This window comes from Cobetia sp. cqz5-12 (assembly GCF_016495405.1).
Classification (GTDB): Bacteria; Pseudomonadota; Gammaproteobacteria; order Pseudomonadales; family Halomonadaceae; genus Cobetia.
This window is the reverse complement of the sequence record NZ_CP044522.1, coordinates 803,455-859,947: the sequence shown is the minus strand read 5'-3', so window position 1 is coordinate 859,947 and position 56,493 is coordinate 803,455. Positions and strand designations below refer to the sequence as shown.

Sequence of the window (56,493 nt, the reverse complement as noted above, 5' to 3'; positions counted from 1 at the left end):
CCTTCTCGGCACGCGCGATATAGGCCGCCTCATCCAGCTCCTTGGCGCGCAGCTGGACCAGACGCACGCCGTCTTCATCCAGTGCACGCATCAGACGTGTCTCGAAGACGTTTTCATCAGCTTCTTCTGGCGTGATCAGATACTCGCGCGGCAGCGAGACCGCCCGCAGAATCGGCAGATTCGCCGCCGGGAAGGCGTACTTGTAGAGATCCTCGATCTCGACCCAGCGCACTGCCTGCCCTTCACGACCAAAGGGCTCGCCAGTGAACTGACGCGTTTCCCACACATCCAGCAGGATGTGCTTGTCCGGGTATTCGTGATGAATACGGATCAGCGGCTGAGCACGAATGATCTCGATACCCAACTCTTCGCACAGCTCACGCTTGAGCGCTTCCAGACCGGTTTCGTAAGGCGCCAGCTTGCCACCCGGAAACTCCCACAAGCCACCCTGATCCACCGTCGAAGGACGACGTGCAATCAGGACCTGGCCCTGTTCGTTTAAGATGGCGGCAGCCGCCACGTGAACCCTTCGCTTCGGCATGATGCCTGTACCTTTGACTCGCGTTGTACATCCGACTCCGCCTCGAGAGGCGAAGCCTGCGGGAGATATTGCATTACCGTTTCAGCGTAAGCCTTCGCCCTCGGGCGTCAGCTACGATAATCAGCGTTGATCGAGACGTAATCGTGGGACAGATCCGATGTCCAGATGCGAGCTTCCTGCTGTCCACGTCCCAGGCGGATGCCGATCACCAGCTCTTCCTCGGCCATGGCGGCACTGCCGGCGGCTTCGGTATAGCTGTCGGCACGGCCGCCCTGTTCGACGATGGTGACGTCATTGAGCGTGATCGCGACACCCGTGACGTCCAGTTCTTCCAGCGGCGCACGTCCGACGGCCGCCAGAATGCGCCCCCAGTTGGCGTCGCTGGCATAGAGGGCTGTCTTGACCAGCGGCGAGTGCGCGACGGTAAAGCCGACGGCACGTGCCTCTTCCTGTGAACGCGCCTCGCTGACCTCGATGGTGACGAACTTGGTCGCCCCCTCGCCATCACGAATGATGGCCTGAGCCAGCTCCAGCATGACCTCCGCCAGAGCAGCCTCGAACGCGATCAGGTCTTCACCCTCGACACGCCCGGCCTGCCCCGTGACAGCCAGCATGCAGGCGTCATTGGTGGAGGTATCGGAATCGACGGTGATGCTGTTGAAGCTCTTGACCACCACCCGGCGCAGCATGGCGTCGAGCGCCGCCTGATCGATGGCGAGATCAGCATCAGTGGCCACGAAGCCCAGCATGGTCGCCATGTTCGGGCAGATCATGCCGGAGCCCTTGGAAACACCCGCCAGCGTCACGCTCTCGCCATTGCTCAACGTCAGCATCCGCCAGCTGCCCTTGGGCCGCGTATCGGTGGTCATGATGCCATGCGCTGCGGCAGACCAGTCGCCCTCACCCAGGTTGGCAAAGGCTGTCGGCAACGCCGCCGTCAGGCGACCCATCGGCAGCGGTTCACCGATCACGCCGGTCGAGAACGGCATCACTGCCCGGGCATCACAGCCGGCGATCTCCGCCAGGGCCTGGCAGGTCGCGCGAGCATCGGTCATGCCCTGCTCGCCGGTTCCCGCATTGGCATTACCGGTGTTGATCACCAGATAACGCGGTCCTTCGACGCCTGCCGTGAGGTGCTCACGTGCGACATGGACCGGCGCCGCGCAGAAGGCGTTGCGGGTAAAAGTGCCTGCAAGACGCGACCCTGCCTCGAGGGCCATGATCACCAGATCACGACGACCCGGCTTCTTGATACCGGCTTCAGCAACCCCGATCTGAAAGCCGGCAATCGCCGGCATGTCAGCGGGAAAAGTGGAAGGCCCTACCGCCATCGCTCACGTCTCCAATCATGGTGTTCTGTGACAACTGCCCCCTGCGAGCCGAATCGACGTGACGCGCAGGGAGGCTGTTTGGCGCAGTGTCAGCTCAGCTTGCCGTGGCACTGCTTGTATTTCTTGCCGGAACCGCACGGGCACGGGTCGTTGCGGCCGACCTTGGGCACATCGCGGCGCATCGGCTCGCCATCGGCCTGACCCTGAGGCTGCGAACCGTACTGTGCCTCGACGACCTCTTCGGCCGCCTGGACACCGTCTTCACTGACCGCATCTTCATCGACACGGCGCGTTTCGGCACTGGCCTGCTCGCGCTCGAGATTGGCACGACGCTCTTCTTCCAGCGTGTCGACCTCTTCCTGGCGACGCACCTGCACGTGGCTGAGAATGCGCACCACGTCGGACTTGATATTGACCAGCAGTGTCTGGAACTGCTCGAACGCTTCGCGCTTGTATTCCTGCTTCGGATTCTTCTGGGCATAACCGCGCAGGTGGATACCGCGACGCAGGTTGTCCATCGCCTGCAGGTGCTCCTTCCAGCGCGTGTCCAGCACCTGAAGCATGACCTGCTTCTCGAAGCGGCGCATCAGCTCAGGGCCAACGGCCTCGACCTTCTCGGCATAAAGCGCTTCATGGGCGTCCTGCAGGCGTTCACGCAGCGTTTCCTCATGGAAGTGCTCGTCCTCTTCCGCCCACTGCACCAGTGGCAGGTCGAGGTTGAAGTCGGTCTTGAGGTCGTTCTCGAGGCTCGGCAGATCCCACTGTTCCGGCAGGCTCTGCGGCGGCACACGCAGGGAGATGGCGTCATCGAGCACTTCACGACGGATACCGGCGATGTTCTCGGCGATCTCGTCGGCTTCGAGGATGTCGTTGCGCTGCTCGTAGATCACGCTGCGCTGGTCGTTGGCCACATCATCGTACTCAAGCAGCTGCTTGCGCACGTCGAAGTTGCGACCCTCGACCTTCTTCTGCGCCCGCTCGACGGCATTGGAGACCATCTTGTGCTCGATGGCTTCGCCCTTCTCGAGCCCCAGTGCCCCCATTAGACGCTGCACGCGATCAGAGCCGAACAGGCGCATCAGACTGTCTTCCAGCGACAGGAAGAAGCGCGTGGAGCCCGGGTCACCCTGGCGACCGGCACGTCCGCGCAGCTGGTTGTCGATACGGCGTGACTCGTGACGCTCGGAGCCGATCACATGCAGGCCGCCCGCCGCCAGCACCGCTTCGTGACGCTCCTGCCAGCCATGCTTGATCTCGTTGATCTGCTCTTCGGTCGGCGCTTCCAGCGCGGCCAGCTCGGCTTCCCAGTTGCCACCCAGCATGATATCGGTACCACGACCGGCCATGTTGGTCGCGATGGTCACGGCACCCGGACGACCCGCCTGGGCGATGATGGCAGCCTCGCTGACGTGCTGCTTGGCATTCAGGACATGATGCTTGACGCCCGCCTTGTGCATCATCTGCGACAGCAGCTCGGAGGTCTCGACCGAGGCGGTACCCACCAGCACCGGACGGCCTTCCGCGACCTTCTCGCGGGCATCCTCGATGATGGCGTTGAACTTCTCTTCCGCGGTCAGGTAGACCAGATCATTCATGTCCTTGCGCGCGATGGGCTTGTTGGTCGGGATGACCATCACGTCGAGGTTGTAGATCTGACGGAATTCGAAGGCCTCGGTATCGGCCGTACCGGTCATGCCGGACAGCTTGTCGTAGAGACGGAAGTAATTCTGGAAGGTCGTGGATGCCAGCGTCTGGCTTTCCTTCTGGATGGCAACGCCTTCCTTGGCCTCGACCGCCTGGTGCAGACCTTCGGACCAGCGACGACCGACCATGGTACGCCCGGTGTGCTCATCGACGATGACCACTTCGCCGTTATTGACGATGTAATCCACGTCACGCACGAACAGGTTCTGAGCACGCAGCGCAGAGTGCACATGGTGCAGCAGACTCAGGTTCTGGGCCGCATACAGGGAATCCTCTTCCCCGAGCAGCTCCTGGGCACGCAACAGCGCCTCGACCTTCTGGTGGCCGAACTCGGTCAGCTCGACCTGCTTCTGCTTCTCATCGAGCGTGAAGTCGCCGCTTTCCGGATCTTCCTCATCGCTACACTGCTCGAGCTCGCGTGCCATGCGATCGATGATCTTGTAGAGGTCGGTATTCTCTTCCACCGGACCGGAGATGATCAGCGGCGTGCGCGCTTCATCGATCAGGATGGAGTCGACCTCATCGATGATAGCGAAGTGCAGCTTGCGCTGGACCTTGTCTTCCAGCGAGAAAGCCATGTTGTCGCGCAGGTAATCGAAACCGTATTCGTTGTTGGTGCCGTAGGTGATATCGGCCTGATAGGCGGCGCGCTTGTCTTCGTTGGGCTGGCCGGAGTAGATGACACCGACACTCAGGCCGAGGAATTCATACAGCGGACGCATCCAGTTGGCGTCACGGGTGGCCAGATAGTCGTTGACCGTCACCACGTGGACGCCTTCGCCTGTCAGTGCATTCAGATAGACCGCCAGTGTTCCCACCAGCGTCTTGCCCTCACCGGTCTTCATCTCGGCGATGCGGCCTTCGTGCAGCGCCATGCCGCCGACCATCTGGGTATCGAAGTGACGCATGCCCATGATGCGCTTGCTGGCCTCACGCACGGTTGCAAAGGCTTCCGGCAGCAGCTTGTCGAGATTTTCCCCTTGCGCGAGACGCTCGCGGAATTCCGCGGTCTTGGCTGTCAGCGCCTCATCGGAGAGCGGCTCAAGCTCGCTCTCGAGCGCATTGATCGCGTTGACCCGCTTGCGCAGGCGCTTCACTTCGCGATCGTTCTTGGAACCCACTACCTTGGTCAGGAATTTACCCAGCATATTCTGTCCTTGTACGTGACCCGTGGACGGGTCACGCCTTCACATGTCATGACACTCAAGCGCTGCCGCCAAATGCGATGACAGGCAGCTCGATGTGGCCCGAGGCCCATCAGGCATTACGCTCGAAAGAGAAAACGAACCTCATCATCCGCGGCGCGAACGATGAACGGGGGTGTCAGGACAGAATGGGCGGCGCACGAGGCGCGATGGCATTGACGAGGCCACGCAGCAGGACGCGCGTGCAGGAGACGAAGGAGCGTTGGCGTGGGAGGTTGGGACTGGCCTGGGGCACACGACGCACCCGCTTGCGCAGGCAGCGCAGCCCCTGGCGACGACTCTCGGCACGAATCACCGCGGGTGCCAGCAACTGGATGCTGGCCAGCGTCAGATTGACACGCTCAACCTGAGCCGCGCTCAGTCCAGCGGGGAACAGACAGCTGAGCAGCAGGCCTGCCAGCAGCCAGCGCGGCGCCGTGCGTACCGTCCAGCGACGCGAAGCGCCGCTACCGGAATCCGGTAACGCACGAGGGCGTGCTGTGGCATCGACAGGGCTCATGCTGTTGCCGGACTCCCGCTCATGATAGATTGCCGGAAATCACTGAACCGGCATGCAAGCCCATGAGTATAAAGGCTAAGCGTTTCCGCGCCCAGCCCGCGGCGCGCCTGTTGAACGGCAAGGGGCAACTTGGCAGCGTCATGCGCCAGGCGCGCATGCTTGAGCTGGCCCAGTTGCACCTGCGTGCTGCACTGCCCAAAGACATGCAGGAACAGGTCTTCGTCGGCGGCTATCACGATGACACCTTGACGTTGATCACTAGCCGCGCCTCCTGGCTGACCTGGCTGCGCTATGAGCAGCGCCGCCTGATCAGTGTGCTGCGCGAGCTTCCAGAACTCGCCACCCTCGCGCGTCTGGCCTTCAAGGTCCGACCGATCCGACCGGCCTTCGTGCCCGCACGCCAACCACGCCACCTCCCAGAAGCTGCCGCGGAACATCTGCTGGATTGCGCCTCACATACCCGGGACGAGCGTCTGCGCCTCGCCCTGGAGCGACTGGCAGCACACGCATCGGGTTCGAGCGACGAGACCGAGACGCCCTGAGCCAACTCACACATTGCTTGTCTTGCATGCAAACAGCCGCGCCGCCCGGAAGGGCGGCGCGGCTGTTGTCGTTTCCATCTCCGGCTGGCTAAGGCCGGAGCAGGGCTGTCAGGCTGGACGGGCTAGGTCACAGTGTTCTTCTCGTACTGTCTCTCTGAGTGCTTTTCTTCTGAAATACCTCGTCTTGCAGCTTTCGAAGATGTCATTGGCCTCGACTCAGACGGCAAGCGCCGGAGAAGCATAGGAAATCGGCATCGCATCGGAGTTCTCGAAGGTGACGATCTCATAGCTGTCGGCATTTTCCAGCAGTGCGCGGCACAGCATGTTGTTGAGGCCATGACCGGACTTGTAGCCACGGAACTCACCAATGATGCTGTGACCCAACTGATAGAGATCACCAATAGCGTCCAGCACCTTGTGCTTGACGAACTCATCGTCGTAACGCAGGCCTTCATCGTTGAGGATGCGATAGTCATCGACGACGATGGCGTTGTCGAGGCTTCCGCCCAGCGCGAGGTTCTGGGAGCGCAGGAACTCGAGATCACGCATGAAACCGAAGGTACGCGCGCGCGATACTTCCTTGACGAAGGAGGTAGTAGAGAAGTCGACCGTGGTGGTCTGCTTCTGCTGCTCGAACACCGGGTGATCGAAGTCGATGGCGAAGGACACCTTGAAGCCGTTGTGCGGCAGGAAGGTCGCGACCTTGTCACCATCACGCACTTCGATCTCGCGCTTGATGCGGATGAACTTCTTGAGCGACGACTGCTCCTGAATACCAGCGGACTGGATCAGGAAGACGAACGGACCCGCGCTGCCATCCATGATCGGCACTTCCGGCGCGGACAGCTCGACGAAGCAATTGTCGATGCCCAGACCAGCGAAGGCGGACATCAGGTGCTCGACGGTCGTCACCTTGGCTTCACCGTTGGAGACGGCGGTGCACATGGTGGTGTCACGGACGCTCATCGCATCGGCACGGATATGAGCCTGTGGCTCGAGATCGGTGCGGATGAAGACGATGCCGGTGTTGACCGGAGCAGGACGCAGCGTCAGGTAAACCTTGTCACCTGAGTGCAGACCAACGCCTGTGGCGCGGATCGTATTCTGGAGTGTTTTTTGTCGAATCATAGGGAGATAGCCAGTCAGCCTGAATTTGGAAACAGTGTTCATGATAACAGCAATGCAGGAATTCAACAAATTGTCACCTGCCGCTGTTAGGGAAATTCAACATTGCCTTTCGAGCACCATTGAGGCTGATCCGCGCGCCTGCTGGCCTCATGCTGAGTATGAACACGCAATCACCAAACAGTTCTCACTCGCACTGCCATAAAACGATAATCAATGTGCAAGACAGCTTGAAGGCCTCTCCTCCTTACGCACCCACGGCACTGGCGGATGCACCCGCGACGCACAGGCAGCGCCCCGCACCAGCAGCGAAAGGCCCTTTTTGTCTGCCCCGGAAACGACTTCACCCACCCGGGAAGCCCCGGGTGGGTGAAGTCCGACTCACGATGAGCCGTGTCATCTCAGACTCATGCCGACTGGCACATGAGCGTCAATGACGTGTCAGTCAGTGCGCATCAGTCAGCCTGGCGACGCAGGAAGGCCGGGATATCGAGATAGTCATCCATATCACGCGACTTGCGCGGCTCCGACTTCTTGGCTGCCGCTTCCTGCTCTTCCTTGGCCTGACGGGTGACCGTCGGCGTCTGCAGGCTGCGGTAGTCCGCCGGCTTCTCGACGGTACGCTTGGCCGGTGCCGTTTCACGCGCCGCCGGCTTCTCGACGCGACCGTCGAGACCTGCCGCCACGACAGTGACACGCAGCTCGTCGGTCATGTCCATATCGATGGATGTCCCGACCACGATGGTGGCGTCCGGAGAAGCGAACTCCTGCACGGTGGCACCCACATCGTTGAATTCACCGATGGAGAGGTCCGGGCCCGCCGTGATGTTGACCAGGATACCGCGCGCGCCGTGCAGATCGATGTCTTCGAGCAGCGGGCTGCGAATGGCCTTCTCGGCGGCTTCACGAGCACGGTTCTCACCGATGGCGTCACCGGTACCCATCATCGCCATGCCCATCTCGGACATGACAGTGCGCACGTCGGCGAAATCGACGTTGATGATGCCCGGGCTGGTGATCAGCTCCGCGATCCCCTGCACGGCACCCAGCAACACGTCGTTGGCGGCGCTGAAGGCACTCAGCAGGCTGGCGCTCTTGCCCAGTACAGACAGCAGCTTCTCGTTGGGGATGGTGATCAGGGAGTCGACGTGCTCGGAGAGCTCCTTCATGCCCTGCTCTGCCGCCTTCTGACGACGCGGCCCTTCGAACGGGAACGGACGCGTGACGACGGCCACGGTCAGGATGCCCAGTTCCTTGGCGACCTGCGCCACGACAGGAGCACCGCCGGTACCGGTACCACCCCCCATGCCAGCCGTGATGAAGACCATGTCGGCGCCTTGCAGCAGCTCGACGATACGCTCACGGTCTTCCATCGCGGCCTGGCGGCCCACTTCCGGGTTGGCGCCAGCGCCAAGACCCTTGGTGATTTCACTGCCCAGCTGCAGGACAGTCTTGGCGGCCACGCGCTTGAGCGCCTGAGCATCGGTGTTGGCGCAGATGAACTCGACGCCTTCGATATTGCTCTCGACCATGTGATTGACGGCGTTACCACCGCCGCCGCCAACACCGATCACCTTGATGACCGCGCTGCTGGAGGGTGCGTTATCTACCAGTTCGAACATATGCCCTGTCTCCTGGATCACAGTCTTTCTGTAATCCCTGTCAGAAATTTCCCTTGAACCAGCCCTTGATCCGCTCCAGCGTGGAGGTGTCGTGCTCTTGGCCGTGAACGCGTCGCGCGGCAGATTCCTCTCTGCGCACCGCGACGGTCGTCGACGATGGCGTGTGCCGCTCCTGTTTCATCCCATAATGTAGCAAACCCACACCCGTGGAATAAATCGGATTGCGGACCACATCCGCCAGTCCACGCACATTTTGCGGGCAAGCGATGCGAACCGGCATGTGGAAGATTTCCTCCGCCAGCTCAACGACACCTTCCATGCGTGACGTTCCACCCGTCAGAACCACGCCCGCAGCCACGAGATCTTCATAGCCACTGCGACGCAACTCATCGCGGACCAGGGTGAACAGTTCCTCATACCTGGGCTCGACCACTTCAGCCAACGCTTGACGGGACAGATCACGTGCCGGTCGGTCACCGACACTCGGCACCTTGATCGTCTCGTCGCTGGAGGCCAGCTGGGTCAGGGCACAGGCATACTTGACCTTGATTTCCTCTGCATATTGCGTCGGTGTGCGCAGCGCCATGGCGATGTCATTCGTGACCTGATCACCCGCGATGGGGATCACAGCCGTATGACGAATGGCACCTTCGGTGAAGACGGCGATATCCGTGGTACCACCGCCGATATCCACCATGCACACACCCAATTCACGCTCATCCTCGGTCAGAACCGCATGACTCGAGGCGAGCTGCTCGAGAATGATGTCGTCGACTTCGAGCCCGCAGCGACGCACGCACTTCTCGATATTCTGCACGGCATTCAGTGCGGCAGTGACCAGGTGAACGCGCGCCTCAAGGCGCACCCCGGACATGCCCAACGGCTCGCGAATACCTTCCTGACGGTCAATGGCATATTCCTGCGGCAGCACGTGAAGAATGCGCTGACCTTCAGAAATCGCTCGAGCGCGTGCCGAGTCGATCACGCGTTCGATATCAGACGGCGTCACTTCGCGATCCTTGATCGCCACGACACCATCGGAATTCATCGAACTGATATGACTGCCGGCGATGCCCACATATACCGAGTGGATATCGCAGCCGGCCATCAGCTCAGCCTCCTCCACTGCGCGCTGAATCGACTGTACGGTCGATTCGATGTTGATCACCACACCCTTCTTCATGCCACGTGAAGGGTGGGAGCCAATTCCCGCAATTTCGATACCGCCATCATCGGTCGGCTGACCCACGATCGCGACTACCTTGGAGGTTCCGATGTCCAGCCCGACCACCATATCCTGTGATTTGGAATGTCCTGCCATAGGTCGGGCCAGCTCCTTGATTCTGGTTCATCATGAAAATAATTGCGCGCTTTGACAGACAACATGTCTGCCGCACCACCCAGAACGGGTTTACGTTCCGTTTAACCCGTACAGAGGGATTTGACTTCCCAGTATAGGAGCAGCCACTTGGGGCATACCAGCCTAAAATACCGAGGGGCGCAAATCCCCGCTAGAATAGGCGGGATTGACGACAAATGAAACTGGCGATATCGCCATTTTGCTAATACTCACACGCAAATGAAGCATGTAGTGAGTGTCGCCATTTGCTTCAACTGTCCTTGCCTTCTTCGAGTGCCGTCGTCTCCCCATGCCACGCCACTGCCACTCCGTTGGGGTAACGCAGATCAATGTAGCGGATCTGCGACGCCTCATCGCCCAGACGCCGCTGCCAGGCCGCCATGAAACGCGCCAGACGCGCCTCTCGATCATTGCGCCCCAGCATCACCCACACCGAATCATTGACCTGAAAGCGCCAGGCGCCGCGCGGCTCCAATCTCAACTGGGAGACATTGAGCCCCAGCCCGCCCAACTGGCTCTGCAATGCGTCAAGCTCGGCCAGCACCTCGGATCCACTGCCCTCGGGCCCCGCCAGATTGGGCAGATTGCCCAGCTGCGTGACCGGCCCCGCCTGGAAGGCATCACCACGCACATTGAGCAATTCGCCATCATTCCAGTAGGCCACCGGCTGCTGTTCAAACAGCTCGAATTCGAGTGTATCCGGCCAGCGACGCGAAATGCTGACTTCACTCAGCCAATCGATCGCCAACGCGCGACGCCGAACCTCACCCAATGGGACGGAGAGCCAGCTCTGACCACGAATCAACGGCGCGATATGGCGCTGAAGGTAGGCAGCACTGACATGATCGAAGTCACCCTTGATGGTGACTCGCTCAATGGGACGGTCAAGCCAGGTCCACAATGCCTGACCGCCCGCGACCAGCAACGCAAGACCGAGAACGAGGCCGAAGATTGCGCCGGTAGTGCTACGCGCCGCCATCGATCAATGACCACTCTGCTGAGCGACTGACGCATCGTTTGCGTCCCGCTCGGCGAGAGTCGTGTCAAGAATACGCAGCACCAGGGTGGCGAAATCGAGCCCGACATGCGCCGCGGATTGCGGCACCAGGCTGTGATCCGTCATGCCGGGCGAGGTATTGACCTCAAGCAGCCAGAAGGCGCCATCCGCATCTTCCATCACATCGACACGGCCCCAGCCCTCGCAACCCAGCACGTTGAAGGCCTTGAGCGAGATCTCGGCCAGTTCCGCCTCGCGCGCAGCGCTCAGACCACAAGGCAGCAGGTAGCGCGTGGTATTGGCGATGTATTTGGCGTCGTAATCATAGAATCCGCTATCGGCTTCGATACGAATGGCCGGCAGGACCTCGCCGTCCAACACCGACACCGTGTATTCCGGGCCCTTGATGAAACGTTCGGCCATCACCACCGCATCGAAACGGCTGGCATCCGTCCAGGCGTCCTGGAGTGCCTGGGCGTCCTCGACGATATGAATGCCGAGTGTCGACCCCTCATGCACCGGCTTGACCACCACCGGGGTACCGAGCGTCTCGAGCACTGACTGCCAGTCCGTGTCCGCCGCCAGGCGACAGGAGCGCGGCGTCGGCAAGCCTTCGATATCCCAGAGCTTCTTGGTACGCAGCTTGTCCATGCCCAGTGCAGAGGCCAGAACGCCGCTGCCGGTATAGGGGATGCCCAGCAATTCCAGCGCCCCCTGCAAGGTGCCATCTTCGCCGCCGCGACCATGCATGGCGATGAAGACACGGTCGGGGCGCAAAGCCTCGAGACCGGCCAGCCCATGCGCCATGTCATAGCCCTGCACATCGACGCCTGCGCCCTGCAGGGCGGCCAGCACCGCCGCACCACTCTTGAGCGACACCTCGCGCTCGGCGCTCAGACCACCGAACAGCACCACGACACGTCCATAGCGCGTGGCCAGTTCAGGATTCACGCCTGTCGATCCGGAGGGGGAGGAAGAGACGGTCATAGCGTCACCTCGTCAAGCTTGAGGTCGGCCCCCGCCAGTGCCAGCGCAATGCCACCGACATCGCCCGCCCCCTGGGTGATCAGGATATCGCCCGGACGCAGCACGTTCTTGAGCAAGTCCGGCAAGGCACGCTTGTGCTCGACGAACAGCGGGTCCACCTGACCGCGCTGACGGATCGAGCCCGCCAGCGAGCGGCCATCGGCGCCCGGAATCATCGCTTCCCCGGCGCTGTAGACATCCAGCAGCAACAGGGTGTCGACTTCGGACAGCACACGCACGAAGTCTTCATAGAGATCATGGGTGCGCGAATAACGGTGCGGCTGGTAGGCCATCACCAGACGGCGCTGCGGCCAGCCGGCGCGCACGGCGCGAATCACCATCTCCACTTCGCGCGGGTGGTGGCCATAGTCGTCCACCAGCATCACGCTCTTCTCGCCATTGGGTGCCGCGAATTCTCCGTGCACCTGGAAGCGACGACCGACACCGGCAAAGCTTGCCAGCGCGCGGGCGATGGCCTCATCGCTGACGCCGACATCGGTGGCGATGGCGATCGCCGCCAGGGCGTTGAGCGCGTTGTGCTCACCGGGCATCGCCAGGGTGATCTCGAGCGGCGCATGGCCTTCCGGACGCAGCGCCGTGAAGCTGAGCTGACCGCCCCCCTGGCGGAAATCGCTGATGCGGTAATCGGCATCGTCGCTGAAGCCGTAGGTCACGAACTGACGCTGAACACGCGGCAGCAGCTCACGCACGTTGGCATCATCGATACACAGCACCGCCAGACCGTAGAACGGCAGGTTGTGCAGGAATTCGATGAAGGTGTCCTTGAGGCGATTGAAGTCTCCCTCATAGGTGGCCATGTGATCGGCATCGACGTTGGTCACCACCGAGATCAACGGCTGCAGGTGCAGGAAGGAGGCATCGGACTCGTCCGCCTCGGCGACCAGATACTCGCCCTCGCCCAGACGGGCGTTGGTGCCCGCGCTGGTCAGCTTGCCGCCGATGACGAAGGTCGGGTCCATGCCACCTTCCGCGAGCAGGGTCGCGGTCAGGCTGGTGGTGGTGGTCTTGCCGTGGGTACCGGCAATCGCGATGCCTTGGCGGAAGCGCATCAGCTCGGCGAGCATCTCCGCACGACGCACGACGGGAATGCGATGCTCCCGCGCCCAGGCCACTTCGGGGTTGGTGGTGTCCACCGCGGTTGAGACCACGACCACATCCGAGCCTTCAGCATTGATGGCCGCATGACCGATGGCGACACGCACGCCGCACTCACGCAGATGCGCCGTGACGGCGGATTCCCTGAGATCACTGCCGCTGACCTCATAGCCCATGTTGCCCAGTACTTCGGCGATACCACACATGCCCACACCGCCGATGCCGACGAAGTGGATACGACGGATGCGGCGCATACCTGCACCGCGATCAGAATTGCTAGCGTTCAAGGCGAGTCTCCATGCAGCCTGCCAGCATGGTCGCTACCGCATCGAGTTCCGCACTATTGCGGGCGCGAGCGGCCATGCCAGTGAGTATCTTGGGGTCGAGCAATTCTGCCAGCGTCTCGGCGAGGCGCTCGGCAGTCAACGTATTCTGAGGAATCAGCCGCGCGGCATCCGCCTTGACCAATACCGCGGCATTGACGGTCTGATGGTCATCCACGGCGTGGGGGAACGGCACCAGCACCGCAGGGCGACCTGCCGCAGCCAGCTCGGCCACGGTCAGCGCGCCGGCGCGACAGACCACGAGGTCTGCCCAGGCGTAGGCCTCGGCCATGTCACCGATGAACTCGCTGACCTCAGCCGTGACACCGGCGGCCTGATAGGCGGCAAGGGTCGCCTCCTGCTTGTCACGTCCGGCCTGATGGCGCACCACGGGGCGCGAGGCTTCCGGCAGCAAGGCCAGCGCCGGCGCGAGCGTCTCGTTGAGCGCCTGAGCCCCCAGCGAGCCGCCGATCACCAGCAGATGCAAGGCACGCGCCTCGCCTGCCGTCTCGACAGCAGACTCGGACGCATGCCCGGCGGCACCAACGTCGGCGATCTCATCGCGCACCGGATTGCCCACCACCTGAGCTCCGAGGGCCGACGGAAAGGCACCCGGGAAGGCGGCGTAGACACGCGTCGCCATTCGTGCCAGCACCTTGTTGGTCAGGCCCGCGATGGCATTCTGCTCATGGATGACCAGCGGAATGCCTTCAAGGCGCGCCGCGAGCCCGCCCGGACCACTGGCGAAGCCACCGAGGCCTACCACCAGCACCGGCTTGAGTTCACGGATGATGCGTCGCGCCTGCACAACAGCGCGGGTCAGGCGAAACGGAATTGCCGCATAGCCCGCCAGCCCCTTGCCACGCAGGCCCGCAACCTCGACCCGATGCAGCGGGTAGCCGGCGTCAGGCACCAGGCGATTCTCGATGCCGCGCGGGCTGCCCAACCAATGGATCTCGTGACCGGCCGCCGCGAGGGCACGTGCCAGCGACAGCGCCGGAATCACATGCCCTCCCGTCCCGCCGGCCATCATCAGCACGACGCCCCTGGAGACAGTGTCTACCGAGTCAACCGCTCCCTCGGGAGCGATGGTAGAAGAAGATGACGTCATGCCTGTGCTCCTTGCGGTGTCTCGGTCGGCTTCTTGGCCTTGCGCCGGGGCGCGGCGGCATTTCCTGTCGGGGTGCGGGTCAGCTTGCGGGTCTCGGCATCGATACGCAGCAGTATCGCGATCTGCACGCAACTGACGATCAGGCTGGAGCCGCCATAACTCATCAGGGGCAGGGTCAGCCCCTTGGTGGGCAGCAGTCCGCTGGCCACACCGATGTTGATGAAGGCCTGCGCCCCCAGCACGAGGGCGATACCGTAGCCGAGGTAGGCGCTGAACGGCAAGCCGGCGAGTTCTGCGCGGCGACCAATCTTGAAGGCGCGGTAGATCAGCAGTCCAAACAGCGCCACCACGGCCGTCGCCCCGATCAAGCCCAGCTCCTCGGCCAGCACGGCAAACACGAAATCGGTATGCGCTTCCGGCAGATAGAACAGTTTCTGCACACTGTTGCCCAGCCCCATGCCGCTCAGGTGGCCACGACCGAAGGCGATCAACGCCTGGGTCAGCTGGTAACCACTGTCATACATGTTGGCCCACGGGTCGGTATAGGTGGTCAGACGCTCCCAGCGATAGGGCTCGGCGATCGCCAACAGCCAACCACCGCCGCCCGCCAGACCCAGCAAGACGATGAAGCCCCACCAGGCGACACCCGCCATCAGCAGCATGCCCATCACGGCACCGCCCATCACCACGATGGAGCCAAAGTCAGGCTCCAGTGCCAGCAGCATGATCATCAGCAACAAGGGGACACAGGGCAGAATGAGGCCGTTGACGACGCTGGCGCGCACCTTGTCGAGGCGGCGGTCCAGATAGCCGGCCAGCCAGATCATCAGGCACAGCTTGGCGATCTCGGAGGCCTGCACCCCGCCGACCAATGGCAGCGGTATCCAGCGCTTGGCGCCGTTGATCTCGCGTCCGACCACCAACACGACCACCAGCAGCACGAAGCCCAGCATCAACATCGCGAAGCTGCGCTGCTGCCAGGCGGACATCGGCACGCGCAGCGTACAGAAGGCGGCCACCAGGCCGATCACGATGAAGATGCCGTGGCGCATGCTGTAGTAGAAGGCATTGCCATCGAAGCGCTCGCTCGATATCTCGCTGGAGGCAGACGTCACCATCACCCAGCCGATACACAGGATCGCCAGCGCGCAGAACAGCAGCCAGCCGTCGACGGGCTGACGCTCTGCCGTCAAGGTGTCATGGACTCGCCGGGCCTTGTTACGCATCACAGGCTTCCTTGTCGCTGCGGCCAGAGCCAGAATTGCCGTCAGCACCGGTCATGATGTGCTGGGTGACCCAGTCACGGAACGCGTCGCCGCGCGCCATGTAATTGGGGAACTGATCGAGACTGGCGCAGGCCGGTGACAGCAGCACGCAGTCCCCCGCCTGTGCGATCTGTCGTGCATGACGCATGGCCTCCAACAGCGTCATGACTGGCGTCACGGTGACGTCATCGGCCAGGGCTTGCGTCAATGACGGCGCATCCTGTCCGAACACCACCGCCTCACGGGCGTAACGGGCCAGTGGCGCCGCCAGCGGCGTGAAGTCCGCGCCCTTGCCCTGGCCGCCGGCCAGCAATATCAGCCTGCCCTCGAGCGTCGGGCCGAGACCGGCGATCGCCGCCAGCGTCGCCCCGACATTGGTGCCCTTGGAATCATTGATCCAGCGCACGCCCGCCACCTCGGCGATCAGCTCGCCGCGATGCGGCAGCCCCGCGAAGCTGGCTAGTTCATCGACCATCGCCGTCTCGTCGAGGCCGATCGCGGTACCCATCGCGAGTGCCGCCAGCGCATTGGCCTGGTTATGGCGACCGGCCAGTCGCACCTCCGCAGCAGGCATCACGCCGCGCAGCTGGCCAGACTCGACATGACACAGCGACAGCGTGCCGCCCTGCTCCGCCAGGCGCCATTGCGCCTGCCCGGCAGCCTCATCGGTCGACTCATCAGCTGACTCATCGAGCTGCACGCTGAAGCTGACTCGCGCCACCGCATCACCCTCGGCCGGCCAGCTCCAGGCGTCATCGGCATTGATGACCGCAAGGCCTGCGCCGCGGAAGATGCCGCGCTTGGCGGCCTGATAGCCGCGCATGCCATCGTGGCGATCGAGATGATCTTCGGAGAGATTCAGGAAGCAGGCCACATCGGCCTTGAGTTCAGGCGTGGTCTCGAGCTGGAAGGAGGACAGCTCCAGCACGTAGAGCTCGGCATCAGGCTGCTCACGCAACAATGTCAGCGCGGCAGTGCCCAGATTGCCACCGACCGCCACGTCACGGCCGGCACGCGCGGCCATCTGCGCGATCAGTGTGGTCACGGTGGATTTGGCGTTCGAGCCGGTGATCGCGACCAGCGTGGGCCGCTTGCCCTGTGCGTCGCGGGCCTGGCGCTCATCCAGCGCGCGCACGAAGAGTGCGATCTCGCCGACCAGCCGCTCGCGAACCCCATCGAATACCGCCTGACGCGGGTCGATGCCCGGACTGAGCACCACCTCGCCGAAGCGTGACAGATCCAGTGCTTCCAGTGGGCCGAGATGTACCTCGGCCTGCGGCGCATGCTCGCGCAGGCTCTCGAGGCCCGGCGGTGCGCTACGAGTATCGGCGACGGCAAAGTCGATGCCGCGATCACTCAGATGACGAGCGATCGCCTGTCCGGAGACGCCAAGACCGACCACCAGGGTCGGTCCTTTGGCAGGCACCGGCGAGGCCGATGCTCGGGAGGTGACAGAGAGGGTCATCGCGAATGCGTCCTCAGCGAACCTTGAGTGTGGCCAGGCCAAGCAGCACCAGCACGACGGTGATGATCCAGAAGCGCACGATGACGCGCGGCTCCGGCCAGCCTTTCAGCTCGAAGTGGTGATGCAGTGGTGCCATGCGGAAGATACGTCGCCCGGTCAGCTTGTAGGAACCGACCTGCAGGATCACCGAGACGGTTTCCATCACGAAGACGCCGCCCATGATGAACAGCACGATTTCCTGACGCACGATGACCGCCACAACCCCCAGTGCCGCGCCGAGTGCCAGCGCGCCTACATCGCCCATGAAGACCTGGGCGGGATAGGTGTTGAACCACAGGAAACCGAGGCCGGCACCCGCGATGGTGGCGCAGAACACCGCCAGCTCACCGGAGCCGGCGATAAACGGAATGTGCAGATACTCGGCGAACTTCAGGTTGCCCGAAGCGTAGGCGAAGATGGCCAGGCCCATGGCGACCAGCACGGTCGGCATGATCGCCAGACCATCGAGGCCGTCGGTCAGGTTGACCGCATTGGAGCTGCCGACGATCACGAAGTAGGTCAGCACCATGTAGAACACGCCCAGCGGGATGACGACGTCCTTGAAGAACGGCACCAACAGGCCCGTCTCGGCCGGCGTGCTCGCCGTCAGGTACAGCACCACGGCGGCGCCGATGCCCACCACCGACTGCCAGAAGTACTTCCAGCGCGCCGGCAGGCCACGCGGATTCTTTTCCACCACCTTGCGGTAATCATCGACCCAGCCGACGGCACCGAAGCCCAGCGTGACGGCCAGGACCACCCAGACATACAGGTTGGTCAGATCACCCCACAGCAGGGTGGAGACGGCCATCGACAGCAGGATCATCACGCCGCCCATGGTCGGCGTACCGGCCTTGGAAAGGTGAGACTTGGGACCATCGTCGCGAACGGCCTGGCCGATCTGGCCATCGACGAGCTTGCGTATGACCCAGGGACCCAGCCACAGACACAGCAACAGTGCCGTCAACGTGGCCAATACCACGCGCAGGGTCAGATAATTGAAAACCGTGAAGGCGCCATTGAATTGGGCCAGAAACTCAGCAAGCAGCAGCAGCATGACTCACATTCACCTTGATGCGTCGACCTTGAGCGCGGCAACGACATTCTCCATGCCAGCGCTGCGAGACCCCTTGACCAGAACACTGGCCCCGGTGGGTAGATGGTTACGGGCGTAAGCTTCAAGCTCCGCCCGCTCGATAAAGTGCTTGCCACCGGCCCCGAAGGCCTCGGCAGTCGCCTGAGCGCCTTCGCCGCAGGTGGCAATGAAATCTATGCCCAGCTTGCGGGCGTGATCGCCCACCTCGGCATGCAGACGTTCGGCGTCTGCTCCGAGTTCGCCCATGGCGCCCATCAGGCACCAGCGCGGCGCAGGCAGCGTCGCCAGCAGATCCAGCGCTGCCAGCATGGCACCGGGGTTGGCGTTGTAGCTGTCATCCAGCAGACGCGAGCCATTGATGCCCGCCACGACGCCCAGCCTGCCAGGTACGCTCTCGGCACTCTCGAGCCCGGCGATCACCAGATCACTGTCGATGCCCAGTGCCAGACACGCCGCGGCAGCCGCCAGCGCATTGGCCACGTTGTGACGCCCCAGCAACGCCAGCTGGACACGACCGAGCGAGCGGCCATCAAACGTCAGTTCGAAAGCATAACGCCCGAGTTCATCCGCGCCTAGCTCACGCGCCTGCAGGCGTGCCGGGCGATCACCATCCTCTACGGCGCCATCCGCAACGCTGAAGTCGATGACATCGACCGCCTGACCAGTCGCGGCCAGCGCCTGCCATAGCGAGAAGTAGGCATCATCACGGTTGAGTACCGCGACCGGACGTCGCCCTCCCAACGGACTGAGGCCCGCCAGAATCTCACCCTTGGCCTGGGCGATCTGCCCCATGCCGCCGAATTCGCCGACATGGGCACCGGTGACATTGGTGATCACCGCCACTTGCGGGCGCGCCAGGGCCGTCGTCCAGGCGATCTCGCCGAGATGATTGGCGCCTAGCTCGACCACGCCGTGCTGGTGGGCATTGCTCAAGCGCAGCAACGTCATCGGCAGACCGAAATCGTTGTTGAGGTTGCCGTGATTGGCGAGGCTTTCGGCCTCGAAACGCGCGGCATCCCGCACAAGGATGGCATGCACCAGGCCCTTGACGCTGGTCTTGCCACTGTTGCCGGTCACCGCGATCAACGGCCTCCCCCAGGCACGCCGACGCGCCGCCGCCAGCAGCCCGAAGGCCAGACGGGTATCCGCGACGACGATCTGCGGCAGCGGATCATCCACTGCCCGCTCGACCAGCGCCGCGACGGCGCCATTGGCGCGAGCCTGGGCGAGGAAGTCATGGGCATCGAAGCGCTCACCCTTCAGCGCCACGAACAGTGGTGCAGCCTGCTCGCCAAGCTTGCGGGTATCCGTCTCGATGGCACCCAGCGTCTGACCGTACAATGCCTGTGGCAACTGCGCGCCGAGCACCACGGCCAATTCCTCGAAGGTGCTCAGACCGACGGGCTGTTCAGGCGCACTCATGCGTCACGCTCCTGACCTTCCAGCATCGAGAGCTCGCGACGCTCCAGTGCCGCGATCGCATGGGCCACATCGGAAAACGGCAGTCGCTGACCGTCGATTTCCTGATAATCCTCGTGCCCCTTGCCAGCGATCAGGATGACATCATGCTCGCCGGCATCGCGGATGACCTGGGCAATGGCCTCACCACGCTCGGCGATATCCAGCACACGCTCGCGGGCATGGATGCCAGTCATCATCTGCTGACGGATGGCAGCCGCATCCTCGGTACGCGGATTGTCATCGGTGATCACGACACGGTCGGCACCCTGTTCGGCGGCCGTGGCCATCAGCGGGCGCTTGCCGCTGTCGCGATCGCCACCACAGCCGAGCACACACCACAGGCGCGCATCATCCCGTGCCGGCAGGTGGGCACGCAGCGCGGTCAGCGCTGTCTCGACGGCCTCCGGCGTGTGGGCATAGTCCACCACCACCACCGGCGCGCCATCACGGCTCAGACGCTGCATGCGACCCGGCACCGGCGTCAGACGCGGCGCGGCGGCGAACAGCCCCTCGAACGAATAGTCGAGGCCATGCAGGATCAGCATTGCCAGCAAGGCATTGTCGAGATTGAAGCGCCCCATCAGATTGAGGCCCAGCTCACGCTCGCCATCCGGCGTCGCGATCACGGCGACCTGACCCAGCGGCTCGGGGAAGACATCCAGCACGCGCAGGGTCGCGACCTCATCACGCCCCATCGCCAGCACGCGCACGCCGCGCTGCATGCCGGCCAGCATCAGACGCGCCAGCGCATCATCGGCATTGAGCACCGCAAGCTTGAGTTCGGGACGCTTGAACAGCTTCGCCTTGGCCGCCGCATAGGCCGCCATGCTGCCGTGATAATCGAGGTGGTCTCGCGAAAGGTTGGTATAGCCCGCGACGGTGAAACGGCAGCCATTGACGCGCCCTTGGTCCAGCGCATGGGAAGAGACCTCCATCGCGATCAGCTCGGCACCAACAAGGCTCAGGCCCTTGAGCGCCGCCTGCACGGCCAGGGCGTCGGGCGTGGTGCGCTCGCCTGCCACCAGGGCGCCGGGGCGCCCGATGCCGAGCGTGCCGATCATGCCGGCGGGCGTGCCCATCGCTTCGGCCAGCTCGGCGATGTAATGAGTGACGGAAGACTTGCCATTGGTGCCCGTGACCCCGACCAGCGTCAGCGACTCGGGCACGCGGAAGGCCTGGCGCCCCAGCTCACCGAGCTGCTCGCCCAGATTCTCGAGCCAGACGACTCTGGCATCGTCTGAATGCAGTGCCAGACGTGCATCCTCGTCGGCGGGTCTTTCGGCCAGCACCAGCTCGGCCCCGCCCTCGAGCGCCGCGGCGATATAGTCGCGGCCATCACTGGCGATGCCGGGAATGGCAATGAAGAGGGAGCCCTGCGCGGCATTGCGACTGTCGATCGTCAGGTGCCAGTCATCGCGCGCGGCAAGCCGTGCACGGCAATCGTCATTGAGGGCGCCTGGCCACAGCGCCAGCAATGCTGCCAGCATGTCTGTCGCCGTGGCCAACGGGCGCGCCAGAAACTCGCCCAGGCGCCTGGAATCGTGCGGTGAAGTCATGTCGGAAGACCTTCCTTGTTCCCGATGTCCCGGAACGTATTCACTACATGAGAAAAAAGACGCAGTCGCCCGCCTGAGGCCGACGACCGTGCCACATGAAAAGCGTTACTCACCGACCTTGCTGTCCGGCGGCACATCCAGCAGGCGCAATGCCTTGCCCACCACGCGCCCGAACACGGGCGCCGCCACCAGACCGCCGTAATATTCTTCCCCCTTGGGGTTCTCGATCATCACCACGGTCACGATACGCGGATCAGACACCGGTGCCACACCCGCGAACAACGAACGATACGCGGTCTTCTGATAACCACCGGCCGTCACCTTGCGCACGGTGCCCGTCTTGCCGGCGATACGATAGCCTTCGACCACCGCCCGCTTGGCAGGCCCGTTGGGCTGCACGATCTTCTCCATCATGCCGAGCAGGGCGTGCGCGTTGTCCGGAGAGATCACCTGGTCTCCGACCGGCGGCGTCTTGACCTTGAGCAGCGACGGCGGCACACGTCGGCCATCATTGGCGAGCGCGGTATAGGCGCTGGCCAGCTGCAGCGCCGAGACGCTGATACCGTAACCGTAGGAGATGGAGGCCCGCTTGCTGCGCGACCAGTTGGTCGGCGGCGGCAGCACGCCGGTCGTCTCGCCCGGGAAGCCGGTACCCGGCGCCTGGCCGAGGCCCAGCTCATAGTAGCGATTCCAGACCGCATCATCCTCGAGACTCAGCGCCATGCGGCTCATGCCGATATTCGAGGAGTGGTAGAGAATTCCCGCCATGTCGAGCTTGCCGTAGTTGCGGAAGTCACGAATGGTGAACTGATCGACCCGCATGTAACCCGGCGTAGTATCGATCACCGAGTCAGGCTGATACTTGTTGGAGGCCAGGCCGGCGCTCATCGACAGCGGCTTCATCACCGAGCCGGGCTCGAAGGCATCGGTGATCGCGCGGTTACGCAGCCCGGCGGGATCAAGCCCGGCGCGATTGTTCGGGTTATAGGACTTCTGATTGACCATCGCCAGCACTTCGCCGGTGCGGGCATCCATCATCACCAGGGTGCCGCCATCGGCACGGTGCTCCGCCACGGCCGCCTTGAGTTCGCGGTAGGCCATGTATTGCAGACGCAGGTCGATGGAAAGTGTCAGGTCGCCGCCGGGCTTGGCTTCGCTGATCAGATGCAGGTCGCGCACCAGGCGCCCCTTGCGATCCTTGAGCACGCGTCGCTTGCCCGGCGTCCCGGAAAGGTAGGAATTGTAGGCAAGCTCAAGCCCTTCCTGTCCCTTGTCATCGACGTTGGTCACGCCGATCAACTGGGCGGAGACTTCTCCGGAGGGATAATAGCGCTTGTATTCCTGCTTGTGGCTGACGCCCGGAATATCGAGGTCGATGGCAGGCTGGGCCTGCGGTGGGGTCATCTGGCGCTTGATGTACATGAAACCCTTGCCGGCATCACGATAGCGGCGGACGCGTGCGATCAGATCATCCGGCTGCTGACCCAGCGCACGCGCCAGCAATGACAGCCGCACGGGGTCGTCGGGCACCTTGCGCGGGTCGGCCCACAGGGTGATGACCGGCGTGGAGATCGCCAGCGGCTCACCGGTGCGATCGGTGATCATGCCGCGGTGAGCATTGATGCTGTCGACACGCAGGGTACGTGCGTCCCCCTGATCCTGCAGGAACTGCTGATCGAAGAGCTGGAGATAGCCGATGCGGCCGACCAGAGCGACAAGCCCGGCCAGCACGATGAAGAGCATGATGCGATAGCGGGCAGGCCCCATGGCGGCGCGCGCGCTCTTGCGGGCACCGCTTGCGGCCTTGGTGCGGGTGGGCGCCTCAGCGCCGGCGGCTTTGCGCGGACGAGACGAAGGCGGGCGACGCGTGGCCATCAGCGAATGACCTCGACATCGTGGACATCCGGCACACGCATCTCGAGTCGTTCGATGCTGATGCTTTCGATACGCGCCGGTGCCGACCAGGCGCTCTCTTCCAGCAGCAGGCGCCCCCAGCGTGCACGCGCATCATCGCGCGCCGCTTCCAGCTTCTGCAGCTGGGCATATTGGCCGCGCGAGAGGTGGGAGCTGATCACGACAGCAGCAGCAGAACCAAGCAGACTGAGCATCAGCACCGCGAAACACAGGTGACGCCAACGCATCTGCACCTTGATCGGCCAGTTACCCGTCCAGCCATCCTGTCTCCGTCCCGCCATGCCGACTCCCTAATCACTCTGAACGTGATGCCCCGCACCACGAATATCCTTGCAGACTGCCAACGTGCAGGCGCGATGTTCGCTCACTTGTTTCAAGCGCCCGGCGCATTATGTCAGCAAGTGGCGTTAGCCGCTAAGAGTTGCAGCACGGCAACACTTGTGTCGTCCTTTCCCCACAGTCCACTCACGCGCGCGCCTGCCGGTAGGCAGGCGCAGAAAGAGGCACGATTCCCCAGAGGGAGCACTGACGCTATTTGAGCTTTTCGGCAATGCGCATCACGGCACTGCGCGAACGGACATTGGCATCGACTTCGCTTTGCGATGCCTTCTGCGCCTTGCCCACCAGCTTGAGACGCTTGTTGAGCTGGTCTTCACGGATCGGCATGCCACGCGGTGCCTGATCCCCCCGCGCCTTGTCACGCATGAAGCGCTTGACGATGCGGTCTTCCAGCGAGTGGAAGCTGATCACGACCAGACGACCGCCGGGCTTGAGCGCCTCGAGACCGGCATCCAGCGCGCGGGTCAGCTCATCCAGTTCACCATTGATGTGAATGCGGATCGCCTGGAAGACACGCGTCGCCGGGTGCTTGTGCTTCTCCCAGTTGGGATGGGCATCCTTGATCAGGCTGGCGAAGTCGCCGGTGCGCGTGATGGGTCGCTCGGCGCGACGCTCCACCACGGCGCGTGCCAGACGCTTGGCATAACGCTCTTCACCATAGGTCTTGAAGACCCAGGCCATGTCCTCGGCACTGGCACGTGACAACCACTCGGCGGCGCTCTCGCCGCTGGTGGGGTCCATGCGCATGTCCAGCGGGCCATCATTCATGAAGCTGAAGCCACGCTCGGCATCATCCAGCTGCGGGGATGACACGCCGATGTCGAGCAGGATCCCATCCAGCTGACCCTGCACGCCCTCACGCTCGGCATACTCGCCAAGACGCGCGAATTCACCGGCATGGATACTGAAGCGCCCATCATCGATGGTCGCGGCTTCCGCCAGCGCCTGGGGGTCACGATCACAGGCGATCAGACGCCCCTCGGGCGCCAGACGCGACAGGATCAGACGCGAATGGCCACCGCGACCGAAGGTGCCGTCGAAGTAGACGCCGGCCGTGTCCTGAATCAGGCCATCGACCGCGCCATCGAGCATGACACTGACATGCGCGAAGCGATCAGCCACTTCGACGGACTCGGTATCGACAGACTCGGTAACGGAAGGGGCGCTGGGCTTGGACATGACGAAACTCTGGACCTTGGCACGCGATGCGGGCAGTGAGAGCCGGTGGCAAAGAACACCGACAGCATAAGAGCGTAAACAGCGCCTGCGTGCAGCAGGCAAGCGGCTGAAACACGAATTCAAGTGCCATAACCGACAACCGGCGCCTGTCACGGCAGCGTGTTCGTTGCCATCCAACTGCAATGGTCATTCACGAAACACGCAGCGGACGGCGCCGGTCATGCGAATTCAAGGTGTGCTGTCATCGCTCGCGTCGCGAAGGTTGGCAGCACACTGACGTTATAAGGCGGGAGATGGCCGATAAGCCGGGTCTTGTCGTGGACAGTCATTCATCTAGGCCCTGAATCACTTCAGGGCTCAAGCAACCAACCCGCCCCCACTGCGGGCAGCAGCATAGGGGGCCTATTTGGTCTTGCTCCAGGTGGGGTTTACCTCGCCGCGAACTGTTACCAGCCGCGCGGTGCGCTCTTACCGCACCCTTTCACCCTTACCGGCCAGCCGAAGCTGACGTAGGCGGTCTTCTCTCTGCTGCACTTGCCGTCGGCTCGCGCCGCCCAGACGTTATCTGGCACCTTGCCCTATGGAGCCCGGACTTTCCTCCCCCAGCTTGCGCTGGCGGCGACTGTCTGGCCGTCTCCCAAGCGCGCAAGACTACCAGTGTCATGGGCCTTTCACAAGACGAAGCCCGCGCAGGCCGAACAATGGCAGCGGCAAAAAAGTCTGGCGTAACAGAGGTTTGCTTATTCCTCTGCTGCGTCCTTCATGGCTTGCGCCTTGCCATACCAGGCTTTCTTGCGCCCGCCCACCAGACGCGTGGCGATGGCGGCCATCTGCTTGACGCCGACGCCCTCCTCGAACAGCACCTGCAACAGGGCGTCGCCTTCGACACTGGCCGCCTCGTCGCCATCACGTGCCGGCGCTCCTTCGATCATGACCACGAACTCACCGCGAGTCTGATCACTGTCAGCGTCCATCTGCGCCAGCAGCTCGGCCGCCGTGCCATCGAGGAAGGTCTCGAAGGTCTTGGTCAGCTCACGGGCCAGCACGACCCGGCGCTCGCCCAGCACCTCGCGAATATCGCCAAGCAACGCCTGGATACGATGCGGAGACTCGTACAGCACGTGGGTGGCGCTATCGTCGCGCAGCGCAGCAAGGCGCGCCTGACGCGGGCCACCCTTGTGGGCCAGAAAGCCTTCGAAGGTGAAGCGATCTGTCGGCAGACCCGCCGCGCTGAGGGCGGTGATCAACGCACACGGCCCCGGCAACGGTACTACCTTGAAGCCACGCTCGCGCAGGGCGCGCACGACAATGAAACCGGGATCGGAGATCAGCGGCGTGCCGGCATCGGAGACCAGCGCGACGCGTCGGCCTGCCTCCAGCGCCTGACACAGCTGATCGACACGGCCACGTTCGTTGTGATCGTGCAGGGACATCATGGGCACTTCCAGGCCCAGGTGACGCAGCAACCGCGCGCTGTGGCGGGTATCCTCGGCTGCGATCAGGTCCACTTCTCCCAGCACCCGCGCGGCGCGGGGACTGAGATCATCGAGGTTACCAATCGGCGTGGCGACCACGTACAATACGCCTTCAGAAGACTCGGACATTCAATGCTTCGACTCGTTGAACTCAATGGTAGAAATGGTCGTCAGACACAGGCAGATTGCCTTGGGACATTTCATCCGAAGGACGCTGCATGCGTGGCCCTGATCGACCGAGTGCCATGATGCCTTTCACCCTTCATCACAGTAGGCGGCGATGCAGTCCTGACCACATCGCCCATCAGCCAAGGGACCGTCGTACATGCGCCAGACATGGAATCGTGCATCAGCCAACACGCTGGGCACTTCGTCAGCCATCCGGCAGGAGGCCGCGCGCCGTTCACGTTCCGGCCTGCGCACGCTGGCAGGCCTCGCCGCCTCCGCCCTGCTGCTGGCAGGGTGTGCCGGACAGTCTCCGCTTTCCAGCGGCCCCGGTGCCGATGCCCTGCTCGCTCAGGCCGAGCAGCAACAGGGTCAGCAAGCGGCCAGTACGCGCCTGCAAGCTGCGGACATCCTAGCACGCAGCGGCGACAACGCGCAGGCGATCACCATCGCATCCGACATCGACCCGGCAAGCCTCGAGCCGCAGGAACGCGTGCAATGGGCCCTGCTGCTGTCGCGCATCGCCCTTGAACAGCAGGATGGCTGGAACACGATCCTGGCGACCTCCGTGCTCGAGGACGGCATCCAGATATCCAGCGATGACCAACGCACGCTGCGCAAGCGTCGCGGGCTGGCACTCGGCATGGTCGGTGAGCCTCTGGCCAGCGCTCAGACCCTGATCGCCCTGCAGGCTGACAGCGATGACCTGAGCATCAACGACACCCTGTGGGAACAGCTCACTCGCCTGTCTCCCAGTCAGCTCAATGAGCTGGCCAGCGCCAGCCCGACCGCCAGCGGCTGGACGGACCTGCTGCGCCTGCAGCGTCGCTTCGGCGGCAACATCGATCAGATGTTCTCCGCCATCAACGACTGGTCGGACGCCAACCCGCAGCATCCCGCCGCGCGCCAGATGCCGCAGGGCATTCTCGATCTGCGCGAGCTCTCCGGCCAGGAAGTGCGCAAGATTGCCGTCTTCCTGCCCGAGTCCGGTTCGCTCAAGCGGATCGCCCAGGCCATCCGTGAAGGCATCGAGGCACGCCATCGCAGCGCCATCGACAATGCCGAGGCCACGCCGCAGCTGAGTTTCTATGACACCTCGAGCGCGGACCTCAAGACTCTGTATGCCCGTGCCACCATGGATGGCGCTCAGGTCGTGCTCGGCCCGCTGGACAAGAAGCTGGTCAGCCAGCTCGAGACCCAGAACAGCCTGCCGCTGCCGACCCTGGCCCTCAACTACGGCACCCACGACAGCAACCGTGCCGACAACCTGTTCCAGTACGGCCTTTCCGCCGAGGACGAAGCCCGCCAGGTCGCCCTGCGAGCTGCTCTCGACGGCCATCGTGGCGCCGCCGCGCTGGTGCCCAACAATGCCTGGGGCCAACGCGTCTACAGTGCCTTCCGCGACCGCTTCGAGCAGGAAGGTGGCGACATCGTCTCCGTCGAGCGCTACAACCCCAAGGGTGCCGTCAGTTCAGCCGTCAAGGACCTGCTGTCGGTCTCGAACCAGGATCAGGCGCGCATGAAGTCCGCCAAGAAATCCGGCAGCAGATACGGCCGCGCCCATTCCGGCAACATCGACATGATCTTCCTCTTGGCGCTACCGAGCTATGCGCGTCAGGTGCCGCCGATGCTGGACTTCTACTACGCGGGCGACCTGCCGATCTACGGCACTTCCCATCTCTATGACGGCGCACCGCAGCCCGATCAGGACGGCGACCTCAATGGCGTCGACTTCGTGGACATTCCCTGGGAAGTGCCGGAGGCCTCCTCCGGTGGCAAGGCATCCCTGCCGGAAGCCGACACCTATCGCGCCCTGTCCGATGCTTCACCGCGCATGCTCAAGCTCAACGCCATGGGGGTCGATGCCTATCGTCTGGCCCAGCGCGTACCGCTGATGCTGGCCGGAGCGGGCGGCGAACTCTTCGGCGCCACAGGCAGCCTCTTCCCGCGCCACGATGGCCGCATCGAGCGCACGCTGCCCTGGGCTGAATTCAGAGGTGGCGTACCGCGTCCGCCACTGAAAGGCGCCAACAGCCGCACCGTCGAAGCCTACACGCCCTGACATGACACGCGCCGACTCGCCCTCTGGCAAGGCGCACCCGCCTCCCCAGCGTCGCGCCCGAGCGCGCGGCGCCGTCATCGAGGCGGAGGTAGAACAATGGCTGGCAGCGCGTGGCCTGACACCCGTCACGCGCAACCAGCATGCCAAGGGCGGCGAGATCGACCTGATCATGCGTGACGCCGAGACCCTTGTCTTCATCGAGGTGCGCTACCGGGCCAATTCCCGGTTCGGCAGCGCGCTGGAAAGCGTGACCCACACCAAGCAACGCCGGCTGATCACTGCCGCGCGTTTTTATCTGGCCCAGCACGGGCTATCATGTTCCTGCCGCTTCGACGTGGTAGGCGTGGAGGGGACCTCCCCTCGATCCATTCACTGGATTCGCCACGCCTTCGAAGCGTTCTGAAGCCAACGACCAAGAGCCATCATGGATTTCCAATCGCGTATTCTCGGCCACTTCAACGCCAGCATTGACACCAAGACCTACGCCAGCGAAGTGCTGCCGCCCTTCATCGAAGCGGCCAGCCAGATGATGGTCCAGAGCCTGGTCAATGACGGCAAGATCCTGGCCTGCGGCAACGGCGGCAGCGCCGGCGACAGCCAGCATTTCTCCTCCGAACTGCTCAACCGCTTCGAGCGTGAGCGCCCGAGCCTGCCGGCCATCGCGCTGACCACCGACACCTCCACGCTGACGTCCATCGCCAACGACTACAGCTACAACGAGGTGTTCTCCAAGCAGATCCGCGCCCTGGGTCAGCCCGGCGACATCCTGCTGGCCATCTCCACCAGCGGCAACTCCGCCAACGTGGTGCAGGCCATCCAGGCGGCTCACGACCGCGACATGCGCGTCGTCGCCTTGACCGGCCGTGACGGTGGCGACATGGCGTCACTGCTGGGCAGCGAAGACTGCGAGATTCGTGTTCCCGCTACCTCTACGGCACGTATCCAGGAAGTCCATCTGCTGGCCATCCACTGCCTGTGCGACCTGATTGATCATCAGCTGTTCGGCAGCAACGAGTAATCCGCGCGCCCCACGGCATTCACCAGGAGAAAACGGCATGACGCCCAAGAATCTGCTTTCCCTCATGGCCACCGCCGGCTTCCTGACGCTAGCCGGCTGCACCACCGTCGCCGACCTGACCAACAGCGGCCCGATCGACGAAGACTATGGCGATCGCACCCTGGGCGCCCAGGTGGAAGACGAGAGCATCGAGACCAAGATCGAGGTCAATCTCGGCAAGACCGATGCCCGCTTCAATGATGCCCACGTCAACGTGAACTCCTACAACGGCATGGTGCTGCTGACCGGCCAGGTCGCCAGCGACGAGCTGAAGCAGAAGGCCACGGACATCGCCAAGGACGTGCGTCGCGTGCGTCAGGTGCACAATGCGCTGGAAATCAGCGCCAATGCCCCGGCCAGCCAACGCGTGCAGGACACCTGGCTGACCACGCGCGTCAAGGCCACGCTGGCGGCGGATGCCAACATCGACTCCGGTCGCATCCTGGTACTCACCGAGAATGCCAGCGTCTACCTGATGGGTATCGTGACCCGCGCCGAAGCCGACCAGATCGTCAGCAAGGTCTCTGAAGTCGGCGGCATCCAGCGTATCGCCAAGGTCTTCGAGTACCTGGACTGATCGAGGTGGCGCGCTTGCATGCCTGACATGCCTGACATGCAAAGCGCCCTGAACGAAAAGCGCCCTGAACGAAACGTACCCTGAATAAATAGCACCCAGAATGAAAAATGCCCCGCAGGCCGAAGCCTGCGGGGCATTTTTCATGACAGGAGCGACATCAGGCGGACAATGACCAACCCTCGTCCATCGCCCCCACCTGCCGACGTGATTACTTGATCACGCGCAGCGAAGGACGGCCCTTGCGCGGCGGCTTGGGCTGATCATTGTCATCAGCACCCTGCTCGTCGCTGGCCGAGTCCGACGCCTGCTCTTCATCGGCGGCTTCGGCATCAGCGCCTGAGCTTGTCTCGACGGACGCATCCGCTGATTCCGAGGCAGGCACCTCTTCCTCGACGGGCGCACTGCCGACACTGGCCAGCGTCGGGCGCGCTGTGGCGGCCGGCTCGGCATCTGGCGCGGCTTCACCGAAGGTCATCTCATCGGCACCCGGCATCACCGGCTCGTGACCGAAGACCATACCGACACCGTTTTCACGCGAATACAGCGCGACCAGGGCCGTCGTCGGCACGCTGACGTGCATCGGCTGACCACCGAAGCGGGCATTGAAGCTGACCCCTTCATTGGCGATCAACAGATCACGCACCGCACCGGGTGCGATATTGAGCACGATCTGACCGTTCTGGACGTGTTGCCGCGGCACCTGGACACCTTCCTGCTCGGCGTCCACCACGATGTACGGCGTATTGTCGTTATCCAGCAGCCACTCGTAGAGTGCGCGTGCCAGATAAGGGCGACTGGAAAGCATGGGAGAACCTCTTGAACTGCAATGAGTGTCAGCGACGACCGAAGTCCATTCCGCCAACGGGCCAACGCCCCGCACATCGCTCACATCCATCGACCTCAGACTGATGAGCGAGGGCGAAAGCCCGAATGCGTGACCGATCGATCAGTGACCGAAGGATCACGCACGGATCAGATGCGCATCTCGCGCTCGGCCTCGGACAGCGACGCCTTGAAGGCATCACGCCCGAACAACCGCTCCATGTAGGTCAGCAGCGGCTTGACCTGCTTCTCCGGCAGCTCGATTCCCAGTGCCGGCAAGCGCCACAGGATCGGGGCAATGCAGGTGTCCACCAGTGAGAACTCGTCGCTCATGAAGAACGGCATGTCGTCGAAGATCGGGGAAATGCCGATCAGGCTTTCACGCAATTCCTTGCGCGCCTTGTCGGCTTCCTTCTTGGTGCCGGTCTGGATGGTTTCCATCATCGGCACCCATTCGCGCTCGATGCGATGCATCCACAGACGGCTCTGGGCGCGCGCCACCGGATACACCGGCAACAGCGGCGGATGCGGGAAACGCTCGTCCAGATATTCCATCATGACCTTGGACTCGTAGAGCACCAGGTCACGATCCAGCAGCGTCGGCACACTGTTGTACGGGTTCAGGTCGGCCAGTTCGGCCGGACGGCTGTCATCATCCACATCAATGATATCGACTGCCACACCCTTCTCGGCCAGCACGATCCGTACACGGTGGCTGAAGTGGTCGTCACCACCGGAGTAGAAGGTCATCGATGAACGCTTGGCCACAACACCCATGAAACTGTCCTCGCATCTGTTCGAGACATGCCCGTGTCAGCTTTTGGCCTGACAAACGGGGATAAGTTTCCTCTGGCCTGCCCTTGTCACAACGGGCCCTGCCAGAGGGTCAGCCTGCGCCACCTCAAGGCGACGCAAGCGGGCGCGCGACTGATCAGCCGCGCGCCCGTCACTGCCGGCTCGCCATTATCACTGAGACCCCGCCCCGGGGGCCATCAATGAATGTCGCGCCAGTATTCCTTCTTGAGAAGATACGCCAGCAAGGTAAAGATCATAATGAATACTAACACCTTGGGGGCCATGCTCTCAGCCTTGAGTCGCGAAGGCTCGCCGACATAGGCCAGAAAATTGGTCAGATCCCACATCGCCTGATCAAACTCCCCTGCCGTCATGCTGCCAGGCTGAGTGATCTCTAGAATATCACAGGACGCATAACGCCCCGTGTCGGGATCGATCTCCGCCCCCGCTACCGCCATATCAGTCTGCCCACAGACCTTTTCCTGCACGCCCTGCAGCGATTCCAGCACATGCGGCATGCCGACCTGAGGGAAGACCGCATTGTTCACGCCCCACGGACGTGACGCGTCGCGATAGAAGCTCTTCAGATAGGTGTAGATCCAGTCAGTGCCGCGCAGACGCGCCTCGAGCGACAGATCCGGTGGCGGCGTGCCGAACCAGCCGGCCGCGTCTTCTTTCTGCATGCCCGTGCGCATGGTGTCATTGATCTTGAGCGCTGGCGAGAGAATCAGATATTGCTCGACCAGGTCCTCGGGCATTCCCAGGTCCTCTGCGGCACGCGAGTAACGCTGGTACTGCAGGCCATGACAGCCGAGGCAGTAATTGGTGTAAAGCTGCATGCCTCGCTGCAACGAGGGCTGATCGTGTAGATCCGGCTGCATCGTCTCCAGTGGCACCGCACTGCTCGCCGCACTCACCATGCCCGACCCCATCAGGCTCACTGCGGCCAGCAACCCTGCTGCCAACCCGTGTTTGAGCCACTCCCTTGACCCACCCATCAGCGCACTCATCGGCCCGTCACCCTGTCAGGCACCGCTCGCGTCGTCTCGAAGCGCGTATACAGCGGCATCAGTATGAAGAAGGCGAAATATGCCACGGTCGCCAGCTGCGCGATGATCGTGCGCTCCTGCGTGGGCGGCATCACCCCCAGCACGCCCAGCGTCACGAAACTGACCACGAAGATGACGATGGCGATACGCGACAGCCAGCCCTTGTAGCGGATCGAGCGCACCGCCGAGCGATCCAGCCACGGCAACACGAACAGGATGGCGATCGCCAGCCCCATGACCACCACGCCCCAGAACTTGGCATCCACGCCGAACAGCGGATAATTGACCGCGCGCAACATGGCGTAGAACGGCGTGAAGTACCACACCGGCGCGATGTGCTCGGGCGTCTTGAGCGAATTGGCCGGCTCGAAGTTCGGCGTTTCCAGGAAGTAGCCGCCACCTTCGGGGAAGTAGAAGATCACCGCACAGAACACGAACAGGAAGACGCCGACACCGACGAGGTCCTTCACCGTGTAATAGGGATGGAACGGAATGCCATCCAGCGGCTGCCCCGCTTCATCCTTCCGGTCCTTGATCTCGATGCCATCCGGATTGTTTGAGCCCACCTCGTGCAGCGCCACCAGGTGCAGCACCACCAGCCCGACGATCACCAGCGGCAAGGCGATGACATGCAACGCAAAGAAGCGGTTCAGGGTGATGCCCGAGATCAGGTAGTCGCCACGAATCATCTGCGCCAGGTCTGCCCCGATGACCGGAATCGCCGTGAACAGCGAGATGATTACCTGCGCGCCCCAGTAGGACATCTGCCCCCAGGGCAGCAGATAGCCCATGAAGGCCTCGGCCATCAGCGCCAGATAGATGCACATGCCGAAGATCCATACCAGCTCGCGAGGCGCGCGGTAGGAGCCATACAGCAGGCCACGGAACATGTGCAGATAGATGACCACGAAGAAGGCCGAGGCACCGGTGGAATGCATGTAGCGGATCAGCCAGCCGTACTCCACATCGCGCATAATGTACTCGATGGAGGCAAAGGCCTCCTCGGCACTCGGCGTATAGCTCATCGTCAGCCAGATGCCGGTCAATATCTGATTGACCAGCACCAGCAAGGCCAGCGAGCCGAAGAAGTAGAAGAAGTTGAAGTTCTTCGGCGCGTAGTAGCCGGTCAGGTGGTCCTGCAGAAACTGGGTGGCCGGCAGGCGATCATCGATCCAGCGCATGATGCCGCGTGGCGCCTTGGCACGGTTTGGATTCCCCATCAGGCAGCCTCCTCGTCGACACCCACCACCAGCACCTGCTCACTCTCGTAGCGATGCGGCGGCACCTCCAGATTCGAAGGCGCCGGCACTCCGGTAAAGACTCGCCCGGCGAGATCGAACTTGGACCCATGACAGGCACACAGATAGCCGCCCGGCCAGTCCGCGCCAAGATCCGCCGCGCCGATCTCGGGACGATAGCCAGGCGAGCAGCCCAGGTGCGTGCAGATACCCACCAACACCACATATTCCGGCTTGATGGAACGCAGCACGGCATCGACATAGGGGGGCTGCTGGGGACGCAGTGACTCGGGGTCCTGCAGCTCTGCGGGGGGAATGGCGCGGATATCGGCGATCATCTCGGGGGTGCGACGCACCACCCACACCGGCTTGCCGCGCCATTCGATGGTCATCTGCTGGCCGGGCGCCAGCCGCGAGATATCCGCCGTGACAGGCGCGCCCGCCGCACGGGCACGCGCACTTGGCTGCCAGGACGCCAGGAAGGGCGTTGCGATACCGACCACCCCTACCGCCCCGACCACGGTGGTTGCGCTGACGAGGAAGCGGCGTCGCCCTCGATTCACAGCTTGATCTGACATTTTATTGTTATCTCCCAAACACTACCGCCTGATGCTGGGCCATCCACTTGCCGAGCACTTGATGCTTGCTTGTATTAAAGGGCAAGAACAGGGCACTCACAACTCAAGAAAGCCACCTTGACCAAAGCCGCTTTCGTCAATCGTGCAGCGAGACCGCAAAAAAAACGTCCAGCACCCTTGCGGGCACTGGACGTTCTTGTGGTCGACGCGAGTTCTCTTAACGCTTGGAGAACTGCGGACGACGACGGGCCTTGCGCAGGCCGACTTTCTTACGCTCGACTTCACGGGCGTCACGAGTGACGTAACCGGCGGCGCGGAGGGCCGGACGGAAGTCTTCGTTGTAAGCCATCAGGGCACGAGTGATGCCGTGACGGATAGCGCCGGCCTGGGCAGAACCACCACCACCAGCAACAGTGACGTAGACGTCGAACTGTTCGGTAGTTTCGGTCAGCTCGAGCGGCTGACGGACAACCATGCGGCCTGTCACACGACCGAAGTAGTCGTTCAGGTCACGCTGGTTTACGGTGATTTTGCCGGTGCCCGGCTTCAGGAAGACGCGCGCGGTAGAAGTCTTGCGGCGCCCGGTACCGTAGTGCTGCTGTGTCATGGCGATGCTTCCCTCAGATGTTCAGTTCTTGCGGCTGCTGCGCAGCGTGCGGATGCTCGGAGCCAGCATAGACTTTCAGCTTGGACTGCATGGCACGACCCAGCGGGCCCTTCGGCAGCATGCCCTTGACAGCCAGTTCGATCACGCGCTCAGGCTTGTGCTCGATCATCTGGTTGAAGTTCATGGAGCGCAGGCCGCCCGGGTAACCGGTGTGACGGTAGTAGGTCTTGGCTTCTGCCTTGCGACCTGTCACAGCGACTTTCTCGGCATTGATGACGACGATGTAATCGCCAGTATCAACGTGCGGAGTGTACTCGGCTTTATGCTTGCCGCGCAGGCGACGAGCAATTTCGGTAGCCATACGGCCCAGCGTCTTGCCGGCTGCGTCGACGACGAACCAGTCACGCTGGACGGACTGCGGCTTAGCAGTAAACGTCTTCATGGATGAATCACCTATAGTCGGGTCTTGCACTTGTGTGCGCGACCAATCCCTATTTTTCTTGGTTGTCCGACGCCTGGCAGCGAGCGGCGTGCTGCTTGCGCAGTCACTGCCCTCTCATCTCCAGACTGCCCTCGCCCATCAGGAGTGAATGACTCAGGATGGCTCGAGAACCGGTCAACAGTTCGAGCGAGCGCGCATTGTACATGTCATGCCCGCCTACCACAAAGGCTATTTTGCCCTCGCAGCAGGACTCACGGCTTGTGTGGCAGCGCGAGATACTCACGCGATTGCATTTCCTGCAGACGTGACAGCGTGCGCTGGAATTCGAAATCCAGATTGCCACCGGTGTAGAGGTCCTCGACGGGCGTCGCGGCGCTCATCAGCAGCTTGACGCCACGGTCATAGAACTCATCGACCATGTTGATGAAACGACGCACCTGGTCGTCACTGTCGCGCCCCATCTGCGGCACATCGGACACCAGCACGGTATGGAATTCACGCGCAAGCTCAATGTAGTCATTCTGGCTACGCGGGCCATCACACAGCTCATCGAAGTGGAACCACACCACGTCTTCATGGCGACGCAGGGCATGCAGCACGCGATGATTGATGCTCAAGCCTTCATCGGCATGGCCTTCGGCACCGGCGATGGAGCGGAACTCCCGCGCCAGTCGCGCGGCACTGTCGTCGCCCAGCGGGCTATGGAAGAGCTCGGCGTGCTCCAGCGCGCGCAGGCGATAGTCGATGCCGGAATCGACGTTGACCACCGTGCAGTGACGCTTGACCAGGTCGATCGCCGGCAGGAAGCGCGCCCGCTGCAGGCCGTCCTTGTAGAGATCATCCGGCACGATATTGGAGGTCGCGACCAGCACCACGCCCTGCTTGAACAGCTCTTCGAACAGGGTGGCGAGAATCATCGCATCGGTGATGTCCTTGACGAAGAATTCGTCAAAGCAGATCACGCGCGCCTCGACGGCGAACTTGGCTGCTACCAGCGTCAGCGGGTTCTTCTCGCCCTTGTAGTGGCCAAGTTCATTGTGGACACGCTGCATGAAGCGGTGGAAGTGCGTGCGCATCTTGTCGGCAAACGGCAGGCTCTCGTAGAAGGTATCGACGAGGTAGGTCTTGCCGCGCCCCACGCCACCCCAGAAGTAGAGGCCCATGATCTCGGGCGCTTCATCGACAGGCGCCGTGCGTGACGGCTTGCCGAACAGACGACGCACCTTGGAGCCCAGCCCGCCGCCACCCGTCGCGTCGGACACCTTGTCGGGCGTCTGACGCGGCGTGCGCACGAGGTCGTCGTAGAGACGCTGCAGATGGCGAACCGCATCTTCCTGGGCGGCATCGTAGGCAAAGTCATCACGCTTGAGGTCTGCCTGGTACTTCTCGAGAGGCGTCGGTGCTGGCATTGAGAAACCCGCTGCAGGTCAGGCGCTACGCACTGGCACACGCCTGACATGAAAGGAAAAAGATCACGCCTGACCCGACACGGCGGGCAGGCAAGGACGAAATTGCGCGGCATTATACGCCTTGATGGCCACTTTACCCACTCACCGGCCAGCAATCGGCTGCGCGACGTGACTTTCGCCGCGCGCATCACTCGCAAGGCGTTGGCTGGCATCCGCCCACACCCCGCCGGCTGCGCCGACAGGCGACCAAGGTCGCGCGCCGCGTGAATTGACGCATCGCTGCACCACACCGATATAATGGCGCGTGGACGCTTTTGAAACGCAAGCGGCACGAAAGACCGGGTCACGAAAGACCGAGTCAAAAAAGACCGAGCAAAGAAAGAGACACGCAAGACTGACGCAAGAAGGACAGCGGCAAGCGGCGCTGACCTGCTGGACACCAGACCGATCCCGAGATCGGCGTGATGGAACATCATTGAATACCGGCATCGTATCTCAGCGCTACCATGCCCCAGCGGTGACGATCACCGCAGTCGTGACACAAGGAGAGCGACGTGAACGAGAGCAACATTGACTGGATCCTGGCCATTGCCTGTTTTCTGGCTGGCATCGGTATCGGCGCCTTGTGCTACCACCTGCTGAATGCCAACGTGGCCCGCAACCAGAAGACCCGCCAGAAGCTGGCTGAGCGCGAGCTGGAGCTGACCCAGTTCCGCGATGCCCTCAACGACCACTTCTCCAAGGCCAGCGACCTGACCGACCAGATCCAGCGCGCCGGCAATGAGCTGCGCCAGCATCTGGCCACTGGCGCCACCGCACTGTGCGATGACAGCCAGCTCAAGCGCCGCCTGCTGGACACCGACACCACGCCGGACGACAGCGAGACCGACAAGGTCGACCTGCCGCGTGATTACGCCGATAACCGTGGCACCCTGTCAGAGGACTTCGGCCTCAAGCCGCAACCGAGTGAAGGCGAGACTCCGGCGACCAACCCGCCGCGCATCTGATCGCCCTGCTGTCGTGAACCTCTCACGGCATCTGACAACGACAACGGCCACCTCGCGAGGTGGCCGTTGTCGTTTCCGGCATCAGATGTCACGCCGGGTTGTCGATATCCACGAAGCGGTGCTCCACACCATGCTCGGCGGCCAGCCACTCGCCGAGGGCCCGCACACCGTCACGCTCGGTCGCATGATGGCCCGCCGCGAAGTAGGTCACTCCCTCTTCGCGGGCGCTATGGGTGGTGCGCTCGGAGATCTCGCCCGAGAGGAAGGCATCGACACCGGCCTCGATGGCCAGTCCGATATAGTCCTGAGCGCCGCCGGTGCACCAGGCAATGCGCTTGATGGGGCGATCATGACCGGCCACGACCAGCACTTCACGCCCCAGACGCCGACTGAACTCGGCCCCCAGCGCGGGGCTGTCCAGCCCTTCCACCTCAGCGGCCAGACGCCCGACATGCACCAGGCCACGCCCGGGCACGCCATCCAGACAGCCTTCACTGACCAGCCCCAGACGCTCGGCCAGCTGGGCATTGTTGCCAAGTGTCGGGTGCGCATCCAACGGCAGGTGATAGGCCGCCAGATTGATGTCATTGGCCAGCAAGGTCTTGAGGCGCCGACGCTTCATGCCGGTGATCTGGGCCGGTTCGTTCTTCCAGAAGTAGCCGTGATGCACCAGCACCAGATCGGCCTGCCAGGCGAGCGCCTCATCGAGCAGCGCCTGACTGGCCGTCACGCCGGTCATCACGCGGCGCACCTCACTGCGCCCCTCCACCTGCAAGCCATTGACGGTATAGTCCTTGAAGGCCTGCGCCTCCAGACAGCCATCCAGCGCCTTCATCAGCGTGTCACGATCAGCCATTGGGCCTCCAGCAGTCAGAGTCATCGAGTGTTACACTGGCGAGCATTGTAACGGCGCATCGGCGCCATGTAAGCGTGTCGCGCCTAGACCGGGGCCATCCCTGCGCGTGGCACGTGGAGTTTCAGGCTATTCATCTTCATGTCCGCAGCATCGCGTCGGTGCGCGGACTTTTTATCAGGTAATCCGATGCCCCGTTCTCTTCGCAGCACACTGCTCCCGCTACTGTGGCCCGTCGTCACCGGCGTCCTGCTGGCCGTCGTCGTGCTGGATCGCTTTCCGACGCTGGGCCTGGGCGAGCCCGCCCCGCAGCAGAACGAGCAGGCAGGCAATGCCCCCTACCCGAGCCCGTCACAGAACTCTGCCGCCAATCAGCAGGTGCTGCCGCCTCCGAGCCTGACGCTGTCAGCGGCGCAGCGCGAAGAGTCGGCAGACCCGGTACTGCGCGAAGCACCGCCGCTGCAGCGCAACAGCGGCCCGGCCAGCTATCAGGCCGCGGTGGACGCCGCCGCGCCAGCGGTGGTCAATATCTACTCCTCGCGCGAGATCAAGGACGACAGCAAGCATCCGCTGATGTCCGACCCCTTCTTCAACCAGTTCTACGGGGAAGACGCCCTGCGCAGCCAGCGCATGCTGTCGAGCCTCGGCTCTGGGGTCATTCTCTCCAGCGACGGCTACATCCTGACCAACAATCACGTCATCCAGGGTGCCGACCAGATTCAGGTCGCCCTGCGCGATGGCCGCGAGACGTTCGCCAAGGTCGTGGGCGTGGACCCGGAATCCGACCTCGCGGCGCTCAAGATCGACCTCGACAACCTGCCCACCGTGGCGATCGCCGATTCCACCCAGGTCCACGTCGGCGATGTCTCGCTGGCGATCGGCAATCCCTTCGGAGTCGGCCAGACGGTCACCATGGGCATCATCTCGGCCACCGGACGCAATCACCTTGGTCTGAACGCCTATGAAGACTTCATCCAGACCGATGCCGCGATCAACCCCGGCAACTCCGGCGGCGCGCTGATCAATACCGACGGCTCGCTGGTCGGCATCAATACCGCCATCTATTCGCGCTCCGGCGGCTCGCAGGGCATCGGCTTCGCTATCCCCGCCAACCTGGCACGTGACATCCTCGAAGCGCTGGTCGACCACGGTCGCGTGATTCGTGGCTGGCTGGGTCTGGAAGTCCAGGAGCTGACGCCGTCGCTGGCGCACTCCTTCGGCCTGAGCGCTCCGCAAGGTGTGGTGGTGGCCGCCGTGCTGCGTGATGGCCCTGCCGCGCGTGCCGGCCTGCGTCCGGGCGATATCCTGACCGCCATCGGCGGCAAGCGCCTGCTGGATGCTCGCCTGGCCATGGCCGATATCGCCGCCGTCAAACCCGGCAATGCGCTGGAATTGCGCCTGCTGCGTGACGGCAAGACGCTGGACATCGACGTCAAGGTCGGCGAGCGCCCGATTCCCGAGAACACGCCGGCGGCCGTCGAGCCATCCCTGCAGGACAAGGGCTGAGGCGAAGCCTCGGTGCGGCGCCTTGAGCAGAGCACCCGCTTCATGATGACAAAAAGCCCCGCGACGGTATCCGTCGCGGGGCTTTTTACTGACCAGACAAGTCTCAGACTCAGTTTCAGGCTCAGTCGAGAATGCGATTCTCGGCACTGCGCGCATGCGCCGTCAGCGACTCGCCACGTGCCAGCACCGAGGCAGTACGCCCAAGCACTGACGCGCCCTCTGGCGAGCACTGGATCAGCGAGGAGCGCTTCTGGAAGTCATAGACGCCCAGCGGCGAGGAGAAGCGCGCGGTGCCGGAGGTCGGCAGCACGTGGTTCGGCCCGGCGCAGTAATCGCCCAGCGCCTCGGAGGTGTGCGAGCCCATGAAGATGGCGCCGGCGTGACGCACGCCCTCGACCCACTCCTCAGGATTCGCCACCGAGAGCTCCAGGTGCTCCGGCGCGATGCGGTTGGTCAACTCAAGCGCCTGTTCCGGCCCGCTGACGCGGATCAAGGCACCACGCTCACGCAACGAGGTCAGAATGATCTCGGCACGCTCCATGGTCGGTGCCAGGCGCTCGATGGAGGCCTCGACGGCAGCGAGGTGATCATCATCCCAGCCAATGAGGATCGCCTGGGCATCCTCGTCGTGCTCGGCCTGGGAGAACAGGTCCATCGCCAACCAGTCCGGATCGGTCACACCATCGCTGACCACCAGAATCTCGGACGGCCCGGCGATCATGTCGATACCGACCTGACCGAACACCGCACGCTTGGCAGTGGCCACATAGATGTTGCCGGGACCGACGATCTTGTCGACCCGCGGCACCGTCTCGGTGCCATAGGCCAGCGCTGCCACGGCCTGGGCGCCGCCAATGGTGAAGACACGATCGATACCCGCCAGGTGCGCCGCGGCCAGCACCAGCTCATTGACCACGCCGTCCGGCGTCGGCACGACCATGATGATCTCGCGCACGCCCGCGACATGCGCCGGAATCGCGTTCATCAGCACGGAAGACGGATAGGCCGCCTTGCCGCCCGGCACGTAGATCCCGGCGCGGTCCAGCGGCGTGACCTTCTGGCCCAGCAGGCTGCCGTGCTCGTCCTTGAAGGACCAGCTTTCCGGCTTCTGATGCTCGTGATAGACACGCACACGCTCGGCAGCCACGGCCAGCGCCTCGCGCTGATCCGCCGGCAGGTCGGCATAGGCCCGGGCCAGACGCTCGGCACCGATGACCAGCTCGGCCATGCACGAGACGTTCAGGCGGTCGAAGCGGTTGGAGAACTCCACCAGCGCCGCATCGCCTTCCTGCTTGACGCGCGCGAGGATGTCGGTGACACGATGCTGAACCTCGGCATCGGACACGCCCTCCCATGACAGCAAGCGGTCCAGGCGGGCAGTAAAATCGGTATCACGGCTATCAAGCCGGTTGATCAAGGTATCCATGCGAACCTCTTTTCTCATTGCTTGGCAGAGAAGGCTGAACCGGACGGGCACTGTCCAGCGCCTGCCCGCATCATCTTGATAAGCATCGTGATGAACATCTTGATGAGCATCGTGACGAGCAGGAGCGGCAGCTGGCGTTTCGAGAGTCATCATCTGCCACGGTCATCTATGCGACCTTGGGTATCCATCGGGTCGATGCCGACAGCACGCGGCCATCACGCCTCGCGGCGGGCTTCCACGGCCTGACGCAGGCGATCGATCAGCGGCTTGAGGCGATCGTGCTTCATGGTCATGGCGGCCTTGTTGACCACCAGACGCGTGCTGATGTCGGTGATCAGCTCGCGCGGCTCCATGCCGTTGGCGCGCAGGGTGTTGCCGGTGTCGACGATATCGACGATCTCGTCGGCCAGATTCATCAACGGGGCCAGTTCCATCGCGCCATAAAGCTTGATGACTTCCGCCTGGATGCCCTGCTCGGCGTAATAGCGACGCGCGACATCGACGAACTTGGTCGCGACACGGCGGCGAGCACCCTGCTGCTGCTGGCCGACGACACCGGCGGTCATCAGGCGACACTTGGCGATTTCCAGGTCCAGCGGCTCGTACAGGCCTTCGGCACCATGCTCGAGCAGCACGTCCTTGCCGGCGATACCGAGATCGGCGGCGCCCAGCTGCACGTAGGTCGGCACGTCGGTGGCGCGGATGATGACCAGCTTGACGTCCGGCAGATTGGTATCGAAGAGCAGCTTGCGGCTCTTGTCGAGATCTTCCAGCGGCTCGATGCCGGCGTCAGCCAGCAGCGGCAGGGTTTCCTTGAGGATACGCCCCTTGGAGAGGGCGACGACCAGTTGCTTGCTCATGGGGTATTCGCCCGTGCTTGTACGTAGAAATTCGGCACGCGCTGCCGATCAATCAATACCGACAGCGCGAGGTGGGGCACTGATCAGCCGGCGGAGCGACGGATGATCACGTTCAGCCCGGACAGCTTCTCTTCGATGCACTCGTAACCGCGGTCGATGTGATAGATGCGGTCGACCATGGTCTCGCCGTCGGCGACGATCGCCGCGATCACCAGCGAGGCGGAGGCGCGCAGGTCCGTCGCCATCACCGGCGCGCCGGACAGGCGTTCGGTGCCGGTCACGACTGCGGTGTTGCCCTCGAGTGCGATGTGGGCGCCCATGCGGTTGAGCTCCTGCACGTGCATGAAGCGGTTCTCGAAGATGGTCTCGATCACGGTGCTGGTGCCTTCCGCGACCGCATTCATCGCCACGAACTGGGCCTGCATGTCGGTGGGGAATGCCGGGTACGGCGCTGTGCGGATATTGACTGCCTTCGGGCGCTTGCCGTGCATGTCAAGCTCGATCCAGTCATCACCAGTGGTGATGGTGGCACCGGCTTCTTCCAGCTTGGCCAGTACGGCGTCCAGGGTGTCGGCACGCGTACGCGTGACACGCACCTTGCCGCGCGAGGCAGCCGCGGCGACAAGGAAGGTACCGGTCTCGATGCGGTCCGGCATGACGGAGTATTCACAGCCGTGCAACTTCTCGACACCGTCGATGACGATGGTGTCGGAGCCCTGGCCTGTGATCTTCGCGCCCATCGCGATCAGGCACTCGGCCAGATCGACGACTTCCGGCTCACGCGCGGCGTTCTCCAGCACGGTGCGGCCATCGGCCAGGGTCGCGGCCATCAGCAGGTTCTCGGTACCGGTGACGGTCACGACATCAAAGACGATGCGCGCGCCCTTCAAGCGGCCACCCGGCGCCTTGGCGCGGATGTAGCCATTCTCGACCGTGATCTCGGCACCCATCGCCTCCAGGCCACGGATGTGCAGATCCACCGGACGCGAGCCGATGGCGCAGCCGCCCGGCAGCGAGACTTCGGCGCTACCGAAGTGCGCCAGCAGCGGGCCAAGCACCAGAATCGAGGCACGCATCTTCTTGACCAGATCATAGGGCGCGTGACAATGCTCGACCTTGGAGCCATCCAGCTGCACGGTCATGTTGTCGCCCATCACCGGCTCGACGCCCATGCGCCCGAGCAGCTCGAGGCTGGTCGTGATGTCCTGCAGATGCGGCAGGTTGCTGATGGTCACGGGACCTTCCGACAGCAGCGTGGCTGCCAGAATGGGCAGTGCCGAATTCTTGGCGCCGCTGGCCCAGACTTCCCCGTTGACCGGCCCGTTGCCAGTGATGATCAGCTTATCCATGAAATGTTCCGGTCAACCCTGAGCGTTGCCGGCGGCAGCTTCGAACTGCGCCGGGGTATAGGTACGAATGCTGATGGCATGCAGCGCGCCAGAGCGGATCTCGTCATTGAGTGCGGAGTAGACCAGCTGCTGGGCCTTGACGCGGCTCAGCTCGGCAAAGACATCTCCCACGGCGACGACCTGGAAATTGCAGCCCTCACCCTGGATATGAAAATCGACGTTCTCGATACGAGCCTCGAGCAGGGCCTTGACATCATTCGGTTGCATGACGGGCGATGACTCCTTCGCGGTACATGTCGGGATCGTGGCAGGGGATCCTTGCGCGACGATCGATGCGATATGACCGCACATGGTAATCAAAAGCGCGCGGGAACGCGATTGGCAGTCAATCGCTGCCTCCACGTTGCCGCGCGCATGAATGGCGATACGGACAAGCCTCGAGCGACCAGCAGAGCGGTGCGGCCTGACAGGGGGTCAGGCCGCCGCTGGCTCAGGACGTCTCGAGTGACAGCGGGGGCTCTGCGCTGATCTCAGCGACATTCAGCCCCGGTAGCAGGTTTTCCAGTCCGGAGACTGCCGCCAGTCGGCTCAAGGCGGGAGACAGCGCGAGGTGAGCGACATGCCCACCATGCTCCGCCAGATGGCGCTGCCACTCGAGAAGCACGCTCAGGGTGGCGGTACTGGCGCTATCCACGCCGCACAGATCGATGGAAACCCCATCCTCGCGGCGCCCCAGCCATTTCCTGCCGGAATCCGCCAGCTCTGTGGCATTGTCGAAATCCGGCTGGCCACTCAGGCTCAGCCGCGCGTCACCGGCTTGCAGCGTGACGCCATCGCGATCGAAGAGAGTTTTCATGGTCATGGCGACGACAGGGCTCAGCTGTTGCCCTGATCCCCCTCACCCTTCTCGAGGTCGACATCCGGCTGCCAGCCCTTGATGACGGCGTCGATGTCGCGGCCGTTGTCACGCATGGCCTGATCGAACTGGTTGCGGAAGGTTAGGCCCAGGTTGACGCCATTGACGATCACGTTGACCACCTTCCATTCGTCGTTGCGCAGACGCATGGAATAGGCCACCGGGTAGACCTTGCCCTTGGTATCGACCACGTCCATGTAGACGGTGTCCTGGTCTTCATAGCGACGCTCGCCTTCGCTGTCCTTCACGTCCAGCCTGGCATAATCGAAGCTCACCAGACCCTTGGCGTAGGTGCCGATCAGGGTGTCATGGAAGACCTTGGAGAATTCGGTGCGCTGCTCAGGAGAGGCGCCCTTGAAGTACTTGCCCATCACGCTGGCGGCGATGTAGCGATAATCCACCACCGGCTTCAGCGCGGAATCCACCAGGGTTTCCAGCTCGTCGACGTTGTCCTTGTAGTAGCTCTCGCGGCTATCGATCTTGGTGGTCAGGCCCTCGACCGTGTCGCGCAGCAGCACGTCCGGCTCCTGCGGGGCGGCCATGGCCAGCGGGCTCAGCGCCATCAGGGCGGACAGGCTCAGCACGCTCAACGGACGAATCAGCTTCTTGAGGCTAGAGGTCATCAGGGTTGCTCCTTGAAAATGTGCATCGTGCTCGAACGTGAATCCGCAGGCACCGAGTCAGGTCTTTCGGTGCATCACACGCGTGCGCCGAGTGCCTGCGCTTCGATGAACAGCGCATCGAATATCAACGCTTCGAGAATCAGCTCTTCGAAAAATTGGACACGAACTGCTGGATCAACTCTTCCAGCACCAGTGCAGACTGGGTATCGCGAATGGTATCGCCGTCCTCCAGCACGTCCGGGTCTCCCCCGGTGCTCAGGCCGATGTACTGCTCGCCCAGCAGGCCGGACGTCAGGATGGCGGCGGTGGTGTCCTTGCTCAGCTTGCCACGCAGGCTGCTGTCCAGCTTCATCGTGACACGGGCGTCAAACCACTTCGGGTCCAGCTCGATCTTCTCGACGCTGCCGACGGCGACACCTGCCATCGTGACCTTTGACCGCGCCTTGAGGCTTCCGATCCCTGAGAAGTTGGCATTGAGCACGAAGGTGTCATCGGCCTGCTGGAACGTGACGCCGCTGACGCGCAGCCCCAGGAAGACCATTCCCAGGAAACCAGCGAGTATGAACAGGCCCACGCCGAACTCGAGCATGCGGGTACGTTTCATCAAATCTCTCCGAACATGACGGCCGTGAGGACAAAGTCGAGTCCCAGCACCGCCAAAGATGAATAAACCACGGTACGCGTGGTGGCGCGCGAAATGCCTTCCGAGGTCGGGATCAGGTCATAGCCCTGGAAGACGGCGATCCAGCTGACCACCAGCCCGAAGACCAGTGACTTGATGACGCCGTTCATGACATCACCGATGAAATCGACGTTCGACTGCATGCTGCTCCAGTAGGCGCCCTCGTAGATACCCAGCCAGTCGACCCCCACCAGCTTGCCGCCCCAGATGCCGACGACACTGAAGCCGATGGTCAGCAGCGGCAGCGAGACGAAACCGGCCCACAGCCGCGGCGCGACGATGCGCTTGAGCGGATCGACGCCGATCATCTCCATGCTGGTCAACTGCTCGGTGGCCTTCATCAGGCCGATCTCCGCCGTCAGCGCCGACCCCGCGCGCCCGGCGAACAGCAAGGCCGCGACCACAGGCGCCAGCTCGCGCAGCAGTGACAGCGACACCATCTGCCCCAGCGCTTCCTCGGCGCCGAAACCGACCAGAATGGTGTAGCCCTGCAGCGCCAGCACCATGCCGATGAACAGCCCCGAGACCAGCACGATGGCCAGCGACAGCACACCGACGAAGTGCATCTGCCGCACCCACAGGCCGATGCCCTCACGGGACGGAATGCCGATACCAGCCTGTACCAGCAGCATGCCGGCACGCCCGATGGCCGCGATCACATCGATGCTGCTGCGGCCCAGTGACGTGATGGCCCCGAGCGGGCCACGATTCAGACCACTCATGACTCTCTCCTGCGGGTTGCCGATTCGCGACCATCGAGAATGTCGCCGGCGAAGTCCGGGGCGGGATAATGGAAGGGCACCGGGCCATCCGGCTTGCCATGGATGAACTGGGCCACGCGCGGGTCCGACTCGGCGTTCAGCGCCTCGGGGGTGCCCTGCGCCATCACCTTGCCATCGGCGATCACGTAGACGTAATCGGCGATGGTCAGCGTTTCCTTGATGTCGTGCGAGACCACCAGCGCCGTCATGCCCAGCGCATCGTTGAGGCGCCGGATCAGATTGACCAGCACGCCCATCGAGATGGGGTCCTGGCCGGCAAAGGGCTCGTCGTACATGATGAGGTCCGGGTCCAGCGCGATGGCTCGTGCCAGTGCCACACGCCGCGTCATGCCGCCGGAGAGTTCGGCCGGCATCAATTCACGCGCGCCGCGCAGCCCGACGGACTCGAGCTTGATCAGCACGATGTCACGAATCATTGCATCGGGGAGATCGGTGTGGACGCGCAGCGGGAAGGCAACGTTCTCGAACACGCTCAGATCGGAGAACAGGGCACCGCTCTGAAACAGCATGCCCATGCGACGGCGCATGCGAAACAGCTCGCGCCGCGACAGGCCATGCACATGCAACCCGGCGATCTCGACGCGCCCTGCCGAAGGTGTCAGCTGGCCGCCGATCAACTTGAGCAGTGTCGTCTTGCCGGTACCGGAAGGCCCCATGATGGCGATTATCTTGCCACGCGGGATCTTGAGGTCGATGCCGGAGAATATCTCGCGTTCTCCACGGGTGAACCGCAGGCCTTCGACACGAATCAGGGCGTCATCGAGATTGATCTCGCCTGCCGCGCCGCGTGAAGAAGTCTGCGCATCCTGGCCGTCCGCACCCGTCCGGGTTGCGGTCTGACCGGGCAAATCAGTCATAGAAGCATCCGCTGTGAGGGACCTTCGCCGTGACGAGCCACACGCAGTCGGCTCGCGGACAGGTCGAATGTCCGAGTCATGGGATCCAAGGATCAAGTTAGTTAGCGAACATCGTATCCGAACCCACCCCCATGCCGCCAGTCTCATCAGGCAACAGAGCCGTGCCGCGGATGGTGATGCGCTCAACCATGCGCCCGGCAACACGCTCTGCAATGCGTACAAGGCCGCCGTCTTGCAATGGATTGGGGGGATGCGTTTAATGGCGCGGTTCCCGGCGATACGCCACCGCCCTGCCCCCTGCCCCGAGAGTCCTGATGCTATTTCCCATCCTTGCAGTCGTCATCGGCCTGATTGGTCTTGTCTGGAGTGCTGATCGCTTCGTCGAAGGAGCCGCGGCCACTGCGTGGCGCGCCGGGATGAGCAAACTGCTGATCGGGATGACGATCGTCTCCGTCGGCACCTCTGCCCCCGAGATCGTCGTCTCCATCATGGCCTCTCTTGATGGCACTCCGGATATCGCGACCGGCAATGCGCTGGGCTCCAACATCGCCAATATCGGCCTGGTGCTCGGCGTCACGGCGCTGATCGCCCCTATCCCGGTGCATTTCGGGCTGGTGCGCCGCGAGCTGCCGCTGCTGCTGGCGGCCACGGCACTGGGCGGTTATGCGCTGTCCAACAGCGGACTCGAGCGTCTCGATGGCATCCTGTTGCTGGCCCTGCTGGTCTTCACGCTGGTGTGGCTGTTCAAGGTCGACTCGCCGAGCGAGGCGGAAAGCCAGGATGACGTGCCCGAGATGAGCACCGGACGCGCCATCTTCTGGCTGCTGATCGGGCTGGCGGTGCTGATCGCCAGCTCGCGCGCGCTGGTATGGGGGGCCACCGATATCGCCCAGGCACTCGGCGTGCCGGAACTGATCATCGGCCTGACCGTGATCGCCATCGGCACCAGCCTGCCGGAGTTGGCCGCCAGCGTGGCCAGCGCCCTCAAGCGCCACCACGACATCGCCATCGGCAACGTCATCGGTTCCAACCTGTTCAACATCCTCGCCGTCCTGCCCGTGCCGGGCCTGCTGGCGCCAGGCCCGGTGGATGGCAGCGCCATCAGCCGCGACTATCCGGTGATGCTGGGGCTGACGCTGCTGCTGGCCGCGCTGCTCATCTGGCAGCGCCGTGGGCGCATCGGCCGCGGCCCAGGTGTTATCCTGCTCGCCTGCTATCTGGCCTACACGGCCTGGCTTGCCATCAGCCTGACTCGCTGACGGCAGCATCTTCATCATCGTTTGCCACGCCGCCGCGCGGGATGACACGCCCTTTCCGCGCGGCATGAGCCCTGGCCAACCACAGGCAACAATTCGATCATGACCGAGCCTTCCAGCACTCCGCATGCCACCGCGCCTGGCGCCTCTGCTTCAAGTCAGTCCGCCGCCGATCAGACTCCTGCCAGCCAGGCGGATTTCCGCGCCAGCGCCCGCCGCACCTTCGCCATTGAAGAAGCGGCCATCGCCGCGCTCGAAAGCCATCTCGATGACGACTTCGACCGTGCCTGTCAGCTGATGCTGGCCACCAGGGGCCGCGTCATCGTGACCGGCATGGGCAAGTCCGGCCATGTCGCCAGCAAGATCGCCGCCACCCTGGCCAGCACCGGCACCCCGGCCTTCTTCGTCCATCCCGGGGAAGCCAGCCATGGCGACCTGGGCATGATCACGCCGGCCGATGTGGTGCTGGCGCTGTCCAACTCCGGAGAGACCGCCGAAGTCACTGCGCTGCTGCCGCTCTTGAAGCGCATGGGCACCCCGCTGGTCTCGATGACCGGCAAACCCGGCTCGACCCTGGCGCGTGACGCCGAGGCCCACCTGGACACCAGCGTCGCCCAGGAAGCCTGTCCGCTGAATCTGGCACCCACTGCCTCGACCACCGCCGCGCTGGTGATGGGCGATGCCTTGGCGGTGGCACTGCTGGAGGCCCGCGGCTTCACTGCCGAGGAATTCGCGCTTTCCCATCCGGGCGGCAGCCTGGGCCGACGCCTGCTGCTGCGCGTGCAGGATGTCATGCATCAGGGCGATGCCCTGCCGCGCGTGGCGCTCGGTAGCCCGCTGCGCGATGCGCTGCTCGAGATCACGCGTCAGGGGATGGGCTTCACCTGCGTGATCGATGATGACGACCACCTGGTCGGCGTCTATACCGATGGTGACCTGCGCCGCACCCTCGACCAGCACGGCGATCTGCGGGCGCTGAAGGTCGATGATGTCATGACCCGCGGCGGCAAGACCGTGCGCGCCAGCATGCTGGCCGCCGAAGCGGTGCGCATCATGGAAGAAAACCGCATCAGCGTTCTGGTAGTCTGTGACGAGGATGAGCACCCCATCGGAGCCATCCATATGCACGGCCTGCTGGCCAGCGGCGTGATCTGAACTCCCGCGGGCGTTCGCTGTCTCTGTTCGACGGCAGATCGTCCCGGCAGCAGACGCTACCGCTCAACGCCCATCAGCGCCGTTCACAGGACAGCGTCAAGCATGCACGGAGTGCGAGGAGAAAGACCATGAGCGACACGAATTCCCTGAGCGACGAATATCCGCAGGACATCATCGACCGCGCACGCCGCGTGCGTCTGCTGGCGTTGGATGTGGATGGCGTGCTCACCGACAACCGCCTGCACTACGATGCCAACGGCGTGGAGACCAAGTCCTTCCACGTCCAGGATGGCCATGGCCTCAAGCTGGTGCTGCGCAGTGGCGTTCGCGTCGCGCTGATCACCGGCCGCAGCTCACCGATGGTCGAGCGTCGCGCCAAGGAACTGGGCATTCAGGATGTCATCCAGGGCCGCGAAGACAAGCTGGTCGCGCTGGCCGACCTGTGCCGCGAGCACGGAATCGAGCTGGAAGACGTCGCCTATTGTGGCGATGACCTGCCGGACCGCGAGGCCATTCGTCGTGTCGGTCTCGGCGTCAGCGTGCCCAACGCCATGGCTTACGTGATGAGCGAAGCCAACTGGGTCACCTCACGCCAGGGCGGCGATGGCGCCGTGCGCGAGCTCTGTGACCTGCTGCTCAAGGCACAGGGCCACTGGGCCTCGGTGCTGGATACCTACCTGCAGGAGTCGCGTCCCTGATGTTACGTCTGCCCCGTCCTTCTCCGCGTCTCTGGCTGATGCTGCTGTTGCTGCTCGTCGGTGGCGTGCTGGCGCTGATCGAGCAGCGCAACAGCCTGGAATCGACCGTCAATGTCGAGGTCGACAGCAGTGAGCCGGATTACTATCTCGACGGGGCAGACATGACACGCTTCGATGCGCGCGGTGTGGCGATCCAATCCATGTCATCGCCGCATATCGAGCACACGCCAGGCGATGATGTGACCCGGGCGCAGACCCCGAAGATTCGCACCAACGACAGTGAAGACCGCCGCTGGTATGCCACGGGTGACAGTGGCGTGTTGAGCGCCGGCGGCGACACCTTCACCCTCGAGGGCAATGCCAGACTGCGCCAGCCCGATGACCGCTGGACCCTCGATACCGATGTCCTGCACTACAGCCGTGATCAGAACCGCGCCTGGAGTGACGTGCCGGTCGTGATCACCCAGAATGGCCAGCATGTCGAAAGCGACAGCTTCAGCGCCGACCTCTCCCAGGATGCCGCCGTGCTGCAGGGCCGCGTTCGCAGCGTTCTGCAACCCGGCAAGGGCCAGAGCGAAGCCAGCAAGGAAGCCGAGCGCATCGACTCGGGCGCCGACAGCACCACCACCGAGGATGGGCGCGTCAACAGCACCTTCGAGGCAGCGCCTGCCAGCGATGAATGAACCTGCCGGGCTGGCGGCCTTCGCGCCATGACCCGCGCCGCAATACCTTATTCTCTGCCGCTCGATGGCATCATTGCTCGGGCGGCGACCCCGTCATGCCAAGGAGCCACCATGACTTCCACGACTCGCAAGCCCTTGACGGCCTGTCGCCAGACCCTCAACAGCGGTGTCATGGCGCTCTGCCTGGCACTGGGCATGTCCACCTTCGCCCCGGCCGCCATGGCGCTGGACAGCGATGCCAGCCAGCCGATCAACATCGCCGCGGACGCCCTGTCTCTCGATGACAAGGCCGGTACCGCCACTTACACCGGTCAGGTGGAGATGCGCCAGGGCAGCATGAAACTCGATGCCAGCCGCGTCGATATCAGCCGCGCCGGTAGCGGTGAGATCTCGCTGGTCAAGGCCACCGGCAAGCGTGCCTACCTGGAACAGCAACCCGCGCCCGACGAGAAGCTGGTCAAGGGCTGGGCCGACACCATCCGCTACCATGCACTGGAGCGTCGCGTGGAGCTGGTCGGCAATGCGCGGCTCGAAAAAGGCGATGACACCTTCGAAGGCGGCTACGTGGAGTACTTCCTCGACAAGCGCCAGGTGAACGCCAACAACAGCAAGACGGCACAGCAGACCGAAGGCGGTCGCGTGCACATGACTCTGACGCCGCGTGGCGCCAATGCCAGCAAGGAAAACTGAGTCATGACTGCTACTCCGCGTACGCTGAGCGCTCGCCATCTGGCCAAGGCCTACAAGGGCCGCAAGGTGGTCAAGGACATCTCGCTGGAGATCCGCCAGGGCGACATCGTCGGCCTGCTGGGCCCCAACGGCGCCGGCAAGACGACCTCGTTCTACATGATCGTCGGGCTGGTGCGCGCCGATGCCGGCAACGTCTCCATCGATGACAAGGACCTCTCCGCTGCCGCCATGCATCAGCGTGCACGCGCCGGCATCGGCTATCTGCCGCAGGAGGCATCGATCTTCCGCAAGCTGTCGGTGGCCGACAACATCATGGCGATTCTGGAGACCCGCAAGGACCTGGATCGCAATGGCCGCAAGGCACGCCTTGAAGAGTTGCTCGAGGAATTCAGCATCACGCACATCCGCGCCAGCGCCGGCATGAGCCTGTCCGGCGGGGAGCGTCGACGGGTCGAGATCGCCCGGGCACTGGCCACCGAGCCGGACTTCGTGCTGCTCGATGAGCCCTTTGCCGGCGTCGACCCCATCTCGGTGGGCGAGATCAAGAGCATCGTGCGCCAACTGCGCGATCGTGGCATCGGCGTGCTGATCACCGACCACAACGTGCGCGAGACACTCGATATCTGCGATACCGCCTATATCGTCGGCGATGGCCAGATCATCGCCCACGGTGACGCAGACTCCATCCTGGCCAACCAGCAGGTGCGCGACGTCTACCTGGGCCACGAGTTCAAGCTCTAGGGTCAGCAGATACGCTGAGCCCCACCGGAGGCGAAAGCTTCAAAAGCCGCTGCGTGATTTTATCGCGTAGCGGCTTTTTCATGTCTGACATCAGACGCATGCATGACGTCCATACCACCTTGGTGGAAACATGGCATGCAAGTTGCTTGAATATTCACGGCAACCACTTGTCAGTGCCCCGAGTCACGGTATAGCGTAGTAAGCACGTTCCTTTGCCGTGAATTGACTGACTCCATGAAACCCACCCTGCAACTCCGCCTCGGCACCTCGCTGACCATGACGCCGCAGCTTCAGCAAGCGATCCAGCTGCTGCAGCTGTCGACGCTCGACCTGCGTCAGGAGATTCAGCAAGCCCTCGAGTCCAACCCCATGTTGGAGCTCGACGAGGACTACGAGTCGCTGGATGTCGTCGAGACACAGGATTCGAGCGAGATCTCCACTGCCGACTCCTCGAGCGAGATTCCCGAGGAATACCCCCTCGACAGTGACTGGTCGGACCTCTACCAGGACCACGCCGGTAGCCTGACCAGCTCCGGCAGTGGCAGCGGGAGCGAAGAAGGGCCGGACTTCGATCGCAATACCAGTGTCGAGAGCCTGCAGGACCACCTGCGCTGGCAGCTGGCAATGACCGACCTCGATGGTCGTGAACGCCAGATGGCGGAGAGCCTGATCGATGCCGTCGACGGAGCAGGCTATCTGAGCCTGTCACTCGACGAGCTGGTCGATGGCCTGCGCGGCCAGGGTCTACCCGGCCTCAAGGCCTCCGAGCTCGAGCAGGTATTGTTGCGTCTGCAGCAGTTCGACCCGACCGGCGTCTTCGCCCGTGATCTGCGCGAGTGCCTGCTGCTGCAACTGGCACTGTTGCCGGATGACCTGCCGCTGCTGGCGCAGGCGCGACGCCTGGTACGTCAATTCCTCGAGGCACTGGGCAACGATGACCGCAAGCTGCTAAAGCGCCGCCTGAGCCTTGACGATGACGAGCTGGATCACGTCATCCGCCTGGTGCGCGCGCTCGACCCGCGTCCGGCATCCGCCTGGGGCGAGCCCGCCAGCGATTACGTGATCCCTGATCTGCTGGTGCGTCATACCCGCCACGGCTGGCAGGTCGAGCTCAACCCGGAAGCGCTGCCCAAGCTGCGCATCCAGCCGGAATACGCCGCGCTGATCAAGCGTGCCGACAAGTCCGCCGACAACACCTTCCTCAAGGACAACCTGCAGGAAGCGCGCTGGCTGATGAAGAGCCTGTCATCGCGCAATGACACCCTGCTCAAGGTCGGCCGCGAGATCATGGCGCGCCAGATCGACTTCCTCGAGCAAGGCGAGGAAGGCATGAAGCCGCTGATTCTGGCCAACATCGCCGAAGTGGTCGAGATGCACGAGTCGACCATCTCGCGGGTCACGACCCAGAAGTATATCCACACCCCGCGCGGCGTCTTCGAGCTCAAGTTCTTCTTCTCGAGCCAGGTCGGTGGCAGTGGCAGTGGCGACGCCCACTCAAGCACCGCCATTCGTGCCCGTATCCGCAAGCTGATCGCGGAAGAGCCGGCCCGCAAACCTCTCTCCGACTCTCGACTGGTCGATCTGCTCGCCAGCGATGGCATCGAGGTCGCACGCCGTACCGTGGCCAAGTATCGCGAGGCGATGGGCATCCCGTCCTCCAGCGAGCGCAAGCGTCTGGCCTGACGCGACACCTGCGGCTGCCATGCCCTCACCTCTACAGTGGCAGCCGCCGCCAACTTCAAGTGCTGGATCTTCCGCTCGCCAGCTTATGACTTCGCGGGTATCAGGCGCCTGTCGCGCGCCCTGTCACCCCGTCAACCGCTCGTCAATGCCCCATCATGGCCAATGACGGAGCACAGGATGATGGCAAAAATCTGCCGCTCCGGTAGTGCCATTCTACGTCAATCGCATGTTTTTAAAGTCACTTTTGCGCCTATTGCACGTGGATGACACTTGGTGACCTCTCCGACAGGCTGCTTGCTCCACGCAATCGAAGCGCCTGAAAGGCGACGTACATGCAGGGATTGGCGACGAAAACGCGCCTTCTTGCGCGTCTTTCACGCACCACCCATCAGACGCTCCCTTGAAGTCCACTCCGTTACCCCTCACTGAGTTGAAGACAAGCACTGAGCCACGATGCAGCGCAGCGTTGATCTTTGCGCAAAGCTTGGGCATTGTCGGTACAGACGCTCACGACATCTGACGCCACTGGCAAGGGTGCGAAAACATCACCAGACGGTGGCCGTCAAGCCTGTTGCAGAGCGTCCGATCAGGGTTTGCTCGTAGTCAAAAAGGGTTACAATTGAATGGCAACCCGCTGGATAAAGGAGCGTGTCCATGCAAGTGAATATCACCGGGCATCATGTGGAACTTACCGATCCTCTCCGCGATTACGTCAACGAGAAGCTCGCTCGCCTCGAACGGCATTACGACAACATCACCAATGTTCAGGTGACACTGTCGATCGAGAAGGAGCGCCAGCAGGCTGCCTGCACCTTGCACGCGGCAGGCGCTGACCTCCACGCCCTGGCAGAAGACCCCAACATGTACGCTGCCATCGACGCGCTCGCCGACAAGCTGGATCGCCAGCTGGTCAAACACAAGGAAAAGTCCCAGGCTCGCTCTCAGGGCACCGGGACCCGTTGACCTTCAGCCATGACACTTGATCAGATCCTTCCCCCCGAGCGCACGCTCTACGGCGTCCCCGGGGGGAGCAAGAAGCGGGTGCTTGAATTCTTCAGCACCTTCATCGCACAGAACATTCCCAGCCTGGATAGTCAGGAAGTCTTCTCGCGCCTGATCGGGCGCGAGAGACTGGGGTCGACCGGCATTGGCCACGGTGTGGCCGTGCCCCATGCACGCAGCCCGCATTGCAAGACGCCAATCGCTGCGTTTCTGAAGCTCGGTGAACCCATCGACTTCGATGCCATCGACGGAGAACCCATCGATCTGCTGTTCGTGCTGCTGGTACCTGAGGAAGCGGATGAGACCCATCTGACGCTGCTCGGGCAGGTCGCGGAATTGCTCAATTCCCCGACCAATCGCTCGGCTCTGCGCCAGGCAGACAGCCAGCGTGCACTCTTTGAGGCATTGACCCAAGCCATCGCCGAATTACCGGCGCGCTGAATGACAGGCCCGGACATCGTCCGGGCTTTCGTCTTGCTGGCCTTCCATCGGCCGACGTACAGCGCACTGATAGCGGGCAGCCTTCTGCCCCACCCCTGCATTCTTTCGACGTTGACCTCGCCCTTGGAGAGCACTTCATGAAGATCGTGATCATCAGCGGCCGCTCCGGCTCCGGGAAGTCCATCGCGCTC

At 63.2% G+C, this 56,493-nt stretch carries 55 protein-coding genes and 1 other RNA gene (2 of these 56 cut by a window edge); 17 read left to right on the top strand and 39 right to left on the bottom strand.

Annotation, left to right across the window (positions count from 1 at the left end; all coding sequences use genetic code 11):
• The 4 genes from F8A90_RS03675 to F8A90_RS03660 all read right to left on the bottom strand — a co-directional run.
• Positions 1–541: the 5' portion of a Nudix family hydrolase gene (locus tag F8A90_RS03675; protein ID WP_200019026.1), read on the bottom strand. The gene continues 413 nt to the left of window position 1, outside the view; only the first 541 of its 954 coding nucleotides appear in the window; its start codon is at positions 539–541; its stop codon lies off the left edge, out of view.
• Between the two features lie 107 nt (positions 542–648).
• Positions 649–1,872 (bottom strand): bifunctional glutamate N-acetyltransferase/amino-acid acetyltransferase ArgJ, encoded by a 1,224-nt coding sequence (gene argJ, locus F8A90_RS03670; protein ID WP_200019024.1) that lies wholly within the window; start codon positions 1,870–1,872, stop codon positions 649–651.
• Positions 1,873–1,961: 89 nt separating this feature from the next.
• The gene (gene secA, locus F8A90_RS03665; protein WP_166019191.1) at positions 1,962–4,724 is read right to left on the bottom strand and encodes a preprotein translocase subunit SecA; all 2,763 of its coding nucleotides are present in this window, start codon (positions 4,722–4,724) and stop codon (positions 1,962–1,964) included.
• 175 nt (positions 4,725–4,899) lie between these two features.
• A complete protein-coding gene (locus F8A90_RS03660; RefSeq protein WP_166019190.1) occupies positions 4,900–5,280 on the bottom strand; it encodes a hypothetical protein in 381 nt (126 codons plus the stop codon).
• 62 nt (positions 5,281–5,342) lie between these two features.
• Between F8A90_RS03660 and F8A90_RS03655 the strand changes: the two genes are divergently transcribed.
• Positions 5,343–5,822: a DUF721 domain-containing protein gene (locus tag F8A90_RS03655; protein ID WP_200019022.1), complete on the top strand. Its 480-nt coding sequence runs from the start codon at positions 5,343–5,345 to the stop codon at positions 5,820–5,822.
• A 216-nt stretch (positions 5,823–6,038) separates the two neighbouring features.
• Here the strand turns inward: F8A90_RS03655 and lpxC are convergent, their stop codons facing one another.
• From lpxC to rsmI, 17 genes are all read right to left on the bottom strand, one after another.
• Complete coding sequence (gene lpxC / locus F8A90_RS03650) at positions 6,039–6,950, bottom strand: UDP-3-O-acyl-N-acetylglucosamine deacetylase (RefSeq protein ID WP_054555085.1); 912 nt, start codon at positions 6,948–6,950, stop codon at positions 6,039–6,041.
• A 452-nt stretch (positions 6,951–7,402) separates the two neighbouring features.
• Entirely contained in the window at positions 7,403–8,569 is a 1,167-nt protein-coding gene (gene ftsZ / locus F8A90_RS03645; protein ID WP_043332494.1) for a cell division protein FtsZ, read from the bottom strand.
• A 40-nt stretch (positions 8,570–8,609) separates the two neighbouring features.
• Positions 8,610–9,890 (bottom strand): cell division protein FtsA, encoded by a 1,281-nt coding sequence (gene ftsA, locus F8A90_RS03640; RefSeq protein WP_043332496.1) that lies wholly within the window; start codon positions 9,888–9,890, stop codon positions 8,610–8,612.
• Between the two features lie 289 nt (positions 9,891–10,179).
• Positions 10,180–10,908, bottom strand: coding sequence for a cell division protein FtsQ/DivIB (locus F8A90_RS03635; RefSeq protein ID WP_166019188.1), 729 nt, complete (start codon positions 10,906–10,908; stop codon positions 10,180–10,182).
• Between the two features lie 3 nt (positions 10,909–10,911).
• Positions 10,912–11,877: a D-alanine--D-alanine ligase gene (locus F8A90_RS03630; RefSeq protein WP_054555189.1), complete on the bottom strand. Its 966-nt coding sequence runs from the start codon at positions 11,875–11,877 to the stop codon at positions 10,912–10,914.
• 32 nt (positions 11,878–11,909) lie between these two features.
• Positions 11,910–13,322 (bottom strand): UDP-N-acetylmuramate--L-alanine ligase, encoded by a 1,413-nt coding sequence (gene murC, locus F8A90_RS03625; RefSeq protein ID WP_200019868.1) that lies wholly within the window; start codon positions 13,320–13,322, stop codon positions 11,910–11,912.
• 22 nt (positions 13,323–13,344) lie between these two features.
• On the bottom strand, positions 13,345–14,421 hold the full coding sequence (murG, locus tag F8A90_RS03620; RefSeq protein WP_200019867.1) for an undecaprenyldiphospho-muramoylpentapeptide beta-N-acetylglucosaminyltransferase: 1,077 nt from the start codon (positions 14,419–14,421) through the stop codon (positions 13,345–13,347).
• A gap of 77 nt (positions 14,422–14,498) precedes the next feature.
• The gene (ftsW, locus tag F8A90_RS03615) at positions 14,499–15,728 is read right to left on the bottom strand and encodes a putative lipid II flippase FtsW (protein WP_200019020.1); all 1,230 of its coding nucleotides are present in this window, start codon (positions 15,726–15,728) and stop codon (positions 14,499–14,501) included.
• Complete coding sequence (murD, locus tag F8A90_RS03610; RefSeq protein ID WP_200019018.1) at positions 15,721–17,232, bottom strand: UDP-N-acetylmuramoyl-L-alanine--D-glutamate ligase; 1,512 nt, start codon at positions 17,230–17,232, stop codon at positions 15,721–15,723. The genes ftsW and murD overlap by 8 nt, the downstream gene beginning before the upstream one ends.
• A 13-nt stretch (positions 17,233–17,245) precedes the next feature.
• A complete protein-coding gene (gene mraY / locus F8A90_RS03605) occupies positions 17,246–18,328 on the bottom strand; it encodes a phospho-N-acetylmuramoyl-pentapeptide-transferase (protein WP_043332504.1) in 1,083 nt (360 codons plus the stop codon).
• A 9-nt stretch (positions 18,329–18,337) separates the two neighbouring features.
• Positions 18,338–19,789, bottom strand: a complete 1,452-nt coding sequence (locus tag F8A90_RS03600; protein ID WP_200019016.1) for a UDP-N-acetylmuramoyl-tripeptide--D-alanyl-D-alanine ligase — start codon at positions 19,787–19,789, stop codon at positions 18,338–18,340.
• A complete protein-coding gene (locus tag F8A90_RS03595) occupies positions 19,786–21,384 on the bottom strand; it encodes a UDP-N-acetylmuramoyl-L-alanyl-D-glutamate--2,6-diaminopimelate ligase (protein WP_233593428.1) in 1,599 nt (532 codons plus the stop codon). The genes F8A90_RS03600 and F8A90_RS03595 overlap by 4 nt, the downstream gene beginning before the upstream one ends.
• A gap of 105 nt (positions 21,385–21,489) precedes the next feature.
• Complete coding sequence (locus F8A90_RS03590; RefSeq protein WP_166019561.1) at positions 21,490–23,151, bottom strand: peptidoglycan D,D-transpeptidase FtsI family protein; 1,662 nt, start codon at positions 23,149–23,151, stop codon at positions 21,490–21,492.
• Between the two features lie 107 nt (positions 23,152–23,258).
• On the bottom strand, positions 23,259–23,579 hold the full coding sequence (ftsL, locus tag F8A90_RS03585; protein WP_043332508.1) for a cell division protein FtsL: 321 nt from the start codon (positions 23,577–23,579) through the stop codon (positions 23,259–23,261).
• A gap of 250 nt (positions 23,580–23,829) precedes the next feature.
• Entirely contained in the window at positions 23,830–24,816 is a 987-nt protein-coding gene (gene rsmH, locus F8A90_RS03580; protein ID WP_200019014.1) for a 16S rRNA (cytosine(1402)-N(4))-methyltransferase RsmH, read from the bottom strand.
• Between the two features lie 285 nt (positions 24,817–25,101).
• Positions 25,102–25,454: RNase P RNA component class A (gene rnpB, locus F8A90_RS03575), an RNA gene on the bottom strand.
• Between the two features lie 102 nt (positions 25,455–25,556).
• On the bottom strand, positions 25,557–26,420 hold the full coding sequence (gene rsmI, locus F8A90_RS03570) for a 16S rRNA (cytidine(1402)-2'-O)-methyltransferase (protein ID WP_200019012.1): 864 nt from the start codon (positions 26,418–26,420) through the stop codon (positions 25,557–25,559).
• A gap of 196 nt (positions 26,421–26,616) precedes the next feature.
• On the opposite strand from rsmI, the gene F8A90_RS03565 reads away from it, so the two are divergent.
• From F8A90_RS03565 to F8A90_RS03550, 4 genes are read left to right on the top strand one after another with little or no spacing between them, the layout of a single operon-like run.
• Positions 26,617–28,518, top strand: a complete 1,902-nt coding sequence (locus tag F8A90_RS03565; RefSeq protein WP_200019010.1) for a penicillin-binding protein activator — start codon at positions 26,617–26,619, stop codon at positions 28,516–28,518.
• Position 28,519: 1 nt separating this feature from the next.
• A complete protein-coding gene (locus tag F8A90_RS03560; protein WP_052384397.1) occupies positions 28,520–28,921 on the top strand; it encodes a YraN family protein in 402 nt (133 codons plus the stop codon).
• A 21-nt stretch (positions 28,922–28,942) separates the two neighbouring features.
• Positions 28,943–29,536, top strand: a complete 594-nt coding sequence (locus tag F8A90_RS03555; protein ID WP_043332512.1) for a phosphoheptose isomerase — start codon at positions 28,943–28,945, stop codon at positions 29,534–29,536.
• A 37-nt stretch (positions 29,537–29,573) separates the two neighbouring features.
• Complete coding sequence (locus F8A90_RS03550) at positions 29,574–30,152, top strand: BON domain-containing protein (RefSeq protein ID WP_054555092.1); 579 nt, start codon at positions 29,574–29,576, stop codon at positions 30,150–30,152.
• Between the two features lie 208 nt (positions 30,153–30,360).
• Here F8A90_RS03550 and F8A90_RS03545 read toward each other — a convergent pair whose 3' ends face one another.
• The 8 genes from F8A90_RS03545 to zapE all read right to left on the bottom strand — a co-directional run bounded on the left by F8A90_RS03545 (position 30,361) and on the right by zapE (position 37,092).
• A complete protein-coding gene (locus tag F8A90_RS03545; protein WP_200019008.1) occupies positions 30,361–30,957 on the bottom strand; it encodes a ClpXP protease specificity-enhancing factor in 597 nt (198 codons plus the stop codon).
• Positions 30,958–31,124: 167 nt separating this feature from the next.
• The gene (gene sspA / locus F8A90_RS03540) at positions 31,125–31,751 is read right to left on the bottom strand and encodes a stringent starvation protein SspA (RefSeq protein WP_200019006.1); all 627 of its coding nucleotides are present in this window, start codon (positions 31,749–31,751) and stop codon (positions 31,125–31,127) included.
• Between the two features lie 215 nt (positions 31,752–31,966).
• Entirely contained in the window at positions 31,967–32,779 is an 813-nt protein-coding gene (locus F8A90_RS03535) for a cytochrome c1 (protein ID WP_442778886.1), read from the bottom strand.
• A complete protein-coding gene (locus F8A90_RS03530; RefSeq protein WP_107335416.1) occupies positions 32,776–34,038 on the bottom strand; it encodes a cytochrome b in 1,263 nt (420 codons plus the stop codon). The genes F8A90_RS03535 and F8A90_RS03530 overlap by 4 nt, the downstream gene beginning before the upstream one ends.
• Positions 34,038–34,634: a ubiquinol-cytochrome c reductase iron-sulfur subunit gene (gene petA, locus F8A90_RS03525; RefSeq protein WP_043332520.1), complete on the bottom strand. Its 597-nt coding sequence runs from the start codon at positions 34,632–34,634 to the stop codon at positions 34,038–34,040. Before petA ends, F8A90_RS03530 begins: the two co-directional genes overlap by 1 nt.
• A 217-nt stretch (positions 34,635–34,851) precedes the next feature.
• Positions 34,852–35,241, bottom strand: coding sequence for a 30S ribosomal protein S9 (rpsI, locus tag F8A90_RS03520; protein ID WP_043332522.1), 390 nt, complete (start codon positions 35,239–35,241; stop codon positions 34,852–34,854).
• A 13-nt stretch (positions 35,242–35,254) separates the two neighbouring features.
• A complete protein-coding gene (gene rplM / locus F8A90_RS03515) occupies positions 35,255–35,683 on the bottom strand; it encodes a 50S ribosomal protein L13 (RefSeq protein ID WP_043332524.1) in 429 nt (142 codons plus the stop codon).
• Positions 35,684–35,934: 251 nt separating this feature from the next.
• Positions 35,935–37,092 (bottom strand): cell division protein ZapE, encoded by a 1,158-nt coding sequence (gene zapE, locus F8A90_RS03510; RefSeq protein WP_200019004.1) that lies wholly within the window; start codon positions 37,090–37,092, stop codon positions 35,935–35,937.
• Positions 37,093–37,646: 554 nt separating this feature from the next.
• Between zapE and F8A90_RS03505 the strand changes: the two genes are divergently transcribed.
• Positions 37,647–38,099 carry a YhcB family protein gene (locus F8A90_RS03505; protein WP_043332529.1) on the top strand — a complete coding sequence of 151 codons (453 nt, stop codon included), beginning with the start codon at positions 37,647–37,649 and terminating at the stop codon, positions 38,097–38,099.
• An 88-nt stretch (positions 38,100–38,187) separates the two neighbouring features.
• Here F8A90_RS03505 and F8A90_RS03500 read toward each other — a convergent pair whose 3' ends face one another.
• Positions 38,188–38,955 (bottom strand): Nif3-like dinuclear metal center hexameric protein, encoded by a 768-nt coding sequence (locus F8A90_RS03500; RefSeq protein WP_166019178.1) that lies wholly within the window; start codon positions 38,953–38,955, stop codon positions 38,188–38,190.
• A 186-nt stretch (positions 38,956–39,141) separates the two neighbouring features.
• Here F8A90_RS03500 and F8A90_RS03495 point away from each other — a divergent pair, with 186 nt between their 5' ends.
• Positions 39,142–40,458 (top strand): S1C family serine protease, encoded by a 1,317-nt coding sequence (locus F8A90_RS03495; RefSeq protein ID WP_200019002.1) that lies wholly within the window; start codon positions 39,142–39,144, stop codon positions 40,456–40,458.
• 121 nt (positions 40,459–40,579) lie between these two features.
• Here the strand turns inward: F8A90_RS03495 and hisD are convergent, their stop codons facing one another.
• The 9 genes from hisD to F8A90_RS03450 all read right to left on the bottom strand — a co-directional run bounded on the left by hisD (position 40,580) and on the right by F8A90_RS03450 (position 47,953).
• Positions 40,580–41,884 carry a histidinol dehydrogenase gene (gene hisD / locus F8A90_RS03490; RefSeq protein ID WP_200019000.1) on the bottom strand — a complete coding sequence of 435 codons (1,305 nt, stop codon included), beginning with the start codon at positions 41,882–41,884 and terminating at the stop codon, positions 40,580–40,582.
• 215 nt (positions 41,885–42,099) lie between these two features.
• On the bottom strand, positions 42,100–42,744 hold the full coding sequence (gene hisG, locus F8A90_RS03485) for an ATP phosphoribosyltransferase (protein WP_043332537.1): 645 nt from the start codon (positions 42,742–42,744) through the stop codon (positions 42,100–42,102).
• Positions 42,745–42,827: 83 nt separating this feature from the next.
• Positions 42,828–44,093, bottom strand: a complete 1,266-nt coding sequence (gene murA, locus F8A90_RS03480; protein WP_166019175.1) for a UDP-N-acetylglucosamine 1-carboxyvinyltransferase — start codon at positions 44,091–44,093, stop codon at positions 42,828–42,830.
• Positions 44,094–44,105: 12 nt separating this feature from the next.
• The gene (locus tag F8A90_RS03475) at positions 44,106–44,360 is read right to left on the bottom strand and encodes a BolA family protein (RefSeq protein ID WP_043332541.1); all 255 of its coding nucleotides are present in this window, start codon (positions 44,358–44,360) and stop codon (positions 44,106–44,108) included.
• Positions 44,361–44,583: 223 nt separating this feature from the next.
• On the bottom strand, positions 44,584–44,955 hold the full coding sequence (locus tag F8A90_RS03470; protein ID WP_200018998.1) for an STAS domain-containing protein: 372 nt from the start codon (positions 44,953–44,955) through the stop codon (positions 44,584–44,586).
• Positions 44,956–44,969: 14 nt separating this feature from the next.
• Positions 44,970–45,632 (bottom strand): MlaC/ttg2D family ABC transporter substrate-binding protein, encoded by a 663-nt coding sequence (locus F8A90_RS03465; RefSeq protein WP_043332543.1) that lies wholly within the window; start codon positions 45,630–45,632, stop codon positions 44,970–44,972.
• A gap of 139 nt (positions 45,633–45,771) precedes the next feature.
• Positions 45,772–46,236 (bottom strand): outer membrane lipid asymmetry maintenance protein MlaD, encoded by a 465-nt coding sequence (mlaD, locus tag F8A90_RS03460; RefSeq protein ID WP_043332545.1) that lies wholly within the window; start codon positions 46,234–46,236, stop codon positions 45,772–45,774.
• Complete coding sequence (gene mlaE, locus F8A90_RS03455; RefSeq protein WP_043332547.1) at positions 46,236–47,036, bottom strand: lipid asymmetry maintenance ABC transporter permease subunit MlaE; 801 nt, start codon at positions 47,034–47,036, stop codon at positions 46,236–46,238. The genes mlaD and mlaE overlap by 1 nt, the downstream gene beginning before the upstream one ends.
• Positions 47,033–47,953, bottom strand: coding sequence for an ABC transporter ATP-binding protein (locus tag F8A90_RS03450; protein ID WP_200018996.1), 921 nt, complete (start codon positions 47,951–47,953; stop codon positions 47,033–47,035). Before F8A90_RS03450 ends, mlaE begins: the two co-directional genes overlap by 4 nt.
• Positions 47,954–48,267: 314 nt before the next feature.
• Here F8A90_RS03450 and F8A90_RS03445 point away from each other — a divergent pair, with 314 nt between their 5' ends.
• From F8A90_RS03445 to rapZ, 10 genes are all read left to right on the top strand, one after another.
• Positions 48,268–49,212 (top strand): calcium/sodium antiporter, encoded by a 945-nt coding sequence (locus tag F8A90_RS03445; RefSeq protein WP_166019173.1) that lies wholly within the window; start codon positions 48,268–48,270, stop codon positions 49,210–49,212.
• A gap of 99 nt (positions 49,213–49,311) precedes the next feature.
• Entirely contained in the window at positions 49,312–50,364 is a 1,053-nt protein-coding gene (locus F8A90_RS03440) for a KpsF/GutQ family sugar-phosphate isomerase (protein WP_166019172.1), read from the top strand.
• A gap of 128 nt (positions 50,365–50,492) precedes the next feature.
• Positions 50,493–51,062, top strand: coding sequence for a KdsC family phosphatase (locus F8A90_RS03435; RefSeq protein ID WP_200018994.1), 570 nt, complete (start codon positions 50,493–50,495; stop codon positions 51,060–51,062).
• On the top strand, positions 51,062–51,745 hold the full coding sequence (gene lptC / locus F8A90_RS03430; protein ID WP_166019170.1) for an LPS export ABC transporter periplasmic protein LptC: 684 nt from the start codon (positions 51,062–51,064) through the stop codon (positions 51,743–51,745). Before F8A90_RS03435 ends, lptC begins: the two co-directional genes overlap by 1 nt.
• A gap of 111 nt (positions 51,746–51,856) precedes the next feature.
• Positions 51,857–52,435 (top strand): lipopolysaccharide transport periplasmic protein LptA, encoded by a 579-nt coding sequence (lptA, locus tag F8A90_RS03425; RefSeq protein WP_225347607.1) that lies wholly within the window; start codon positions 51,857–51,859, stop codon positions 52,433–52,435.
• Between the two features lie 3 nt (positions 52,436–52,438).
• On the top strand, positions 52,439–53,176 hold the full coding sequence (gene lptB, locus F8A90_RS03420; protein WP_166019169.1) for an LPS export ABC transporter ATP-binding protein: 738 nt from the start codon (positions 52,439–52,441) through the stop codon (positions 53,174–53,176).
• Between the two features lie 234 nt (positions 53,177–53,410).
• Positions 53,411–54,859, top strand: a complete 1,449-nt coding sequence (locus F8A90_RS03415) for an RNA polymerase factor sigma-54 (protein ID WP_054555105.1) — start codon at positions 53,411–53,413, stop codon at positions 54,857–54,859.
• Positions 54,860–55,513: 654 nt separating this feature from the next.
• Positions 55,514–55,822, top strand: coding sequence for a ribosome hibernation-promoting factor, HPF/YfiA family (gene hpf, locus F8A90_RS03410; protein WP_043332555.1), 309 nt, complete (start codon positions 55,514–55,516; stop codon positions 55,820–55,822).
• 9 nt (positions 55,823–55,831) lie between these two features.
• Positions 55,832–56,302 (top strand): PTS sugar transporter subunit IIA, encoded by a 471-nt coding sequence (locus F8A90_RS03405; protein WP_043332557.1) that lies wholly within the window; start codon positions 55,832–55,834, stop codon positions 56,300–56,302.
• Positions 56,303–56,439: 137 nt separating this feature from the next.
• Positions 56,440–56,493, top strand: the beginning of a protein-coding gene (rapZ, locus tag F8A90_RS03400) for an RNase adapter RapZ (RefSeq protein WP_200018992.1). The gene runs 942 nt beyond the window's last position; 54 of the gene's 996 nt are visible here — the first part of the coding sequence; its start codon is at positions 56,440–56,442; its stop codon lies beyond the right edge, outside the window.

What these genes read in the sequence shown, in the direction of transcription:
- argJ (WP_200019024.1), bottom strand. Translation starts at nt 1,872, where the DNA reads ATGGCGGTAGGGCCTTCCACTTTTCCCGCTGACATGCCGGCGATTGCC.
- secA (WP_166019191.1), bottom strand. Translation starts at nt 4,724, where the DNA reads ATGCTGGGTAAATTCCTGACCAAGGTAGTGGGTTCCAAGAACGATCGC.
- F8A90_RS03660 (WP_166019190.1), bottom strand. Translation starts at nt 5,280, where the DNA reads ATGAGCCCTGTCGATGCCACAGCACGCCCTCGTGCGTTACCGGATTCC.
- F8A90_RS03655 (WP_200019022.1), top strand. Translation starts at nt 5,343, where the DNA reads ATGAGTATAAAGGCTAAGCGTTTCCGCGCCCAGCCCGCGGCGCGCCTG.
- lpxC (WP_054555085.1), bottom strand. Translation starts at nt 6,950, where the DNA reads ATGATTCGACAAAAAACACTCCAGAATACGATCCGCGCCACAGGCGTT.
- ftsZ (WP_043332494.1), bottom strand. Translation starts at nt 8,569, where the DNA reads ATGTTCGAACTGGTAGATAACGCACCCTCCAGCAGCGCGGTCATCAAG.
- ftsA (WP_043332496.1), bottom strand. Translation starts at nt 9,890, where the DNA reads ATGGCAGGACATTCCAAATCACAGGATATGGTGGTCGGGCTGGACATC.
- F8A90_RS03635 (WP_166019188.1), bottom strand. Translation starts at nt 10,908, where the DNA reads ATGGCGGCGCGTAGCACTACCGGCGCAATCTTCGGCCTCGTTCTCGGT.
- murC (WP_200019868.1), bottom strand. Translation starts at nt 13,322, where the DNA reads ATGCGCCGCATCCGTCGTATCCACTTCGTCGGCATCGGCGGTGTGGGC.
- murG (WP_200019867.1), bottom strand. Translation starts at nt 14,421, where the DNA reads ATGGCCGGCGGGACGGGAGGGCATGTGATTCCGGCGCTGTCGCTGGCA.
- ftsW (WP_200019020.1), bottom strand. Translation starts at nt 15,728, where the DNA reads ATGCGTAACAAGGCCCGGCGAGTCCATGACACCTTGACGGCAGAGCGT.
- murD (WP_200019018.1), bottom strand. Translation starts at nt 17,232, where the DNA reads ATGACCCTCTCTGTCACCTCCCGAGCATCGGCCTCGCCGGTGCCTGCC.
- mraY (WP_043332504.1), bottom strand. Translation starts at nt 18,328, where the DNA reads ATGCTGCTGCTGCTTGCTGAGTTTCTGGCCCAATTCAATGGCGCCTTC.
- F8A90_RS03600 (WP_200019016.1), bottom strand. Translation starts at nt 19,789, where the DNA reads ATGAGTGCGCCTGAACAGCCCGTCGGTCTGAGCACCTTCGAGGAATTG.
- F8A90_RS03595 (WP_233593428.1), bottom strand. Translation starts at nt 21,384, where the DNA reads ATGACTTCACCGCACGATTCCAGGCGCCTGGGCGAGTTTCTGGCGCGC.
- F8A90_RS03590 (WP_166019561.1), bottom strand. Translation starts at nt 23,151, where the DNA reads ATGGGGCCTGCCCGCTATCGCATCATGCTCTTCATCGTGCTGGCCGGG.
- ftsL (WP_043332508.1), bottom strand. Translation starts at nt 23,579, where the DNA reads ATGGCGGGACGGAGACAGGATGGCTGGACGGGTAACTGGCCGATCAAG.
- rsmH (WP_200019014.1), bottom strand. Translation starts at nt 24,816, where the DNA reads ATGTCCAAGCCCAGCGCCCCTTCCGTTACCGAGTCTGTCGATACCGAG.
- rsmI (WP_200019012.1), bottom strand. Translation starts at nt 26,420, where the DNA reads ATGTCCGAGTCTTCTGAAGGCGTATTGTACGTGGTCGCCACGCCGATT.
- F8A90_RS03565 (WP_200019010.1), top strand. Translation starts at nt 26,617, where the DNA reads ATGCGCCAGACATGGAATCGTGCATCAGCCAACACGCTGGGCACTTCG.
- F8A90_RS03560 (WP_052384397.1), top strand. Translation starts at nt 28,520, where the DNA reads ATGACACGCGCCGACTCGCCCTCTGGCAAGGCGCACCCGCCTCCCCAG.
- F8A90_RS03555 (WP_043332512.1), top strand. Translation starts at nt 28,943, where the DNA reads ATGGATTTCCAATCGCGTATTCTCGGCCACTTCAACGCCAGCATTGAC.
- F8A90_RS03550 (WP_054555092.1), top strand. Translation starts at nt 29,574, where the DNA reads ATGACGCCCAAGAATCTGCTTTCCCTCATGGCCACCGCCGGCTTCCTG.
- F8A90_RS03545 (WP_200019008.1), bottom strand. Translation starts at nt 30,957, where the DNA reads ATGCTTTCCAGTCGCCCTTATCTGGCACGCGCACTCTACGAGTGGCTG.
- sspA (WP_200019006.1), bottom strand. Translation starts at nt 31,751, where the DNA reads ATGGGTGTTGTGGCCAAGCGTTCATCGATGACCTTCTACTCCGGTGGT.
- F8A90_RS03535 (WP_442778886.1), bottom strand. Translation starts at nt 32,779, where the DNA reads ATGAGTGCGCTGATGGGTGGGTCAAGGGAGTGGCTCAAACACGGGTTG.
- F8A90_RS03530 (WP_107335416.1), bottom strand. Translation starts at nt 34,038, where the DNA reads ATGGGGAATCCAAACCGTGCCAAGGCGCCACGCGGCATCATGCGCTGG.
- petA (WP_043332520.1), bottom strand. Translation starts at nt 34,634, where the DNA reads ATGTCAGATCAAGCTGTGAATCGAGGGCGACGCCGCTTCCTCGTCAGC.
- rpsI (WP_043332522.1), bottom strand. Translation starts at nt 35,241, where the DNA reads ATGACACAGCAGCACTACGGTACCGGGCGCCGCAAGACTTCTACCGCG.
- rplM (WP_043332524.1), bottom strand. Translation starts at nt 35,683, where the DNA reads ATGAAGACGTTTACTGCTAAGCCGCAGTCCGTCCAGCGTGACTGGTTC.
- zapE (WP_200019004.1), bottom strand. Translation starts at nt 37,092, where the DNA reads ATGCCAGCACCGACGCCTCTCGAGAAGTACCAGGCAGACCTCAAGCGT.
- F8A90_RS03500 (WP_166019178.1), bottom strand. Translation starts at nt 38,955, where the DNA reads ATGGCTGATCGTGACACGCTGATGAAGGCGCTGGATGGCTGTCTGGAG.
- F8A90_RS03495 (WP_200019002.1), top strand. Translation starts at nt 39,142, where the DNA reads ATGCCCCGTTCTCTTCGCAGCACACTGCTCCCGCTACTGTGGCCCGTC.
- hisD (WP_200019000.1), bottom strand. Translation starts at nt 41,884, where the DNA reads ATGGATACCTTGATCAACCGGCTTGATAGCCGTGATACCGATTTTACT.
- hisG (WP_043332537.1), bottom strand. Translation starts at nt 42,744, where the DNA reads ATGAGCAAGCAACTGGTCGTCGCCCTCTCCAAGGGGCGTATCCTCAAG.
- murA (WP_166019175.1), bottom strand. Translation starts at nt 44,093, where the DNA reads ATGGATAAGCTGATCATCACTGGCAACGGGCCGGTCAACGGGGAAGTC.
- F8A90_RS03475 (WP_043332541.1), bottom strand. Translation starts at nt 44,360, where the DNA reads ATGCAACCGAATGATGTCAAGGCCCTGCTCGAGGCTCGTATCGAGAAC.
- F8A90_RS03470 (WP_200018998.1), bottom strand. Translation starts at nt 44,955, where the DNA reads ATGACCATGAAAACTCTCTTCGATCGCGATGGCGTCACGCTGCAAGCC.
- F8A90_RS03465 (WP_043332543.1), bottom strand. Translation starts at nt 45,632, where the DNA reads ATGACCTCTAGCCTCAAGAAGCTGATTCGTCCGTTGAGCGTGCTGAGC.
- mlaD (WP_043332545.1), bottom strand. Translation starts at nt 46,236, where the DNA reads ATGAAACGTACCCGCATGCTCGAGTTCGGCGTGGGCCTGTTCATACTC.
- mlaE (WP_043332547.1), bottom strand. Translation starts at nt 47,036, where the DNA reads ATGAGTGGTCTGAATCGTGGCCCGCTCGGGGCCATCACGTCACTGGGC.
- F8A90_RS03450 (WP_200018996.1), bottom strand. Translation starts at nt 47,953, where the DNA reads ATGACTGATTTGCCCGGTCAGACCGCAACCCGGACGGGTGCGGACGGC.
- F8A90_RS03445 (WP_166019173.1), top strand. Translation starts at nt 48,268, where the DNA reads ATGCTATTTCCCATCCTTGCAGTCGTCATCGGCCTGATTGGTCTTGTC.
- F8A90_RS03440 (WP_166019172.1), top strand. Translation starts at nt 49,312, where the DNA reads ATGACCGAGCCTTCCAGCACTCCGCATGCCACCGCGCCTGGCGCCTCT.
- F8A90_RS03435 (WP_200018994.1), top strand. Translation starts at nt 50,493, where the DNA reads ATGAGCGACACGAATTCCCTGAGCGACGAATATCCGCAGGACATCATC.
- lptC (WP_166019170.1), top strand. Translation starts at nt 51,062, where the DNA reads ATGTTACGTCTGCCCCGTCCTTCTCCGCGTCTCTGGCTGATGCTGCTG.
- lptA (WP_225347607.1), top strand. Translation starts at nt 51,857, where the DNA reads ATGACTTCCACGACTCGCAAGCCCTTGACGGCCTGTCGCCAGACCCTC.
- lptB (WP_166019169.1), top strand. Translation starts at nt 52,439, where the DNA reads ATGACTGCTACTCCGCGTACGCTGAGCGCTCGCCATCTGGCCAAGGCC.
- F8A90_RS03415 (WP_054555105.1), top strand. Translation starts at nt 53,411, where the DNA reads ATGAAACCCACCCTGCAACTCCGCCTCGGCACCTCGCTGACCATGACG.
- hpf (WP_043332555.1), top strand. Translation starts at nt 55,514, where the DNA reads ATGCAAGTGAATATCACCGGGCATCATGTGGAACTTACCGATCCTCTC.
- F8A90_RS03405 (WP_043332557.1), top strand. Translation starts at nt 55,832, where the DNA reads ATGACACTTGATCAGATCCTTCCCCCCGAGCGCACGCTCTACGGCGTC.